Below are 53,971 nucleotides of genomic sequence, written 5' to 3'. Positions count from 1 at the left end.
GGGGCCGGTCTGCCGCCGCCTGCACCTCGTGCTGGATCACCGCGCCGTGCACCCCGGCCAGGACTTGCGCGAGCAGCCGGCTGTCCAGCAGGCCCGTTTCCGGGGAGGCGGGCTGGAAGCTGTCGGCCCAGACGACGTGGCCGTTGGTGGCGTCGGCGAGCTCGGCATACAGGGCCAGGCTGCCCGCCTGCGCCCGGGCCCGGCCGGCCAGCAGGTAGCGCGGGGCCGCCTGCGGCGCCGGCGGGTTGTCCCGCTCGCCCTCGGGGGGAACCGCCGTCATGCGCGAGACCACTTGCAGCGCGTCGCTGCGCGCCAGCGCGCTCACCAGTTCGTCCGCCAGCGTCTCGCCGGCGATGCCGCCCACCGGCGGACCGTCCGTCGGAAAGGGCAGCACCGCCACGCTCGAGCGCAGCCCGATCTCCTGCGCCGGCAGCACGGGCGGCGCCCCGGCCTGGCCGATGCGATAGGCGTGCACCGGCTGCTTCACGTGCTTCAGGTGGCAGGGGCCGAGGTCCACGAGGTGCAGCGGCAGCGCCCGGCCCAGCCGGTCGCGCAGGGCCTGCGAGATCACCACCTCGCCGGGGCCCGCGAGCGTGGCGATGCGCGCGGCGAGGTTCACGTCGGTCCCGTAGATGTCGTACTTGTCCGCGACGAAGTCCGCCACGTGCGCGCCGATGCGCAGGTGCACGTGCTCTTCGGGCGCGAGCCCCTGGTTGACGTCGCGGAACCAGGCCTGCATGGCCAGCGCGGCGCGGATGCAGCCCGCCGCGTCCGCGAACTCCAGCATGAGCCCGTCCCCGAGGCTCTTGTGCAGGCGGCCGGAGTGCAGCGGCGCCTGCTCGTGCACGTAGTTCACGAAACTGTGCCAGCGGCGGATGAAGGCGTGCTCGGCCTGCTCCATCAGGCGCACGGACTCGACCACGTCGGCCACCGCGATGACCTTGGTGGCGCGGGTGAACGCGGATCCGTGGAGCGAAGGGACGGACATGGCGGGTCGGCCGGCAAACGCCGAAATAGTTGTAGCACGTTGTGTGAAAACGTTGCGTCGGGCCTTCCCGGCATGGCATCAACAGGGGATCCCGGATGGGCGGTGGATCTTTCCGGGAAAACCCTTAAATTGCGACCATGACAGACGCCAGCCAAGACAAGCCGACCCCCGGCCTGGTGCCGATCCGCACCCTCGGGCGGCGCCACCTGCGCCGGATCGCGGAGCACCTGCTGGCGCTGGACGAGCACGACCGCTACCTGCGCTTCGGCTTCCCGGCCAACGACGAGCAGATCCAGCGCTACGTGGACGGGCTCGATTTCGACCGCGACCAGGTCTTCGGCATCTTCAACCGCCGCCTGGAACTGATCGCCATGGCGCACCTGGCATTCCTCGCACCCGCCCCGGGCAGCCCCGTCGGCGCCGAATTCGCCGTCTCGGTGCTCGCGAAGGCACGCGGCCGCGGCTACGGATCGCGGCTGTTCGATCGCGCCGTGGTCCACGCCCGCAACGAGGGCGTGGAGCTGATGTTCATCCATGCCCTGTCGGAAAACCGCGCCATGATCAAGATCGCCCGCAAGGGCGGCGCCAGCCTGGAACGCGCGGGTGGCGAAACCGAGGCCTACCTGCGCCTGCCGCCTGCCACGCTGGACAGCCGCGTGAGCGAACTGGTCGACGAGCAGGTGGCCCAGGCGGACTACCGCGTCAAGGCGCAGGCCAGGATGCTGCTGGAATTCCTCGCGAGCCTGCAGGAAATCCGCCGGGGCGCGGCCGCCGCGCGCAACAAGAGCGGCCGCTGAAGGCGCCCGCGTCCGCTCGAGCCAGCCTGCCCGGCCAATCCGTTATCCTTGGGGCAACTCCACTCCCGCCTCACGGCCGTGTCTGACCCCCACCCTGCGCGCGCCGCGCACGAGAAGCAGGACAAGCGCACCTTCCTGCAGAAAGTCGCCGAGTTCATCCACCCCGGCCCGGACTCGAAGGCGGAGCTGATCGAAGCGCTGGCCGACGCCGAGGAAAACGACATCATCGGCCCGGAGTCGCGGGTCATGCTGGAAGGCGTGATCCGGATGGCCGAACTCACGGCCGGCGACGTAATGGTGGCCGCGCCGCGGATGGACCTCGTCAACATCGACGCGCCGTACGAGGACATCCTGCACGTCGTCATCAGCACGGCGCACTCGCGCTTCCCCGTCTACGAAGGCGAGGACCGCGAGAACATCATCGGCATCCTGCTCGCGAAGGACCTGCTGAAGCTGCAGCGCTCCCCTTCGCTCAACCCGCGCGCGCTGCTGCGCCCGGCCGTGTTCGTGCCCGAAAGCAAGGGCCTGAACGACCTTCTGCGCGAGTTCCGCGGCAACCGCAACCACCTGGCCATCGTCATCGACGAGTTCGGGCGCGTGGCCGGCCTGATCACCATCGAGGACGTGCTGGAGCAGATCGTCGGCGAGATCGAGGACGAGTTCGACATCGTCGAGGACGAAGGCGACATCTTCGGCCTGGCCGACCGCACCTACCGCGTGAGCGGCGACACCACCATCGAGCGCGTGAACGAGGCCTTCGGCGTGGAGCTGGCCACCGAGGAGGAAGAGCGCGAGTTCGACACCGTCGGCGGCCTGATCGCGCACCGGCTGGGGCACGTGCCCAAGCGCGGCGAGACCGCGGTGGTGGCGGGCCTGAAGTTCGTGGTGCTGCACACCAAGGGCGGGGCCGTCCGCTGGTTCAAGGTCTCTCCCGCCGACCGCGACGGCAGCCCGGCTTGACTGCGATCGCGGCCCGCTGGATCGCGCTGGCCGTCGCGGCTGTCGCCGGCGGCTTGCAGGCGCTCTCGCTCGCCTGGCCGCCCACCGGCCAGCCGCTGTGGTGGCTGCAGCTGCTGTCCCTGGCGGTGCTCGCCGGCGTCCTGCAAAGACAAGCTTCCCGGCGCGGCGCGGCGCTGGCCGCCTGGGTGTTCGCCACCTGCTGGCTTGCCGGCACCTTCTGGTGGATGTTCATCTCCATGCACGTCTACGGCGGGCTGGCCTCGCCCCTCGCCGCTGCCGCCGTGCTGCTGCTGGCCGGCTTCCTCGCGCTGTACTACGCGCTCGCGGCCGGACTGCTGCGCGGCGCCGCCACCCACCGGCCCTGGCGCGACGGCCTGCTGTTCGCCGGCCTCTGGCTGGGCGCGGAGCTGCTGCGCGCGACGCTGTTCACCGGCTTCCCGTGGGGCGCCGGCGGCTATGCGCACGTCGAGGGGCCGCTCGCGCCGCTCGCGCCCTGGGTCGGCGTCTATGGCATCGGCGCCGTCGCGGCGTGGCTCGCGTGGCAGCTGTCGCTGCTCGCCCAGTCGGCGGCGCGCGGCACGGGAAGCTACCGGCTCGCCGTGCTGGCCAGTGCCGGCCTGCTGGCCGCAGGCCTGGTCTCGGCCCGCATCGCCGCGCCGGAGCCGCCGGGGCCGCGGCTGCGCGTCGCGCTGCTGCAGGGAAACATCCCGCAGGACGAGAAGTTCGAGGGCGGCAGCGGCATCCCGCTGGCGCTGGACTGGTACGGCCGCATGCTGCGCGACACCCGCGCGCAGCTGGTCGTCGCGCCGGAAACGGCGATCCCGCTGCTGCCGGCGCAACTGCCCGAGGACTACCTGCCCGCGCTGCGCACGGCCTTCGCCCAGGGCGACCGCGCGGCGCTGGTGGGCATTCCCCTGGGCAGCTTCGAGACCGGCTACACGAATTCCGTGATCGGCTTCGCGCCGGGCGCCGGCGGCTACAGGTACGACAAGCACCACCTGGTCCCCTTCGGCGAATTCATCCCGCCGCTGTTCAAGTGGTTCACGCGGATGATGAACATCCCGCTGGGCGACTTCAACCGCGGAGGCCTCGGCCAGCCCTCGTTCTCCTGGCAGGGACAGCGGCTGGCGCCCAACATCTGCTACGAGGACCTGTTCGGCGAGGAGCTGGGCGCGCGCTTCACCGACCCGGAGAGCGCCCCGACCATCTTCGTCAACCTCAGCAACATCGGCTGGTTCGGCGACACGGTGGCGATCGACCAGCACCTGCAGATCAGCCGCATGCGCGCGCTGGAGTTCGCGCGTCCCATGATCCGCGCCACCAACACGGGCGCGACGGCCATCGTCGACCGCACCGGGCGCGTGACGCAGCTGCTGCCGCGGCTCACCCGCGGCGTGCTGGTCGGCGAAGTCGAGGGTGGCACGCGCTTCACGCCCTTCGCGCGCTGGGTGGCCCGCTTCGGCCTCGCGCCGCTGTGGATCCTGGCCGGCGCAGCCGCCCTCGCCGCGTGGATGGTGGGCCGCCGGCGGGCGCAGCCCTAAAATGGACGGTTCCGCGGGCCGCCGGTCCGCACGACGGGGCAGGCGCATGCCGGCGCCCCGCAGCCTATGCTCACATTCCAGCAACTGATCCTCAAGCTGCAGGCCTACTGGGACGCCCAGGGCTGCGCGCTGCTGCAGCCCTACGACATGGAGGTCGGCGCGGGCACCTCGCACACCGCGACCTTCCTGCGCGCCATCGGCCCCGAGCCCTGGAAGGCGGCCTACGTGCAGCCCAGCCGCCGGCCCAAGGACGGCCGCTACGGCCAGAACCCGAACCGCCTGCAGCACTACTACCAGTACCAGGTGGTCCTCAAGCCGGCGCCGGCCAACATCCTGGAGCTGTACCTCGGCTCGCTGGAGGCGCTGGGCTTCGACCTGAAGAAGAACGACATCCGCTTCGTCGAGGACGACTGGGAGAACCCGACGCTGGGTGCCTGGGGCCTGGGCTGGGAAGTCTGGCTCAATGGCATGGAGGTCACGCAGTTCACCTACTTCCAGCAGGTGGGCGGCATCGAGTGCAAGCCGATCACGGGCGAGATCACCTACGGACTGGAGCGCCTGGCCATGTACCTGCAGGGCGTGGACAACGTCTACGACCTCACGTGGACCGAGGGCCTCAGCTACGGCGACGTCTACCACCAGAACGAGGTGGAGCAGTCGACCTACAACTTCGAGCACGCCGACGTCGACTTCCTGTTCACCGCCTTCGCGGCGCACGAGAAACAGGCGAAGCACCTGATGGAGCAGCAGCTCGCGCTGCCCGCCTACGAGCAGGTGCTCAAGGCGGCGCACACCTTCAACCTGCTGGACGCGCGCGGCGCGATCAGCGTCACCGAACGCGCGGCCTACATCGGCCGCATCCGCAACCTGGCGCGCAGCGTCGCCCAGGCCTACTACGAGAGCCGCGAGCGCCTGGGCTTCCCGATGGCGCCGCGCGAGTGGGTGGCCGAACTGCAGAAGAAGGCGGCCTGATGGACAACCTGCTCGTCGAACTCCTGGTCGAGGAACTGCCGCCCAAGGCGCTGCGCAAGCTGGGCGAATCCTTCGCCGGCGTGCTGCTGGAGCAGCTGCGCTCCCAGGGCCTCGCCTCGCGCGAATCGCAGCTCACCGCGTTCGCCTCGCCGCGTCGGCTGGCCGCGCACATCACGGCCGTGGCGCCCCGCGCCGCCGACCGCCAGGTGTCGCAGAAGCTGATGCCGGTGAGCGTGGGCCTCGATGCCTCCGGCCAGCCCACGCCCGCGCTGCTGAAGAAGCTCCAGGCGCTGGGCGCCGACGCCTCCGCGGTGCCGCGCCTGAAGCGCGTGCAGGACGGCAAGGCCGAGGCGCTGTTCCACGACAGCACCGTGCCTGGCGTCACGCTCGCCGACGGCCTGCAGAAGGCGCTGGACGAGAGCATCGCCAAGCTGCCGATCCCCAAGGTCATGACCTACCAGCTCGCCGACGGCTGGACCGACGTGAAGTTCGTGCGCCCCGCGCACCGGCTGGTCGCGCTGCACGGCGCCAAGGTGGTCGACATCGAGGTGCTGGGCCTGCGCGCTTCCAACACGACCGAAGGCCACCGCTTCGAGGCGCCCGTGCAGGCCTTCGCCCTGCGCGACGCGGACGCCTACGAGCAGCAGATGCAGGAGCAGGGCGCCGTCATCCCGTCGTTCGAGAAGCGGCGCGCGGAGATCGCACGCCAGCTGCAGGCCGCGGCGGCGCAGGCCGGCGGCGGCGCCCGGCCGATCGAGGACGACGCGCTGCTCGACGAAGTCACGGCGCTGGTCGAGCGCCCCAACGTGCTCACCTGCCGCTTCGAGCCCGAATTCCTGGAAGTGCCGCAGGAGTGCCTCATCCTCACGATGAAGGCCAACCAGAAGTACTTCCCGCTGCTGGACGCACAAGGCAAGCTGACCAACCGCTTCCTGGTCGTGAGCAACATCCGCCCCCAGGACCCGGGCGCGGTGATCGGCGGCAACGAGCGCGTCGTGCGCCCGCGGCTGGCCGACGCCAAGTTCTTCTTCGACCAGGACCGCAGGAAGACGCTGGAGTCGCGGGTGCCGGGCCTCGCGAAGGTCGTCTACCACAACAAGCTGGGCACGCAGGGCGAGCGCATCGAGCGCGTGCGCGCCATCGCCAAGGTGATCGCCGCGCAGCTGGGCAGCGACCGGCTCGCGCACGCTGCCGACACGGCCGCGCGCCTCGCCAAGGCGGACCTGCTCACCGACATGGTCGGCGAGTTCCCCGAGCTGCAGGGCGTGATGGGCGGCTACTACGCGCGCCACGACGGCCTGGGCGACGAGATCGCGGCGGCCATCGAGGACCACTATCGCCCGCGCTTCGCCGGCGATGCCCTGCCGCGCAACGAGCTGGGCCTGGTCGTCGCGCTGGCGGACAAGCTGGAGACGCTCGCGGGCCTGTTCGCGATCGGCCAGCTGCCCACCGGCGACAAGGACCCGTTCGCGCTGCGCCGCCATGCGCTGGGCATCGTGCGCATGCTGATGGAAAAGGACCTCCCGCTCGCGCTGGGCGAGCTGGTCACCGAGGCGCTGGGCCTGTTCCCGCAGGCGCAGCCCGGCACGGCGGAGCAGCTCACCGACTTCATCTACGAGCGCCTCGCGGGCCAGCTGCGCGAGCAGGGCTACAGCGCGCAGGAAGTGGAAGCGGTGCTCGCGCTGCGGCCGCAGCGCCTGGGCGACGTCGCCAAGCGCCTCGCCGCCGTGCGCGCGTTCGCCGCGCTGCCCGAGGCGCCCGCGCTCGCCGCGGCCAACAAGCGCATCGCCAACATCCTGAAGAAGGCCGAGCGCGCCGACGCGCACGTGAGCGAGCCGCTGCTGCAGGAGCCCGCCGAGAAGGCGCTGTACGCCGCGATGCAGGACACCGGGCCGCGCGCACGCGCGCAGTTCGAGTCCGGCGACTACACCGCCTCGCTGCAGACGCTGGCCGCGTTGCGCGCGCCGGTCGACACGTTCTTCGACGACGTGATGGTCAACGCCGAACAGGCCGACCTGCGCCTGAACCGCCTGGGCCTGCTCGCGACCCTGCACCAGGCAATGAACCGCGTCGCCGACCTTTCGCGCTTGGCGTCATGAGCCCCCACGCTCCGCACTTCGTGTCGTCGCTGCCCCCCGAGGGGGCTGGCCTCCCTTGGGGCGGCCCGGCGGGAGGCCTATGAAGCTCGTCATCCTCGATCGCGACGGCACCATCAACGTCGACAGCGACGAGTTCATCAAGACGCCGGAGGAGTGGATCCCGCTGCCCTGCGCGCTGGAGGCGATCGCGCGCCTGAACCACGCCGGCTGGCACGTGGCCATCGCCTCCAACCAGTCCGGCCTCGGCCGCGGCCTCTTCGACGTGGGCTCGCTCAACGCGATCCACGCCAAGATGCACAAGGCCCTGGGCGCGCTCGGTGGCCGCATCGACGCCGTGTTCTACTGCCCGCACAGCCCGGACGAGGGCTGCCAGTGCCGCAAGCCGCTGCCGGGCCTGTTCGAGCAGATCGGCGAGCGCTTCGGCGTCGACCTGCGCACCACGCACGTGGTCGGCGACACGCCGCGCGACCTGCAGGCCGGCGCGACGGTCGGCTGCCAGCCGCACCTGGTGCTCACCGGCAAGGCAGCCTCGCTGCGCGGCCAGCCGCTGCCGGAGGGCTATCCGCCCGGCACGCGCGTGCACCAGGACCTCTCCGCCTTCGCCGACTGGCTGATCGCGCGCGCCCCCGTGCCGCGCCCGGCCGCGAATCCTTCCGACCGTCCCGCCTGACCGCCGCCATGGCCCTGATCCGATCGATCCTCCACGGCGCCTGGATGCTGGTGACCGTGATCCCCTATGCGCTGGCGATCCTGGTGATGGCGCCCTTCGCCAGCGGCGTGGCGCTGTACGGCATCGCGCAGGCCTGGCTGAAGCAGGTGATGTACGGCCTGGCCGTGCTGTGCGGCGTGCGCTGGCGCGTGCAGGGCATGGAGAACCTGCCGCAGGGCGAGACCAGCCCGGCGATCCTGCTGGTGAAGCACCAGTCCACGCTCGAAACCTTCCTGATGCCGGTGCTGATGCCGCACCCGCTCGCCTACGTCTTCAAGCGCGAGCTGCTGTACATCCCCTTCTTCGGCTGGGCGATCGGCCGGCTGGACATGGTGCACATCGACCGCAGCCAGCGCGCGCAGGCCTTCAACAAGGTGGTGGAGCAGGGCAAGCGTCTGCTCGCGCAGGGCGTGTGGGTGATCATGTTCCCCGAAGGCACGCGCATCCCGCGCGGCCAGGCCGGCACCTACAAGTCCGGCGGCACGCGCCTCGCGGTGGCCACCGGCGCGCCGGTGATCCCGATCGCGGTGGCCTCGGCGCGCTGCTGGCCGCGCAAGGCCTTCATCAAGCATCCGGGCCTGGTGGAGGTCTCCATCGGCAAGCCGATCCCGAGCGCCGGCCGCTCCGCCGACGAACTGATGCGGGAAGTGGAGACCTGGATCGAATCCGAGATGCGCCGCCTGGACCCCGAGGCCTACTCGGAGACGGCGGCGAAAGAGCCCGCGCAGGTGTAACGCCGCTGGCGAGCGCGAGGGCCGGCCGCTTAGAATCGCGGCCCATGCAGTCGCCGTTTCAGCTCCTCCTCGACCTGTTCGACGAGCCGAAACCGGCGCCTCCCGCGGCCCGGACGCCGGCGCCCCCCATTCCCGACAGCGAGCGCGTGCGCGGCGAGCCCCTCGCCGACCTGATCGCGCCGCAGGCCTTCCGCCATCCCGACGCGAACCGCGAGACGCGCCTGGGCGAGGTGCTGGTCGCCTACGAATTCCGGCGCGCGCGCCGCAAGAACATCGGTTTCGCCGTCGGCCCCGAGGGCCTGGTGGTGAGCGCCCCGCGCTGGGTGCCGCTGGGCGAAGTGGAGCAGGCGATCCGGACCAAGGCGCGCTGGATCGTCAGCAAGCTCGAAGCCGCGCGCGAGCGCAACGAGCGGCTCGAGGCCGCGCGCGTCGAGTGGAAGGACGGCGCCACCTTCCCCTGGCTCGGCGAGCCGGTGATCGTGGTGCTGGACCCGCGCCACGACTTCCGCGAGACCGGCGGCGTGCTGCACACGGACGACACCACCTTGCCCGGCGTCGCCCGCCAGACGCTGCACATCGGCCTCGCGCAGAACGCCCAGCCGGCGCAGATCCGCGACGCCGTGCAGGCCTGGCTGATGCGCCAGGCGCGCACGCTCTTCACGGAGCGGCTGGACCACTACGCGCCGCTGCTGGACGTGCGCTGGAAGCGCCTCACCCTCAGCAGCGCCGGCACGCTGTGGGGCACGGCGCACAGCGACGGCTCGATCCGCCTGAACTGGCGCCTGGTGCACTTCCGCCTGCCCGTGATCGACTACGTCGTCGCCCACGAACTGAGCCACCTGCGCGTGATGGACCACAGCCCGCGCTTCTGGGACACTGTGCGTTCGGTGGTGCCGAACTATTCCGAGCTGCGCGGGCAGCTGCGGGACGAGGCGCTGCCCGCTTGGTGAAGGGCGTGCGCCTGATGCGATCAGAACGCAGAGGACGCAGAAACTTCGCAGAGGACGCAGAGGAATACCTTCTAGGGATGTCCTTCTGCGTTCTCTGCGCAACCTCTGCGTCCTCTGCGTTCCTCTCGTCGCTCAGGCAGTGCCCCAGCATCAGGCGGCGGAAAACCGCCAGACACCCTTCGCGTCCCGCGCCCGCCGCAGCTGGCCCGCATGCCACAGCGCGTGCAGGTGCGCGATCGCCTCGCCCATGGCGAAGGTCGTCTGGTGCAGGTCCAGCTTGCGCCTGAACAGCAGCGGCAGGATGTCCGCGGCCGACAAGGCCTGCGTTCGGCTGGCGGCCAGCACTTCCCCCAGCCGCTCGCGGTGGTGCTCGTGCAGCTGGCGGATGCGCTCGTGCAGGCCGCGGAAGGGCTTGCCGTGCGAGGGCAGCACGAGCGTCCTTGCCGGCAGCTCGTCGAAGCGGTCGATGGACGCGAGGAACAGCGCCAGCGCGTTGCCCTCCGGCTCCATCTCGTACACGCTCACGTTGGTGGAGATGCGCGGCAGCACCATGTCGCCGCTCACCAGCACCTGCAGCTCGTCGCAGTACAGCGCGATGTGCTCCGGCGCGTGGCCGTAGCCGCTGATGCAGCGCCAGCTGCGCCCGCCGATCGCCAGCAGGTCCCCGTCCTGCATGCGGCGGTAGCGCGGCGGCACCGCCGGCACCAGCGTCGGGTAGTAGCTGGCGCGTGCGCGCACCTGCTCCACGGTCGCGGGATCGTCCAGCCCGTGCGAGGCGAAGAAGCGCGCCGCGCCCTCGCCGCAGAAGGCGGAGGTGCTCTGCGACGCGAGCCGCGCCGCGTGGTAGTCCGTGGCGCTGATCCACAGCCGGCACTCGTGCTCCGGCGTGCTCCAGCGTTCGCACAGCCACTGCGCCAGGCCGATGTGGTCCGGGTGCATGTGCGTGACGATCACGCGCAGCACCGGCAGCCCTTTCAGCCGATCGGCGAACACCTGTTCCCACTGCGCCTTGGCTTCGTCGCGGGCGACGCAGCAGTCGACGACGGTCCAGCCTTCGCGGCCGTCGAGGCGGTCGCGCAGCAGCCAGAGGTTGATGTGGTCCAGCGCGAAGGGCAGGGCCATGCGGATCCAGTGCACGCCGGGGGCGACCTCCAGGGTGGCGCCGGGCTCGGGCAGGGTGTCGCCCAGGGGGTACTGCAGTTCTCGTTCGAGGAGGTTCATGGGCGAGGGAATTGACGTTGACGTAAACGTCAGATGTAATCCCGCATTGTAGGCAGGGCCGCCCGGCCCCGCCGCTTCCGCCGACATTCCCCATGGCCGCCACGCCCCCGCCCACCACGTACACCATCAGCGACCTCGCCCGCGAGTTCGACCTCACCACGCGCGCGATCCGCTTCTACGAGGACATGGGCCTGCTGCAGCCGGAGCGCTCCGGCCCCGGCGGGCGCAACCGCGTCTACAGCCCGCGCGACCGCACGCGGCTGAAGCTGACGCTGCGGGCCAAGCGCCTGGGCCTGTCGCTCACCGAGGCGCGCGACATCATCGACATGTACGACAGCCCGCGCGACACCGGGCCGCAGCTGCGCAAGTTCCTCGCCATCCTGGCGCAGCACCGGCAGCAGCTGGAGGAGCAGATGGCGGAGCTGCAGGCCAACCTCGACGAGGTGCGCACGCACGAGAAGGAGGCGCGGGCGCTGCTGTCGCGCCTGGAGAAGGACAAGCTCAGGGCATAATTGACGTTTACGTCAACGTCAACTCCCCCGCCCATGGACGCCCCCCGCTTCGAACCGCAGGACCCGGACTTCGCCGAGCGCGTGCGCGGCAGCTTCGCGCTCCAGGGCGCGATGGCCACCATCGGCGCGACGCTGGGCGAGATCGCGCCGGGCCGGGTCGTGATCGAGCTGCCCTGGCAGCAGGCGCTCACGCAGCAGCACGGTTTCCTGCACGCCGGCATGGTGGCCGCGGCGCTCGACTCCGCGTGCGGCTACGCCGCCTCGACGCTGATGCCCGCCGACGCCGGCGTGCTGACCATCGAGTTCAAGATCAACCTGCTGGCCCCCGCGCAGGGCACCCGCTTCCGCATGGAAGGCACGGTGCTGAAGCCGGGGCGCACCATCACCGTCACCGAAGGCCGCGCGTTCGCGCTGCACGAGGGCCGCGAGAAGCTGGTCGCCACCATGGGCGCCACGCTGATGACGATCACGGGCCGCGCCGGCATCCGGCACTGACGCCCACCACAAGGAGCAAGCGATGCAACTACCCGGCCTGGATTTCGGCCTCGGCGAAGACCTCGAGGCCCTGCGCGACACCGTGCACGCCTTCGCGCAGAGCGAGATCGCGCCGCGCGCGGCCGAGATCGACCGCAGCGACCAGTTCCCCATGGACCTGTGGCGCAAGATGGGCGAGCTGGGCGTCCTGGGCATCACCGTGCCCGAGGAATACGGCGGCGCCAACATGGGCTACCTCGCGCACATGCTGGCGATGGAGGAGATCTCGCGCGCTTCGGCGTCGGTGGGCCTCTCCTACGGCGCGCACAGCAACCTCTGCGTCAACCAGATCAAGCGCAACGGCACCGAGGCGCAGAAGAAGAAGTACCTGCCCAGGCTGATCTCGGGCGAGCACGTGGGCGCGCTCGCGATGAGCGAGCCGGGCGCCGGCAGCGACGTGATCTCGATGAAGCTGAAGGCGCAGGACAAGGGCGGCTACTACGTCCTGAACGGCAGCAAGATGTGGATCACCAACGGCCCCGACGCCGACACGCTGGTGGTCTACGCCAAGACCGAGCCGGAACTGGGCGCGCGCGGCGTCACGGCCTTCCTGATCGAGAAGACCATGAAGGGCTTCTCGGTCGCGCAGAAGCTCGACAAGCTCGGCATGCGCGGCAGCCACACCGGCGAGCTGGTGTTCCGGGACGTCGAGGTGCCGGCGGAGAACGTGCTGGGCGCCGTCAACGGCGGCGCCAAGGTGCTGATGAGCGGACTCGACTACGAGCGCGCCGTGCTGGCCGCCGGCCCGATCGGCCTCATGCAGGCCGTGATGGACAACGTGATCCCCTACGTCCACGACCGCAAGCAGTTCGGCCAGAGCATCGGCGAGTTCCAGCTCATCCAGGGCAAGCTGGCCGACATGTACACGGTGCTGCAGGCGGCGCGCGCCTTCTGCTACACGGTGGGCAAGAACCTCGACCAGCTGGGCAGCGAGCACGTGCGCCAGGTGCGCAAGGACTGCGCCTCCGTCATCCTGTGGTGCGCCGAGAAGGCGACGTGGATGGCCGGCGAGGGCATCCAGATCTTCGGCGGCAACGGCTACATCAACGAGTTCCCGCTGGGCCGCATCTGGCGCGACGCCAAGCTCTACGAGATCGGCGCCGGCACCAGCGAGATCCGCCGCATGCTGATCGGCCGCGAGCTGTTCGCCGAGACGATGTAGGGCCGCGGCGCGAAAATAGACCATGCCGAACACCATCCCCGACCTCTTCGCCCACAACCGCGCCTGGGCCGCGCAGATGGAGCGCGACCGCCCCGGCTTCTTCAGCGCGCTCACCAAGCAGCAGAAGCCGCGCTACATGTGGATCGGCTGCTCCGACAGCCGCGTCCCCGCCAACCAGATCACCGGGCTGGAGCCCGGCGAGGTCTTCGTCCACCGCAACATCGCCAACGTGGTGGTGCACTCCGACCTCAACGCGCTGTCCACCGTGCAGTTCGCCGTGGAGATGCTCAAGGTCAAGCACATCATGGTGGTCGGCCACTACGGCTGCGGCGGCGTGCAGGCGGCGCTGCACGGCACGCGCATCGGCCTGGCGGACAACTGGATCCGCCACATCCAGGACGTGCGCGACCGCCACCGCGACCTGCTGGAACGCATCCCGGCCGATCGGAAGCTGGACGCGCTCGTGGAACTGAACGTGATCGAGCAGGTGGTGAACCTGTCGGTCAGCACGGTGATGACGGACGCCTGGGCGAAGAACCAGGACATCCAGGTGCACGGCTGGGCCTACGCCGTGCACGACGGCCTGCTGCAGGACCTCGGCATGACGGTGCGCAGTACCGAGGCGATCGATGCAGCGTACCGCCAGGCCGTGGCCGCCGTCGTCGCCAAGCGGACCTGAGCCGCGCCATGTCGCAGGAATGGCGTGACCTGTGGGAGGTGTCCAGCTTCATCGTCACCACCCTGGGCCTGCCGGTCGCCATCCTGTTCTTCGCCTGGGAGCAGCGCAAGGAGCGCAACAACGAGGAGGAAGAGGCCTACCAGCTGCTTTCCAACGCGTACAACGAATTCCTCAAGGTGGTGCTCGCCAACCCCGACCTGCAACTGCGCAGCCACGAGCCCCTGGTCGATCCCAGCCCGGAGCAGAAGGAGCGCATGTTGGTGATTTTCGATATGCTGGTCTCGCTGTTCGAGCGTGCCTACCTGGTCGCCTACCATCCCCGGATGGGCGAGACCGAGGCGCGGCGCTGGAACAGCTGGGACGACTACATGCGGGAATGGTGCCGGCGCGAGGATTTCCACAACGCCCTGCCGCACCTGCTGCGCGGGGAAGACCCCGCATTCCAGGACTACATCCGCCGCATCGCCGAGGAGGAGCGCGGCGCCATCGCCATCCAGACCACGTACTAAGGAGTGAACACCATGGCTGAATCCATCGTCATCGTCGGCGCCGCCCGCACCCCCATGGGCAGCTTCCAGGGCGACTTCTCGACCCTCGCCGCGCACGACCTCGGCGGCGCGGCCATCCAGGCCGCGGTGCAGCGCGCCGGCATCCCGGCCGACGCCGTCGGCGAGGTGCTGTTCGGCAACTGCCTGATGGCGGGCCAGGGCCAGGCGCCCGCGCGCCAGGCGGCGTTCAAGGCGGGGCTGCCCAAGAGCGCCGGCGCCGTCACGCTGTCGAAGATGTGCGGCTCCGGCATGAAGGCCGCCATGTTCGCGCACGACATGCTGCTCGCGGGCACGCACGAGGTCATGGTGGCCGGCGGCATGGAGAGCATGACCAACGCGCCCTACCTGCTGCTCAAGGGCCGCGGCGGCTACCGCATGGGCCACGACAAGGTGTACGACCACATGATGCTGGACGGCCTGGAGGACGCCTACGAGCCGGGCCGCGCGATGGGCACGTTCGGCGAGGACTGCGCCGCCAAGTACAAGTTCTCGCGCGAGGCGCAGGACGCCTTCGCCACCGCCTCCGTGCAGCGCGCCAAGAAGGCCACCGAGTCCGGCGCCTTCGCCACCGAGATCACGCCGGTCACGGTGAAGGAACGCGCCGGCGAGCGCGTGGTCGCCATCGACGAGGGCCCGGGCAAGGTCAAGCTGGACAAGATCTCCCAGCTGCGGCCCGCGTTCAAGAAGGACGGCACGATCACCGCCGCCTCCAGCTCCTCGATCAACGACGGCGCCGCGGCGCTGGTGATGATGACCGAGAGCGCCGCCAAGCGCCTGGGCCTGAAGCCGCTGGCGCGCATCGTGGGCCATGCCACCCACGCGCAGGAGCCCGAGTGGTTCACCACCGCCCCGGTCGGCGCCACGCAGAAGCTGCTGGCCAGGACCGGCTGGAAGGTCTCCGACGTGGACCTGTGGGAGGTCAACGAGGCCTTCGCTGTCGTGCCGATGGCGCTGATGGAGGAGCTGAAGGTCTCGCACGACATCGTCAACGTCAACGGCGGCGCCTGCGCCCTGGGCCACCCGATCGGCGCGTCCGGCGCCCGCATCATGGTCACGCTGCTGCACGCGCTGAAGGCGCGCGGCGGCAAGCGCGGCATCGCCACCCTGTGCATCGGCGGCGGCGAAGGCACGGCGGTGGCGCTGGAAATGCTTTGAAGGTCCTCGTCCTCGGCGCCTCGCGCGGCATCGGCCTGGAGTTCGTGCGGCAATACCGCGCGGCGGGCGACGCCGTGATCGCGACGGCGCGCGACGCCGGGGGCCTGGAGCGCATCGAGGAACTCGGCGCGCAGGCGCTCAAGCTGGACGTGACCGACCCCGCCAGCATCAGCGGCCTGGGCTGGCAGCTCGATGGCGAGAAGCTCGACCTGGCGATCTACGTCGCCGGCGTCATGTCCCGCGGGGGCGCCACCGCGCCGCCCTCGCGCGACGACTTCGACCGCGTCATGCGAACGAACGTCTGGGGTGCGATGCAGGCCATCCCGTTGGTCGCGCCACTGGTGGAGGCGGCGCGCGGCAAGTTCGCCTTCATCGGCAGCCAGATGGGCCACATCGCCGGCGTCGAGTCCAGCTACAGCTGGGTGTACCGCGCGAGCAAAGCCGCCCTGAACATGACCGTGGCCGCGGCGCAGCCGGACTACCCCCATGCGACGTTCGTCGTTCTCAGCCCGGGCTGGGTGCAGACCGACATGGGCGGCGCCGACGCGCCGCTCACGGTGGATGCGAGCGTGGAGTGGATGCGCCGCACCCTGCAGCTCGCGTACAAGCACCGCCACGTGGCCTTCCTCGACTACGACGGCACGCCCTTCAAGGGCTGGTGAACCCCGACCCATGCTTCTGACCCCCGACCAGGAAATGATCCGCGACGCGGTGCGCGACTTCGCGCGCGAGCAGCTGTGGCCCCACGCGGCGCGCTGGGACCGCGAGCACACCTTCCCGCGCGAGGCGCACCAGGGGCTCGCGGCGCTCGGCGCCTACGGCATCTGCGTGCCGGAACAGTACGGCGGCGCCGGGCTCGACTACCTGACGCTCGCGCTCGTGCTGGAGGAGATCGCGGCCGGCGACGGCGGCACCAGCACGGCGATCAGCGTGACCAACTGCCCGGTCAACGCGATCCTGATGCGCTACGGCAGCGAGGCGCAGAAGGAGAAGTGGCTCACGCGCCTGGCCCGCGGCGAGCTGCTCGGCGCCTTCTGCCTGACCGAGCCGCACGTGGGGAGCGACGCCTCGGCGCTGCGCACGACGGCCCGGCGCGAGGGCGACCACTACGTGATCGACGGCGTCAAGCAGTTCATCACCAGCGGGCAGAACGGGCAATTGGCCATCGTGATCGCCGTCACCGACAAGGGCGCCGGGAAGCGCGGCATGAGCGCCTTCCTGGTCCCCACCGACACCCCCGGCTACGTCGTCGCGCGGCTGGAGGAGAAGGTGGGCCAGCATTCCAGCGACACGGCGCAGATCAATTTCGAGAACTGCCGCATCCCCGCCGACCACCGCATCGGCGAGGAGGGCGAGGGCTACCGCATCGCGCTGTCGGCGCTCGAGGGCGGCCGCATCGGCATCGCGGCGCAGAGCGTCGGCATGGCGCGCAGCGCCTTCGAATCCGCGCTGCAGTATGCCAAGGAGCGCCAGAGCTTCGGCAAGCCCATCTTCGAGCACCAGGCCGTCGGCTTCCGCCTCGCCGACTGCGCGACGCAGCTGGAAGCGGCACGCCAGCTGGTCTGGCACGCGGCCGCCCTGCGCGACGCCGGCCGGCCCTGCCTGAAGGAAGCGGCGATGGCCAAGCTGTTCGCCAGCGAAATCGCCGAGCGGGTGTGCAGCGCCGCCATCCAGACGCTGGGCGGTTATGGTTACGTCAGCGACTTCCCGGTGGAGCGCATCTGGCGCGACGTGCGCGTGTGCCAGATCTACGAGGGCACCTCCGACGTGCAGAAGATCCTGATCACCCGGGCGCTGGCCTGACACACGAGAGGAGACGACATGGCAATCACCAAGGGCTTCCGCGCGCTGGTCGACGAGGCGATGGCGCAGGTGAAGACGTACAGCGTGGAGGACGTGCGCGCGCGCCTGGGCGCGCCGGACCTGCAGCTGGTGGACATCCGCGACGTGCGCGAGCTGCAGGCCGAGGGCACGGTCCCCGGCAGCTACCACGCGCCGCGCGGCATGCTGGAGTTCTGGTTCGATCCCGGCTCGCCCTATTTCCGCAAGGTTCTGGGTGACGAAAGCAAGGAATACGTGCTGTTCTGCGGCGCCGGCTGGCGCAGCGCGCTCGCGGCCAAGACCCTGCAGGACATGGGCATGACCAACGTCGCCCACATCGACGGCGGCTTCACCGAATGGGTGAAGCAGGGCGCCCCCACCGAGACGCTGGAAGAGCGCAAGGCCAAGAAGCCGGCATGACGGCACGCTTCGACGCCGTCCTGTTCGACTGCGACGGCGTGCTGGTGGACAGCGAAGGCATCACCAACGGCGTGCTGCGCGACATGCTCGCCGAGCTCGGCTGGCAGCTTTCACGCGCCGAGTGCATGCGCATCTTCCTCGGCAAGGCGGTCAAGGACGAACGCGCGCTGATCGAGGCGCGCACCGGCCAGCCGCTCACGGAGGACTGGTTCGTGCGCTTCCGCGAGCGCCGCAACGAGCAGCTGCTGGCCGGCGTGCAGCCGATCCGCAACGCGGTCGAGGCGGTGGCGCGTATCAGCGAAAGCTTCCAGGGCCGCATCGCGTGCTGCTCGGGCGCCGACCGCTGGAAGGTGGAGATGCAGCTCGCGAAGTGCGGGCTGCTCCCGTACTTCGAGGGACGCATCTACAGCGGCCACGAGATGCCGCGCTCCAAGCCGGCCCCCGACGTCTACCTGGCCGCCATGGAAACGCTGCGCGTGGCGGGCCACCAGTGCGCCGTGGTGGAGGACACGGTGACCGGCGTGACAGCCGGCGTCGCCGCCGGCGCGACGGTGTTCGGGTACAGCCCGCCCGAAGCCGGCCACGACGCGCCCGGCGCATTGCGCGCGGCGGGCGCCTCGCTGATCTTCGGCGACCTGGCGGAGCTGCCCTCCCTCCTCCATTGAGCTGGGCGTCGGATCTGTCCTACAGATTCCAGCTCGACCGCACACCCATAATGGCCATCCCCTTCCCCGCCGTCGTCCCATGACACAAGAAAGCCAAGCCCTGCTCCAGCTCCTGGAGAAGAACGAAGAACAGATCCTGAGCGAGTGGCTGCAGGAGGCGGGCGCCGCCTCCACGCGCATCACCGACGCCGCCCGGCGCGCCATGCGCGGCGAGGCCGAGGAGATCCTGCGCGGCGTGCGCGGCGCGCTGGCCGAGGGGGCCGACCCCGACAAGCTGCAGGGCCCGGCCTGGGCCTCCGTGCGCCAGACGCTGGACGGCCTGTCGCGCACGCGCGCGGCCCAGGGCCAGTCCGCCGGCGATACCAGCGTGTTCGTGCTGGCCTTCAAGCGGCCGCTGTTCGCCGCGATCCAGCGCCAGGTGAAGGCCGAGCAGCAGATGGCGACCGTGTGGCTGGTGTCCACGCTGGTGGACCGCATGGCGCAGCAGACCGTGAGCGCCTACCAGGAAACCCGCGAGGACCTGATCCGCCGCCAGCAGCAGGACCTGCTGGAGCTGTCCACGCCGGTGATCAAGCTGTTCGAGGGCGTGCTGGCCGTGCCCATGATCGGCACGCTGGACTCCGGCCGCACGCAGGTGGTCATGGAGACGCTGCTGCAGCGCATCGTCGAGACCGGCTCCCGGCTGGCCATCATCGACATCACCGGCGTCCCCACCGTGGACACGCTGGTGGCGCAGCACCTGCTGAAGACCGTCAGCGCGATCCGCCTCATGGGCGCCGAATGCATCATCAGCGGCATCCGGCCGCAGATCGCGCAGACCATGGTGCACCTGGGCATCGAGCTGCAGGGCATCGCCTCCAAGGCGACGCTGGCCGACGCGCTGCAGCTGGCGATGGAGCAGCAGGGTTTCACCATCACCCGCAACCGGTAGCCGGCGATGGTGCGCATCCCCATCCTGCAGATGGGCCAGACCCTGCTGGTGACGATCCAGCTGGACATGCAGGACCAGATGGCGCTGGCCCTGCAGGACGACCTGGCCAACAAGATCGCCGCGACCGGCGCCAAGGGCGTGCTGATCGACATTTCCGCCCTGGAGATCGTGGACTCCTTCGTCGGCCGCATGCTGGCCGGCATCTCGGGCATCTCCCGCATCCTGGACGCCACCACCGTCGTCGTCGGCATGCAGCCGGCGGTGGCGATCACGCTGGTGGAACTGGGCCTGTCGCTGGAAGGCGTGCGCACCGCGCTGAACGTCGAACGCGGCATGGAGCTGCTGGCGCAAGCCCGCGGCCGGGAGTCCTCGCATGCCCGCTGAAGACGCCACCGGCTCCGTGCCGCTGCGCACCGAGGAAGACATCGTCGCCAGCCGCCAGAAGGTCCGCCTGCTCACGCAGCAGCTGAAGTTCTCGCTCGTCGACCAGACCAAGATGATCACGGCCGCCAGCGAGCTGTCGCGCAACACCGTGGTCCACGGCCGCGGCGGCATCATGCGCTGGGAACTGCTGCAGGAGGGCGTGCGCAACGGCCTGCGGCTGCACTTCGAGGACGAGGGTCCGGGCATCGCCGACACGAAGCTCGCCCTCACAGACGGGTGGAGCACCGGCAACGGCATGGGCCTGGGCTTGCCCGGCAGCAAGCGCCTGGTGCAGGAGTTCGCGCTGGTGTCGGCGCCCGGCCAGGGCACGCGCGTGAGCATCACCCGGTGGAAATGATCCTCGGCTCCGTGCACGCGTCCTTCGCCATGGAGGACGCGAGCCGCGTCGGCGAGGCCCGGCGCCATGCGGCGCAACTGGCCGGGCAGTGCGGGCTGGGCGAGCTGGCCGCCGGCCGGCTCGCGCTCGTCGTCACCGAACTGGCGACGAACCTGGCGCGGCATGCCAAGAAGGGTCGGCTGTGGCTGTCCGCGCGGCGCGAGCGGCGCGAAGTCGAGGTCGTGGCCGCCGACCAGGGCCCGGGCATTCCCGACGTCGACCGCTCGCTCGCCGACGGCTTCTCCACCGGCGGGACGGCCGGCACCGGCTTCGGCGCCGTGCGGCGCCTGGCGCAGCACTTCGACCTGCAGTCCAGCGTGCCGGGCGGCACGGTGGTCGTGGCCCGGGTCGGTGAAGGCGAATTCCTGGCCGACGGCCATGCGGCCTGCGCCGGCGCCGTGTCGCTCGCCGCACCGGGCGAGGCGGTCTGCGGTGACGGCTGGGCCTTCGCGCTCGACGGCGAGCGCAGCGCCATCATGGTGGCCGACGGCCTCGGGCACGGCCCGGACGCGGCGGAGGCGGCGCAGGTCGCGCTGGAAACCTTCCGCGAGGAGCCGCTCGCGGCGCCGGCGCAGATCCTGGCGCGCACGCACGAGGCGCTGCGCCGCACCCGCGGCGCCGCCGTCATGGTGCTGCAGGCCGACGCCGCCGCCGGCGTGGTGCGCAGCGCCGGCGCGGGCAACGTGATGGCGCGGCTCGTCTCGGGCGTGTCCGACCGCACCTTGCTTTGCCAGCACGGCACCGCGGGGGTCGCGATCCGCTCGCCGGAGGAATACGCCACCCCCTGGCCTCCCCATGCGCTGCTGGTCGTGTTCACCGATGGCATCGAGAGCCGCTGGAAGCCGGAGCGCCTGGTGCCCCTGCTGGCGCGTGATCCCACGCTTGCGGCGGCGGTGCTGGTGCGCGACCATAGCCGCAGGCGCGACGACGCGACCGTCGCCGTGCTGCGACGCAAGGACTGACATGGCAACCGACCCGGCTGGCGAAGACCTTTCCGCGGCGCTCGAGGCGAGCCGCCGCGAGGCCACGGCCTTGCGCGCCGAACTGGAGGAGACCAACCGCGGCGTGCTGGCCCTCTACGCCGAACTCGACGCGCAGGCCGACCAGCTGCGCCAGGCCACCGAGCTGAAGAGCCGATTCCTCGCCTACATGAGCCACGAGTTCCGCACGCCCATCAGCTCCATCCGCAGCATCACGCGCCTGCTGCTGGACCGCGTGGACGGCCCGCTGAGCGAGGAACAGGAGCGGCAGGTCCGCTTCATCCAGCAGAACGCCACCGAATTCGCCGAGATGGTCGACGACCTCCTCGACCTCGCGAAGGTGGAAGCCGGGCGGGTGGAGATCTCGCCGGCCTGGTTCGAGATGGTCGACCTGTTCTCCGCCCTGCGCGGCATGTTCAAGCCGGTGCTGACCAATCCCGACGTGAACCTCGTGTTCGAGGAGCCGGAGGGCGTGCCCCGGCTCTACACCGACGACCGCAAGCTGTCGCAGATCCTGCGCAACTTCATCTCCAACGCGCTCAAGTTCACGCCCAAGGGCGAGGTGCGCGTCTCGGCTTCGCTGGAGGCCGACGGCATGGTCACGTTCTCCGTGGCCGACACCGGCATCGGCATCGCGCCCGAGTTCCACGAGGCGATCTTCCAGGACTTCTCGCAGGTGCATTCCACGCTGCAGAAGCGCTTCCGCGGCACCGGCCTCGGCCTGTCCCTGAGCAACAAGCTCGCGAAGCTGCTCGGGGGCCGCGTGCACATGCAAAGCGAGCCGGGCCGTGGCTCGGTGTTTTCCCTGACCCTCCCGCGGGAGCTGGAGGGTGCGAGGGCGCCGTGAACGACGCGGACGTGATCACCGCCACGATCGACCGTTCCGCCCATTCCGTGCTGGTGGTCGACGACAACCCGGCGACGCGCTACACCACGGCGCGGGTCATCCGCGCGGCGGGCTTCCGCACGCAGGAGGCCGGCACCGGCGCCGAGGCGCTCGCGCTCGCCGGCCGCGGCGTGTCGGCGGTCGTGCTGGACGTGCACCTGCCGGACATCGACGGCTTCGAGGTCTGCCGGACGCTGCGCTCCCGCCCCGGCACGGCGCTGCTGCCGGTGGTGCACGTGTCCGCGGCCTACATCCGCGACGAGGACCGCGTCGCCGGCCTCAACGCGGGCGCCGACGGCTACCTGGTGCACCCGGTGGAACCGGCCGTGCTGGTCGCCACGCTGCAGGCGCTGATCCGGGCGCGGCTCGCCGAGGAACAGATGCGCGAGCTGCTGGAACGCGAGCAGGCCGCGCGCCAGGACGCCGAGCGCCACAACCGCAGCAAGGACGACTTCATCGCCGTGCTCTCGCACGAGCTGCGAACGCCGCTGAACGCGATCCTCGGCTGGGTGCACATCCTCAAGCGCCGCGGCATGCCGCCCGAGGCGACGCGCGGGCTCGACGCGATCGAGCGCAACGCGAAGACGCAGGCGCGCATCATCTCCGACATCCTGGACGTCTCGCGCATCAACTCGGGCAAGCTGCGCCTGGCGCGCGAGTGGGCCGATCCGGCGGAGCTGGTGACGAGCGCGCTCGACGCGCTCGCGCCCTCGGTCAACGACAAGCGCATCCAGGTCGACACCGACGTCGCCGGCGCGCACGCGCCGGCCTGGGTGGACCCGGGGCGCTTCCAGCAGATCGTCTGGAACCTGATGACCAACGCCATCAAGTTCTCGCCCCAGGGCGGCCGCATCGAGGTCAGCCTGCACCGCCAGGGCGACCGCCTGCAGCTGCTCGTGCAGGACTTCGGCCAGGGCATCGCGCCGGCGTTCCTGCCGCATCTGTTCGAGCGCTTCTCGCAGGGCGATGCCCCCGGCAACCGCAGCCACGGCGGCCTGGGGCTGGGGCTCTCCATCGTGAAGCACCTGGTGGACCTGCACGGCGGCGAAGTCAGCGCCAGCAGCGGCGGCGCGGGGCAGGGCACGCGCATGGAGGTCACGCTGCCCGCGCAGGCGCAGGACGACGGCACCGCCGAACGGACGGAGCCCGATGCACCGGACTCCGAGTTCGGCACGCTCGAGGCCTTGCACGGAATCGACGTGCTCGTGGTGGAAGACGACCCCGAGGCGCTGGAGATGATGACGCTGGTGCTCGCCGAGCGCGGCGCGCGCGTGCGCACCGCGGCGGACAGCGACGCTGCGGTGCGCGCGGTGCAGCAGGCCTGGCCCGACGTGGTGGTGAGCGACATCGGCCTGCCGGGACGCGACGGCTACGAGCTGGCGCGCCAGCTGCGGCGCCTGCAGGACGAACGCGGCGCGCCGCGCCTGCCCGTGATCGCGCTGACCGCCTTCGCGCGCGCCGAGGACCGGCAGAAAAGCATGGACGCCGGCTTCGACGTGCACCTGGCCAAGCCGCTGAAGCCGCACGTGCTGCTGTCGGCGATCGTGCGTTGCTGCCGCGCGGCGCCTCCTGGGTGAGCGCCTGCCGACCGCTGCGCGTGCGCGCCCGCATCCGCCGTCCGGCGGAGGTGCTCAAGTCTTGAGCAGTCCAGCGCAAGCCGCGCCGCGCCTTGCTGCGCCGTGGGCGCGGGGCTGCTCATCCCATGCCTTGTCCACAGTCGCGGTGGATATCTTGCGCGGGCGCACCCCGGAAATCGCTTGACACGGGCGTGATGCGTTTGCTAACCGCCTCGCCGCGCGCCCGGCACCGCGCGCCGCGCCATGCGGGAATAATCGCCGCATCGCAACATCGACCGCCTCCGCCATGCGCTTCCTGACCTTCGCCTGGGCCGTCGCCGGCGCGGCCTGCCTCGCCGCCTGCACGCCACCGAGCAGCCCGCCCGCCACGAACACGGCCGGCGCCCCCGACATCGGCAAGCTGACCGGCACCGCGCGCGTCACGACGCCCAGCGGCATCGTGTTCCAGTCCATCCAGGCCGGCAGCGGCCCCACGCCCAAGGCGACCGACACGGTGAAGGTGCACTACCGCGGCACCTTCCCGGACGGGCGCGAGTTCGACAGCTCCTACAAGCGCGGCGAGCCCGCCACCTTCGCGCTGAACCGCGTGATCCCCTGCTGGACCGAGGCCGTGCAGATGATGCGGCCCGGCGGCAAGGCGCGCGTGACCTGCCCGCCCGAACTCGCCTACGGCGCGCGCGGCGCCGGCGGCGTGATCCCGCCCAACGCGACGCTGGTCTTCGACATCGAACTCGTCGCGATCCAGTAAGGGCGCGGACTGGACCGCGGGCGCGAAGGCGCACACAATGCCGCGCATGCTGACCTTCTACTACGCCCGCGGCACCTGTGCCCTTGCCTCCCACATCGCCCTGGAGCAGTCCGGTGCGCCCTACGAGGCCGTGCGCCTGGACTTCAAGGCGCAGCAGCAGCGCTCGCCCGAGTACCTGCGCGTCAACCCCAAGGGCCGCGTGCCGGCGCTCGTGACCGACCGCGGCGTCCTCACCGAGACGCCGGCCCTGCTGCAGTACATCGCGCAGTCCTTCCCGCAGGCGGGGCTCGCGCCGCTGGACGACGCGTTCCTGCTGGCGAAGATGAACGAGTTCAACAGCTACATGTGTTCCACCGTGCACATCGCCCACGCCCACAAGGTGCGCGGCTATCGCTGGGTGGATGCCGAGGACACGGCGTCGCTCGAGGCGATGAAGAAGAAGGTTCCGCAGACCATGGCCGAGGGCTTCGCGCTGATCGAGGAGAAGATGCTGCAGGGCCCCTGGGTGCTGGGCGACCGCTACAGCACGAGCGACGCCTACCTGTTCACGCTGGCACGCTGGCTCGAAGGCGACGGCGTCGACGTGCAGCGCTTCCCCAAGGTCGCCGACCACATGCGCCGCATGGAGTCGCAGCCCGGTGTGGAGAAGGTCCTGGCGCTGCACGCGTCCTGAGGTCCAGCGGACCGCGGGTTCCCGCAGGGGGGTGACGCAGGAACCCCACCGCCCTCCGGCATTCCGCCCTGTGTCACAATCCCCGCAGCTCCGGGGTGTACGCGACGCGTGCTGAGATCCAGACCCGTGAACTTGAACCGGTTCAGACCGGCGGAAGGAGAGCTGCAGCCCTGACCCCCTCGGCGGTCGGGGGCGACGCCTTCGGAGCACCTGTTGTCGCCCGCGAAGGAGTCCCCTTGAACCGCACCGCCGCCTTCCGCTATCCCCGCGTCCTCTCGATCGCCGGCTCGGATTCCGGCGGGGGCGCCGGCATCCAGGCCGACCTCAAGACCTTCAGCGCGCTCGGCTGCTTCGGCATGACCGCGATCACCGCGCTGACGGCGCAGAACACGCTGGGCGTGCGCTCCATCCATGCCGTGCCGCTGCAGACCCTGGTCGACCAGGTCGACGCGGTGGTGGAAGACATCGGCGTCGACGCCGTCAAGATCGGCATGCTCCACTCCGCCGAGACCGTGCGCACGGTCGCGTCCGCGCTGCGCCGCCACGGCCTGCGCAAGGTGGTGCTCGACCCGGTGATGGTCGCCACCAGCGGCGCCAGGCTGATCGACGACGAGGCCATCGAGGTGCTGGTGCGCGAGCTGTTCCCGCTCGCCACCGTCGTCACGCCCAACCTCGACGAGGCCGCGCTGCTGGTGCGCCAGCCGCTCGCCAGCGAAGCCGAGATGGAAGCGGCCGCCCGCCAGCTGGTCGAGCGCGGCGCGCCCGCCGTGTTGCTGAAGGGCGGTCACCTGCCCGGCGACACCGTCAGCGACCTGCTGCTCGCGCGCGGCGCCGCACCGGTGTGGATGCGCGCGCCGCGCATCGCGACCGACAACACCCATGGCACCGGCTGCACCCTGTCCAGCGCCATCGCCAGCCACCTCGCGCTCGGTGCCGACCTGCACGAGGCCGTGGCGCACGCGCGCGAGTTCGTGCGCGGCGCGCTCGCCGCCGGCGCCCCGGTGCGCACCGGCGCCGGCAGCGGCCCGCTCAACCACGGCCACGCTCCGCAGGCGATGCGCCTGCAGCCGCTGCCATGAACGCCGCCCTGGTCGACACGCTGCTGTCCTTCCTGGCCCAGGACGGCTGCAGCGACGCCGAATTCGACGCGCTGGCGCTGCGCCTCTTCGCCGAGCAGCACGCGAACAACGCCGCCTACCGCCGCTTCTGCCAGCTGCGCGGCGCGACGCCGCGCAGCGTGCGCAGCTGGCGCGACATCCCCGCCGTGCCCATCAGCGCCTTCAAGGAAGTGACGCTCAGCTGCGCGCCCGCCGACGGCGCCGAGCGCGTGTTCATGACCAGCGGCACCACGCGCGGCGACGTCAAGGGGCGGCACTACCACCCCACCCTCGCCGTGTACGACGCCTCCATGACGCGCAACTTCGCCCGCCGCTTCATGCAGGACGCGCAGCGCCTTCCCATGGCCATCCTGTTCCCGCCGGAAGAGGAACTGCCGAACTCCTCGCTCGCCCATTACCTGGCGCTTGCGGTGCGCCACTTCGGCACAGACGCGAGCCGCTGGACCGTCACGCAATCGGGCATGGACCTCGCGGGCCTGCGCGCGATGCTGGGCGAGGCCGAGCGCAGCGGCGAGCCCTGCGCGCTGCTGGGTGCCAGCTACAGCTTCGTGCACCTGCTCGATGCGCTCGCCGCCAGCGGCGAAAGTTTCCGCCTGCCGCCCGGCAGCCGCATCCTCGACACCGGCGGCTACAAGGGGCATTCGCGCGAACTGCCGCTGGATGCCTTCTACGCCGCCCTGGCCAGCCAATTCGGCGTGCCCCGCGAGCTTTGCATCAACATGTACGGCATGACCGAGCTGAGCACGCAGCTCTACGACGACGGCAACGCCGCCGTGCCCTCGGTGAAGTCGGGTCCGCACTGGATCCGTTCGCGCCTGGTGGACCCGCTGAACGGGCGCGAGGTGCCGCACGGAGAGCGCGGCGTGCTGGTGCACTGCGACCTGGCGAACTTCAACTCCGTCACCAGCATCCTCACCGAGGACGTCGGCGTCGCCGTCGCCGGCGGCTTCCTGCTGCTCGGGCGCGCCGAGGGTGCGCAGGCCAAGGGCTGCTCCCTCGCCGTCGAGGAATTCCTGCAGGCGGCGCGCGCATGAGCCTCACCTTCACCGCCGGCCACCTGCCCGGCCTGCCCGCGGAGGAAGTCGGCTGGCAGTCGCTTTCCTTCGGCGCGGGCGCGCAGGCGGTGCAGGTGCGCGTGCCGGTGCTGCAGCCCGCGCAACTGCAGGCGCTGGCGCGGCGCGTGAAGGCAGCGAGCGCGCGCCACCTGCACGCCCTTTCCGTGTCGCAGGTCATCGCGATCCTCGACGCCGCCGTCGCGCGCCTGCTCGATCCCGCCGACCCGTTCCGCCGGGAGGCCGAGCGCCTGCTGCCCGCCGTGAGCGGCTACGACGCCGGGATGGTGCGCCTGGGCCTCAATGGCTTCCTGCAGTCCTTCCGCGCGCCGCAGCTGCACCGCTTCGTCGCCGAGGACTTCGCCAATCCCAAGGTGCTGGACGAATTCCAGCCGGCCGCCAAGGGCGGCTTCGTGCGCGCCTTCGGGCCGCAGCTGCTGGTGCACAGCTGGGCCGGCAACGTGCCGGCGCTGCCGCTGTGGAGCCTGGCCTGCGGCCTGCTGGTCAAGGCCGGCAGCATCGGCAAGCTGCCGAGCGCGGAGCCGGTGTTCGCCTCGCTGTTCGCGCGGCTGCTCGCCGAAGTGCATCCGCCGCTGGCGGAGTGTCTGGCCATCGCCTGGTGGAAGGGCGGTGACGCGGCCAGCGCCGCCGCCGTGTTCGGCGAAGCCGACACGGTGCTGGCCTATGGCGGCAACGAAGCGATCGCGCAGGTGCGCGGGCAAGTGCCGGTGACGGCGCGCTTCCTCGGCTACGGGCACAAGCTCGGGTTCGGCATCGTCGCGCGGGCCGCGCTCGACACGCAGCGCGCGAGCGCCACGGCGCGGCTGGCCGCGCACGACATCGTCCGCTACGAGCAGCAGGGCTGCTACTCGCCGCACCAGTTCTTCGTGCAGCGCGGCGGCGCGGTGGATCCGCGCGGCTTCGCGCACTACCTCGCCGCGGAACTGGCCAGCCTGCAGCATCGCTTCCCGCGCCGCGCGCTGGCGCTGGAGGAGGCCGCGGCAATTTCGGGCTGGCGCCAGTCGGCGGAACTGCAGGCGATGGCCGACCAGCGCGTCGAACTGCTGGCCGGCGCCGATGCGGGCTGGAGCGTGACCTACAGCGACGCGCCCCGGCCCCTCGCGCCCACGGCCGGCGGCCGCTCCATCCTCGTGTGCGCCGTCGACGCGCTGGACGAGGTCGTTCCCCTCGTCGCGCCGCACGCCGCCTTCCTGCAGACCGCGGGCATCGCCGCGGATCCGCAGGAGCTGTTCCGGCTCGGCGAGGCGCTGGGCCGCGCCGGCGTCACGCGCATCGCGGCGCTGGGCGCGATGACCTCGCCCGAAGCCGGCTGGCACCACGACGGCCGCTTCAACCTGCTGGACCTGGTGCGCATGGTGGAGATCGAAGCCTCCGCCGAACGCGCCGCCGACCGGCTGGCGCCCTATGCCCAGGAGGAGCGGCCGTGAGCCTGCTCGAGATGCGCGGCGTGCGCTTCGCTTTTCCCGGTTGGCCCGCCACCGTGGCCGGCGCGGACCTCACCGTCGCGTCCGGCGCCTTCCACTGCCTGGTGGGCCGCAGCGGCTGCGGCAAGACCACGCTGCTGAAGCTCGCCGCGGGCCTGCTGCAGCCGGAAGCCGGCACGGTGCGGTTCCGCGGCAAGACCCATGCCGCCGCCGGACCGGAGATCGGTTTCGTCTTCCAGTCGCCCAACCTGCTGGAATGGCTGCGCGTGATCGACAACGTGCTGCTGCCGGTCTCGCTGCACCGTCGCACGCGCGGCGAAGACCGCGAACGCGCGCAGCAACTGCTGCAGCAGCTGGGGCTCGCCGAGCACGCGCGCAAGTATCCGCGCCAGCTCTCCGGCGGCCAGCAGAGCCGCGTGGCGCTGGCCCGCGCGCTGATCCTGCAGCCGGTGCTGCTGCTCCTGGACGAGCCCTTCGCCGCGCTCGACGCGATCACGCGCGAGGAGTTGCAGCGCGACCTGCTGCAGATGTGCCGCGACCGTGGCACCGGCGTGCTGTTCGTCACGCACGACATCGCCGAGGCCGTCTATCTGGCGGACCGCGTGGACGTGGTCGATGCCGGCCGGATCGCGCAGGAGATCGCGATCGATCTGCCGCAGCGCAGCGCCGCCGTGCGTACGAGCGCCGCGTTCGCCCGCTACTGCGCGCACGTCCGCTCGGCGCTGCACCTGGAGGCGGCCGAAGCATGAAGCGGCGCGACCTCGCGGGGCATGCCGGCGCGCTGCTGCTCGCCGCGGCGCTGCTGCTCGCGTGGGAGGCCGCGTGCCGCGCACTGCGCCTGCCCGCCCTCGTGCTGCCGCCGCCCTCGGCCATCGCGCAGTCGCTGTGGCACGGCCTCGCCAGCGGCTACTTCTGGCCGCACCTGCGCGCGACCACGGCGGAGCTCCTCTTGGGCGTGCTGGCCGGCTGCGGCTTCGGCTTCGCCGCCGGCGTGGCGCTCGGCGAAGTCGCGCCGCTGCGGCGGCTGCTGATGCCCTACGTCGTGGCCAGCCAGGTGATCCCGAAGCTCGCGCTGGCGCCGCTGTTCGTGCTGTGGTTCGGCTTCGGCATGACGTCCACCGTCGTGATCACGGCCCTGATCTGCTTCTTCCCGCTGATGGAGAACACGCTGACCGCGCTGCAGCAGGTGCCGGCCGACCGGCTGGAGCTGTTCCGCCTGCTCGGGGCCACGCGCGCGCAGACGCTCTGGCGCCTGAAGCTGCCCTCCGGGCTGCCCGCCATCCTGGCCGGCCTGCGCGTGGCCGTCGTGCTGGCGCTGGTCGGCGCCGTCGTCGGCGAATTCATCGGCGCCAGCCAGGGGCTCGGCGCGCTGGTGATCGCCTCGCAAGGCACCATGGACACGGCGCTGATGTTCGCCGTGCTGGTGCTGATCGCCGCGCTGGGCCTGCTCGCCTACCAGGCCACGCTGCTGCTGGAGCGCTGGCTGCTGCTGCCCTTTACCCGAACTTCCTGAGGAGAACGTCATGGAACCCGCCACCCGCCGGCAACTGCTGGCCGCACTGCTCGCCAGCCCGCTCGCCAGCTGGGCGCAGGGCGCGCAGCGCCTGGAACGCTTCGTCGTCGCCGGCTGGAGCAAGCCCATCACCGAGATCACGCCGCTGCTGGTCGACGAGGACAAGGGCTTCTACCGCGCGCAGGGCCTCGCGCTGGAATACGTGCCGGGCGCCGGCAGCGCCGACGCGATCCGCAACATCCTCAGCGGCCAGGCCGACGTCGCCTTCAGCGACCCGGGGTCGTTCTTCGCGGCGATCGACAAGGGTGCGCGGCTGCGGGCGATCTACGACATCTACCCGCAGAACGTGTTCAACATCGTGTCGCTGAAAGGCAGCCGCATCGCGAAGCCGGCGGACCTGAAGGGCAGGAAGATCGGCGTGTACAGCCTCGCGAGCGGCACCCGCCAGGCGCTGCAGGTGCTGCTGCACACGGCGGGGCTGTCCGAGTCGGACGTCACGGTGGTCGTCACCGGGGTGCTGAACTTCGCGCCGCTGATGCAGGGCCAGGTGGACGCGACGGCGGCCACCGACACCGGCCTGCTGGTCGGCCGCCGGCGCGGCCTGCCGGACGTGGACGTGATGGAGGTCGGCAAGTACCTGCCCGTGTCCAGCGACCTGTTCGTGGTGCGCGAGGAAACCTACCGGGCGAAGCGCGCGCTGCTGCAGCGCTTCCTGCGCGCCTATCGTGACGCGGCGCTGTGGATGATGACGCGGCCGGACGAGGCGGCACAGCTCGCTGAGAAGCGCGCGATCGATGGCAGCGATCCCACGCTGAACCTGGAGATCATCAAGCTGCGCAACGCGGCGAGCGTCTCCAGGCTGACGCGCAAGAACGGCCTGGGCGCGCTCGACGTCGCGTCGCTGCAGGCGGCCGCCGAGACCTACCGCAAGCTCGGCCTGGTGAGCGGCAGGATCGACGTCGCAAAGGTCGTGAGCCAGGACCTGCTGCCGGGAGGGGCGGGATGAACCTCGCCGGCCAGGTGGTGCTGGTCACCGGCGCGAGCCGCGGCATCGGCGCGGCGATCGCGCGGGCCTTCGCCGCGCAGCAGGCCACCGTGGCGCTCAATTACCTGCGGCGCGAGGACGCGGCGCAGGAGGTCGTGCGGCAGTGCCGCGAAGCGGGCGGCGACGCCTTCGCCGTGCAGGCCGACGTGACGCAGCCCGCCGAAGTGCAGGCGCTCGTGCAGCGCGTGGTCGACGAGGCGGGGCGCATCGACGTGCTGGTGAACAACGCCTTCCGCGCCTACGCCTTCGATCCGGAGCGGCGCAAGGCCTTCGGCGACGTCTCCTGGGCGGACTACCAGGCGCAGTTCGACGGCTCGGTGGGCGCGGCCTTCCACGCCTGCCAGGCCGTGCTGCCGCACTTCCGCCGGCGCGCGGCCGGCGCCATCGTGAACATCGTGAGCGACCTCGTGGAGAACCCGGTCGTGCCCTACCACGACTACACGACGGCGAAGTCCGCGCTGGTCGGCTTCAGCCGCAACCTGGCGAGCGAACTCGGGCCGCTGGGCGTGCGCGTGAACTGCGTCGCGCCGGGGCTCGTGTATCCCACGGAAGGCAGCGAAGGCACGCGCGCGCACTTCCGCGAGGCGCTGATGGCGGCGACGCCGCTGCGCCGGCTGGCGCGGCCGGAAGACGTGGCCGGGCCGGTCGTGTTCCTGGGCTCGCCGTGGAGCGGTTTCGTCACGGGCCAGGTGCTCGTCGTGGATGGTGGATTGGTGATGCGATGAAGGATGAAGGACTGGTGATCTGCGCGCTGCCGGAGGCGCGCCGCCGCGCCGGCGTGGCGGGCGAAGCGCCGGCGGTGGCGCAGGCCTTGCGGGCGCAGGGCGCGATCGCCGTGTGCATCGTGGGCGCGCGGGACGGCCTGGACTGGATCGAGACGGAGCATGCGCGCGGCTGGCTTGGCAGTCCTGCGCAAGACGCTGACGCATCGATCGCAGCGACGCGCCGCGCGCTCGCGCAAGGCTTCGTCGCCGCCGACGCGCTCATCGTCGCGCGCATGGCTTCGCCGCACGCGCTGCCGCTGCTGTCCTGGGGCGAGCAGCCGCCGGAAGCACCGGCGACGCCGCCCGCGCAGCGGCGCCTGGATCTCTACGCGATCGTGGACAGTGCGGAGCGCCTGCGCCAGGTACTGGACGCCGGCGTGCGCACGGTGCAGCTGCGCATCAAGACGCCGGCCGCGCCCGACGAAGCCTGGCACGCCATGCTGCGGGAGCAGGTGCGGCAAGCCATCGAAGACTGCGCCGCGTGCGGCGCCGAGCTGTTCGTCAACGACCACTGGCGGCTCGCGCGCGAACTGGGTGCCGGCGGCGTGCACCTGGGCCAGGAGGACCTGCTGGCCCTCGGCGACGCGGGCCGCGCCGAACTGCGCGCGAGCGGCATGGACCTGGGGATCAGCTCGCACAGCCTGTGGGAGCTGGCGCGCGCCCGCACGCTGTCGCCGCGCTACATCGCGTGCGGGCCGGTGTGGCCGACGCTCACCAAGGACATGCCCTGGCTGCCGCAAGGCCTGGACAACCTGGCCTGGTGGCGCCGCGCGGCCGGCGTGCCGGTGACCGCCATCGGCGGCATCCTCGGCCCGCGCGAAGTGGAGGCGGCGGCCTCCACCGGCTGCGACGGCGTCTGCATCGTGCGCGGCCTGGGCGAGGACCCGTCGCGCACGCTGCCGGCCTTCGCCGCGGCGCTGGCGGCCGGCCGCGCGCGCCCCTTGCAGGACTTGCCGGCATGGCCGCACCCGACGCTTCCCTTCCCGGCCGGCGCCTGAGGCGCAGGCGGCAGCTCGGGCTCGCCTGCTTCTGCCTGGCGGTGTTCGCGCTGCTGGCGGCGCAGGTGCTGCTGCACGGGCCGATGCTGGAGCTGGACCAGGACGCGAGCAACTGGTTCGCGGCGCACCGCGATGCGGGGCTCACGCACGCCATGGTGCTGGTGAGCGAGCTGCACGAGACGGTCAAGCTGCTCGCCGTCACCGCGGCGCTGGCGCTGTGGCGCCTCGCGCGCCGCGACCGGGCTTCGGCGCGCGCGCTGCTGGTCGTCCCTGCGGGCATGCTGCTCAACGTGGGCGTGAAGCACCTGTTCCAGCGCGCGCGCCCGACCTGGGCCGATCCGGCCGTGCAGCTGGCGACCTACAGCTTCCCGAGCGGCCATGCGGTGGCCTCGACGCTGTTCTACGGGACCGTCTGCGTGCTGGCGCTGGAGCACATCCGCGCTCCGCTCGCGCGCGGACTCGCCGCCGCGGCCGCCCTCGGCATGGTGCTGCTGGTCGCCTTCAGCCGCGTGTATCTGGGGGTGCACTACCCGGCCGACGTGGTGGCGGGCATGGCCTTGGGAGGCGCATGCCTTCTCGTGTTCCTGCCGGTGGCAAAAGCGTGAGCCCTCCACGCAGGAGGGCGCTTCGTCCCCTGCGGGCGCACTACACGCTGCTGCGCGCGATGGCGGGCCGCTCCATGTGAGCATCGGGCGCCCAGCCTGCCACGCTCTCGCGCAGCGCCTTGCGATCCACCTTGCCCGTCCCGTTCTCGGGCAGCGCATCGACGAAGTAGGTCTCGGCCGGCTGGTGGATGCGCGAGAGCGCCGATTCCACGGCCCGCCGCACGGCCTCCGCCGCCAGCATGCTGCCTTCCGGTCCGGGCTGGCGCACGATGACCGCGACGGGCACCTCGCCGAGGTCCGCATGGGCCTTGCCGACGACGCAGCAGGCGGCGACGCCGGGCACGGTGGCGATGGCCTCCTCGATCAGGTTGGGCGACAGGTTCTCGCCGCCGCGGATGATCACGTCCTTCAGCCGCCCCGTGATGAACAGGTAGCCCTCGTCGTCGAAGCGCCCCAGGTCGCCGGTGCGCAGCGCTTCGCTTGCCGCCTGCGGCCTGCCGTCGCCGTCGTCGAGCAGGTAGCCGGTCATCAGCGTGGGGCCGGCGATGCAGATCTCGCCGTCCGTGTCGGGCGTCGAGATGGTGCTGCCGTCGGCAGCGCGCAGGAACACCGACTGGCCGTCGAGCACCGTGCCCACGGAGCCGAGCTTGCGCCGGTCCGGCGGGTTCATCGTGGAAGTGCAGGTGGCTTCGGACAGGCCGTACGAGATCACCAGCGGCAGGCCGAACTTCTCCTCGATGCGGCGGTGCAGTTCCGCCGTGATCGGCGCGGATCCGCAGCGCAGCATGCGCAGCGAGGCGAGCGTCTCGCGCGGGAAGTCCAGCGGCAGCATGCGCGAGTACATGGTCGGCACGCCCGTGACGATCGTCGGCCGGTGGCGCGCCAGCTGCCCGGGCATCTGCTCCGCCTTGAAGCGGCTGGCCAGCACGACGCTGCTGCCGGCCGCGAGCGGCGCCAGCAGCTGGTTGTTGACGCCGTTGGTGTGGTGCAGGGGCATGACGTGAAGCAGCCGGTCCGCCGCCCCGAGCCCGGTGTGCCGGATGATGCCCCGCGTGTTCGCGAGCATGCCGCGATGGTTCTGCAGCACGCCCTTGGGCTTGCCGCTGCTGCCGGAAGTGAACAGCAGGAAGCCGTCGCTGTCCGGCGCGAGCCGTTGCGTCCAGTACGCGGCAGTCCCGGGATCGGCGGCGAACGGGAGGCGGCGCTCCGGCGCGATGCCGGCGCATTCGGCGTCCGCGGCGTTGGCCCCATCGAACACGATCCACTTCAGTCCCGCGACGCGCGTGCGCCGCTGCGCTTCCTCGGCCCCCAGCTTCGGCTCCAGCGGGCAGGGGCAGGCGCCCGCCGCCATCGCACCGAGGATGCACAGGGCGAGATCGGCGCCGCGTTCCATGGCGATGGCGATGCGGTCGCCTTCGCGCACGCCCTGCGCGCGCAGCCAGCCGGCGCGCCGGCCGACCGCGTCGTGCAGTCCGGCGTAGGTGTAGCGGCGGTCCTCGTCCTCCAGCGCGGGCAGGTCCGCGCGGGAAGGCTCCGTCCAGGCCGTGCGGAAGATCTCGACCAGGTGCGCGGGCGCCGCGGCCATGCTCATCGCAGCTTGACGGCGGCGTCGCGCTCGAACTGCCCCTGCGGGTCCAGCGAGGCCAGCGCCTCGCGTTCGCGCTGCGTCGGCGGCGGCGTCGGCACGGCGCCCGTGGCGTCGAAGCGGAAGGCGGTGCGGTCGCGCACCTCATCGAGGCTCGCTTCCGGGTGCCAGGACTGCAGGGCCAGCCGGCCTTCGCGCTTGACGAACACGGCGATGGGCGTGACCACGCCGTGGAAACCGCCCCAGGAGGTGCGAAAGTCGAGCTTCTCCACCAGCGTGCGCCGCGAGTGTTCGGTGCGCCAGGTGCACGAACGCCGGGCGGTGGGCAGCATCACGGCGCCGCCGCCGCCGCCGGGCAGGCGCACCTTGGGGTGGTGCCAGTCGCCGATGGCGGAGTTGTTGGCGCAGCCCTCGCCGTCGATCTGCGCCGCGCCGAGGAAGGTCAGGTCCATGCGGCCGCGCGTGCACAGGTCGTAGAAATCCTCGTTCGCGAAGATCGAGGCGGACTGCTCCGCGAGCACGGGATCGGAGCTGGAGATCGGGATCTTCGAGGGAACGGGGTCCACGCCGCCCGCGACGTTGATGTACGTGAAGTCGAAGTCGTAGGCGCGCTTGGCCATCAGGCAGGCCAGCATGGGCATCGTGGAATTGACGCCGCTGAACGTGATCTCGTCGGGACGGATGAAGCGCGCCAGGTTGGTGACGATGAAGGAGAAGGGGGACCACTCAGCCACGGACTGCCTCCTGGGCCTCGGGGGCCTGCGAAAGATGTTCGGCCAGGATCGCGTCGCCTTGCGGCAGGTAGGCCTCCACCGCGGGATAGTCGATCTCGTACAGCGGCCAGCACGAGCCGGGCCAGGCGCCGCGCGGCACGATGGCGAAGGCCTGCACCATGAAGTGCGGCACCAGCGTGGACTCGGGCTGCGCGGTGAACACGGACGTGTCGACGAGCTTCTCGGCGACCACGAGCACGCTCTTCGCGGCGCGGGTCATGATGCGGTCCCAGTGGTGGGTGCCGGCCACGCGGACGTTGCCCTGCGCGTCGACCTCGGTCGCATGGATCACCGCGAAGTCCGGCTGGATCGCGGGGATCACCCACACCGGCGGGCCTTCCCCGTAAGGATCCTCCAGGCACTTCCAGCCGTTGAGGGCGGGGATGTCGCTGCCGTGCAGGCCGCCGCAAGGCTGGAAGGGAATGCCGAAGGCCGCCGCGCGCAGGCCGGCGGTGAGGCTGGCGCAGGCATGCTCCTCGAGCTTCGCCGCGCCGCTCTCGATGGCGCGCCGGTAGTAGGGCGCCAGGCCGAAGTTGCCTTCCATCGCCACGATGCCGGCGCGCACCTTGCGCACGCTGCCCGCGCGGCACAGGATGTCGATGTCGTAGCCCGGCGATTGCTTCACGATCTCCAGGTCCGTCTTGCCCTGGCGGATCAGTTCGCGCACGAAGGCGAACGGCCCGCGGTGCAGGAAGCTGCCCCCCAGCGCCAGCGAGGCGCCGTCCGGCACCATCGCCACCAGGTCCTTCAGTTCCCGCTGCTTGGCGGAAGCTCCGAATCCACTGCCCATGTCTATCTCCTATGCGGCGCGCAGGTAGTCCGCGATCCGCTGCTTCAATCCCGGCCGCGCCGCCGAGCGCACCAGCCACGCGAGGTCGGTGTCCGCCTCGCGCGAAGAGAGCACATCGTAGAGTGCGTTGCGGCTCCATTCCGGCAGGGCCGCGGCCTTGGCACGGGCCCGCTCCACCACCTGCGGCCACGCGTCCTGCTCGGCGATCCCGTGCAGGAAGCCGAGCTGCTGCGCGCGCGCCGCGTCGAACGTCGCCGCTTCTTCCTGCAGGGCCGAAGCCTGCTCGCGGCCCACGATCTCGCCGAAGCGGCGCGTGCCGAGCACCAGCCCGAACTTCAGGCCCGGCATGCGGAAGCTGCTGTCGCCCGTGGCATGGCGCTGGCGGCAGGACGCGACGAGGTCCACGCCCGCGCCGAAGTTGCGGCCGTGGGCCAGCGCCACGGTGAGGCAGGGCGAGGCGGCGACCGCCTGCAGCAGCATCTCCAGCCGGACGAAGCGCAGCACGAGGTCGCCCTCGGTCTGCTGCTCCCAGTCGGAAAAATCGAAGCCCGCGCTGAAGTTCTTGCCCTCGCCCCGGAACACCAGGACCTTGGCCCCTTCGGCGGGGGCGCGCTCCACGATGGCGATCAGTTCCTCCACCAGCTCCGCGGACAGCGCATTGCGCTTCTCGGGCCGCGCAAGCGAAACCGTCCAGGCCTCGCCGTCGCGCTGCAGGCTGGCGGCGCTCATCGCAGCGCCTCCGCATCCGCGCGCAGCGGGCCCAGCACCTCGTCGTTGTGCTCGCCCAGCGCGGGCGGGCGCTGCCGCACCGGCAGGCCGCGACCGGAATAGCGCAGCGGCGAGGCGAAGGTGCGCGTGCGCACGCCGTTCGGCAGTTCCAGCGGCTGCACCCACCCCATGTGTTCGACCTGCGGATCCGCCAGGACCTGCGAATAGCTGTTGATCGGCGCGCTGGGCACGCCGGCGTCGCGGAAGCGCTGCAGCCAGGTGGCCGTGTCGGCATGCGCGAACTCCTCCTCGAGGATCGCGAGCAGGGCGTCCTGGTGCTTCGCGCGCAGCGTCGGCGAACCGAAGCGCTCGTCGGCCAGCAGGTCGGGCCGGCCGACCACCTCGCACACGGATTTCCACAGGGCGTTGTTGCCGGCGGCCATGCCGAAGAAGCCGTCCTTGCTGCGGAACACGCGGTAGGGCGCATTGCGCGGGTGGGCCGAGCCGAGCGGCACGGGATCGCGGCCGCTGCCGAAGTATTCCGAGGTCTGCAGCGCGGCGATGCCGAGCGTCGCGCCCAGCATGGGCACGTCGAGGTGGGTGCCTTCGCCCGTGGCTTCGGCGTGCCGCAGCGCGCCGACGATGCCGAGCGCGCCGTACAGGCCGGCGGAGAAGTCGGCCAGGGGCACGCCGCACTTCACCGGCGGGCGTCCCGGCTCGCCGGTGACGCTCATGATCCCGCTCATCGCCTGGATGGTCAGGTCGAAGCCGCCTTCCTGCGAGCGCGGGCCGCTCTGGCCGTAGGCCGAGATCGAGCAGTAGACGAGCGCGGGGTTGACTTCGCGCAGGGCCTGGTAGCCGACGCCGAGGCGGTCCATCACCCCCGGCCGGTTGTTCTCGATCACCACCTGCGCTTCCTGCGCCAGCCGGCGGAAGACCTCCACGTCGGCGGGCTCCTTGAGGTTGAGCGTGACGGAGCGCTTGTTGCGGTTGAGGGAGGCGAAGTTCTCGCTGTAGCCGTCGTTGATGGGCGGCCAGCTGCGCAGCGTGTCGCCCCCCTCGGGGTTCTCGACCTTCACCACGTCGGCGCCCATGTCGGCGAGCAGCATGCCGCAGAAGGGGCCGGCCGCGACGTTGCAGACCTCGATGACGCGCACGCCCTTCAGCGGCAGGGGAACCGGGAGCATCGTTGCCTTTTCCTTCAAAGCTTCACCTGCGCCGTCTCCTGGACGCGCCCCCATTTCGCGATCTCTCCCTTGAGCATCATGTCCATGCGCTCGGGCGTGGTCGCGACGGCCTGCGCGCCGGCCTTGGTCATCGCGGCCAGCAGTTCCGGCTTCTTCGCGGCGGCCTGCATCGCGGCGGACACCTGGTCGACGATCGCCTTGGGCGTGCCCTTGGGCGCCAGCAGGCCGTAGTAGGTGGTGACGTCGAAGCCGGGCACGCCGGATTCGCTCAGCGTGGGCAGGTCGGGCAGCATGTCGCTGCGGCTCGCGCTCGTCACGGCCAGGATCTTGATCTTGGGGTTCTTGTAGTGGGCGCTCAGGGCCGGCAGCGTCTCGAACACGACGTCGATCTGCCCGCCCAGCAGGTCCGTCATCGCGGGGCCGCTGCCCTTGTACGGGACGTGCACGAGCTTGACGCCCGCGGCCTGCTTGAAGTATTCGCCGGTCATGTGCTGCGTGGAGCCGTTGCCGGCCGAGCCGTAGGTCAGCGGCTTCTTCTGGGCCTTCGCGTAGGCGATGAACTCCTTGACGCTGTTCACCGGCAGCGACGAGCGCACGGCCAGGGCCAGCGGCACGCCCGCGCCCATGGAGACCGGCAGCAGGTCGGTCTTCAGGTCGTAGGGCTTGTGGGTCGCGGCGACGGCGTGGATGGTGAGGCTGCCGATCGCGGCGAACAGCAGCGTGTAGCCGTCGGCGGGCGCCTTGGCGGCGAGGTCCGCGCCGATCTCGCCGCCCGCGCCGGCGCGGTTCTCGATCACGACCGACTGGCCCAGCGCGTCCGACAGGTGCTGCCCGTAGATGCGCGCGGTGATGTCGTTGGCGCCCCCGGGCGGGTAGGGCACGATCATGCGGATGGGCTTGGCCGGCCAGTCCTCGGCGAGGGAGGGGCCGGCGGCCAGCGTGGCGAGTGCAGCGCAGAGGAGGTCGCGTCGTTGCATGGTGTCTCCGTGGGTTGGAATGTCGTCACAGGGCGCGACGACTGTCCCACCGTTCCCGGAGACGGGTCAATTGTTCCGCATTTGGGAACCCTAGCCGTTGTAGAAGCGGCGGCCTTCGGTGCGCAGCCACAGGCGCACCAGGTGGCGCTTGCGGTCGGCCTCGGCGAAATCCGTGTAGCCGGTGCGGCGGTGGCCGAGGCGGCGGTTGTCCACGATCTGGATCTGGCCCGGTTCGAAGAAGAACTCACGGATGAGGTGCGCCTGGTTCATCGTCGCCTCGAGCGTCTCCAGGGCTTCCTCGCCCAGCGGGTCGAGTTCGACGCCGGCCATCCTGTAGCCGTTGACCACGTGCCGGTGCGAGAGGCGGCTGGTGAGGCGCCCGCCCACGACCTGCATCAGCGGATGGCTGATCACCGGCGGCGCGTCGGGCGCGTGTTCCTTGTTGCGGTCGAACAGGTAGGGCGCGAACAGGCGGTCGACCAGCTTCGGGTGCTTCGCGAGCATCTCGTTGTAGACGGAGTGGAAGCTCACGATGCTGCTGATGCCGCCTTCCTTCGCCGGCCGCAGGCACAGCAGCGACACGTAGTCCGGCGCGCACAGGTTGTAGCTGTTGTCGGTATGGAAGTTCTGCTCCGCGTTGGTCACGTCGGGCCGCACGCCGTTGCCCGGCGGCTTGCCGAGATCGGTCACGTCGTAGACCATCTTGCCGTCCCAGCTCTGGGCGACCGGGCGCGAGACGAGCTGGGACAGGACCCAGTAGACGGCCTTGGCCTCCTCCTTGGAGAACTCGTCCATCGGCAGCTTGTCGATGATGACGAAGCCGACGCCGTTCTCCAGCGTCTCCTTGACGGTCGCCATCATGCGGCGGCAGGCGTCGATGCGGAAGGCGCCGGGCTCGAGCATCTGGATCGGCAGCGGGTTGTCCCGCAGCACCGCCACCATGCCGCGCAGCTCGCGCAGGGCCTCCTCGCCGATCTTCACCATGCCGTCCTGCGGCTTCAGGGTCGCCGCCGTCCAGGCAATGGCGCCGCGAAGCGGCTCGCGCGGGATGGCGGATGGGCTGTCGTGGGTCTCGTCGAGGATCGTGGCGCTGGCCTGCATGGGGTCTCCTGGGTGGGCGATGGGATGGGACGGGGACAGTCTAGGAAGCGCCCGCTAGACTTGCCAACGAATTCGGGCGATGGGGTTTCATCGCCGCCAGCGATGAACCTCAAGCAACTGGAAACCTTCGTCCAGATCGTCGAGCAGGGCAGCTTCGCCGCCGCCGCCGATGCGCTGCACACCACGCAGTCCACGGTCTCGGCGCGCGTCAAGGACCTGGAACATTTCTTCGGCGTCGAGCTGTTCGACCGCAGCGCCCACCGCGCGCAGCTCACGCCCAAGGGGCGCGAGCTGTTCGGCATGTCCAGGCAGGTGGTGGGCGCGCTGGAGCAGCTGCGCGAGCGCATCTCGGACCGGTCCTCGCTCACCGGGACGCTGCGCCTGGGCGCGGTCGGCGTGGTCGCGGGGACCTGGCTGCCGGCGCTGCTGCGCGAGCTGCGCGCGCGCCATCCCGCCCTGCAGCTGGAAGTGGACGTCGGCCTGTCGAAGACGCTGGTGCAGAAACTGCGCTCGTCCCACCTCGACGTCGCCATCGTCGCGGGCCGGCTGGAGGACGACGAACTGCGCTGCGAGCCTGTGGGCGAGGAGCGGTTCGCGTGGATGGCGAGTCCCGCGCTCGGCGCGGGCGGCGCGGACCTGGGGCCCCGCGAGATCGCGGCCCATCCCGTGATCTCGTTCCCGCCGGACTCCATCCACCACGCCGGCCTCAAGGCGTGGTTCAAGGCGGGCGGCGCCCGCTTCGAGCCCGCGATCACCTGCAACAGCATGGAAGTCATCGCGCGCCTGGTGGCGCAGGGGCAGGGCGTGGGCTGGCTGCCCTGCGACTACTACGGCGCCGAGGTCTCGCTCGGCAAGCTGGAAGTCCTGCAGGTCCGGCCCGCGCTGCCGGGCGTGGAGTTCACGTTGCTGTCGTTCGCGCAGCGGCCGACCGCCTTCGCGTCGGCGGTCACCGAGGCCGTGAAGTCGCTGCGCCGCCGGCGGCGCGCCGGGGGCTGAGCGGCGCGGCCAGGCGCACGCGGTTCAGCGTCGTGCGCGGATGGCCGCTGCCCAGCGCGTCGGAGATCGCGGAGGCCGTCGCCATCACCGCATCGGCCCAGGCCGGCAGCACCGACTTGCGGAAACCCGCCGCGGGCCCGGAGATGCCCACGGCGGCGATCACGAAGCCGCGCATGTCCATGATGGGCGCCGCGATGCCCCAGACGCCTTCGCGCCATTCCGCCCGGTTGGTCGCGTAGCCGCGCTCGCGCACCTTCTGCATGTCCTTCAGGAAGGCGCCGCGCTCGGTGATCGTGCTGTCCGTGTGGCGGCGCAGCGCGGCGCAGGCGGTCTCGAGCACGTGGTCGCCGGCGAACGCGAGCTGCGCCTTGCCGGTGGCCACGCAGTAGGCCGGCACGCGCCCGCCGATCTGCGTGTACGCCCGCACCGGGCTGGCGCTGTCGACCTTGTGCACGTAGACCACCTCGATCCCGTCGAGCACGGAGAGGTGGACGCTCTCGCCCGTCAGCTCCATCAGGCTTTCCATTTGCCGTTCCGCGTGCCGCCGCAGGTCCAGCTTGCCGAGGACGGCGGACCCGAGCTCCCACAGCTTGATGGACGGCGTGTAGGTGGCGCTTTCCTCGTCGCGCAGCACGAAGCGCGTGTCCACCAGGGCCTGCATCAGGCGGTGCACGTTGCTCTTGCCCATGCCCAGCTCCTTGCCGATCTGCGTCAGCGTCAGCGGCCGGGGGCTGCGCGAAAGGAGTTCCAGGACCGCCAGGCCCTTGAGCAAGGTGTTGTTCATGAGCGCCGCAGTCTAGTCCGGTCGCCGGCCCGCGCCCCCGGCGGCTCAGACCCGACGCTGCAGGAACTCCAGCACGCGTTCATTGAACACCTGCGGCTGCTCGCGGCTCACGCCGTGCCCGGCCCCGGGCACCCGGCGCGCTTCGGCGCGCGGCATGTGTGCGGCCACGCTGGCGAAGATCTCGCGGTGGATCGCCGGCGTGTCCTCTCCCGACAGCAGCAGCACCGGCATCTCCAGCGCCGCCAAGGCCGTCGGCGGCAGCAGCGGGAATTCGTCCTCCGACAAGGCCAGCATCTTCATCGCCCGCAGGTTCTGCAGGCGCCGCTGCATCGCCTCCGTGCTGCCGGCCGGGGCGCCCGCGCCGTTGATGCCACCGGTCATGATGCGGCCGGCCAGTTCGTCCTGCCCGGCGCGAAAGGCCGCGTTCGCGGGTTCGATGGTGTCGCGGCGGAACGCGGCACGCGCCTGCCGGCCCGCTTCGGTGAGCTCCGCGTAACGCATCATCGGCGGTTCCACCGCGACCACCGCCTGCACGCGCTGCGGGTGGGCCACGGCGAGGGCCAGCGCCGTGAAGCCGCCGTACGAGCTGCCGACGAGAATGGCGCGCTGCCAGCCGAGCGCATCCAGCAGCAGGCGGAGGTCCTCCGCCTCGTCCAGCGCCGAATGGCGCGGCGAAGGCATGTCGTTGCGGTTGGGATGGCTGTAGCGACGGCTGTAGGTCACGCAATCGTAGCGCGCGGTGAAGGCCGACCACTGCGCCTCCCAGGAACGCCAATCGCCCATGGCGCCGTGGATGAACACGAGCGGCGTGCCCGCCCCGGCGCGCTGGTAGTGCAGCTCCACCCCGTTGGGCAGCAGCGCGCGCTCCATCACTCGACCCGGATGCCGGCGTCCCGGATCACCTTGCCCAGGCGCGTGCTCTCCGCCCGCAGGAACTGACGCAGCGGCTCGCCCGCCACCAGGCGGTCGGGCGCGACCATCGCCAGTTCCTCCAGCTTCGTCCGAACGGCGGGCGTGGTGCGCACCTTCTGCCAGCTCGCGGAGAGCGCCTCCAGCACCGGCCTGGGCGTGGCCGCCGGCGCGAAGGTGATGATCCAGCCGAGGTATTCGAAGTCGCGCAGCCCCGATTCGTGCACGGTCGGCACGTCGGGCATGGACGAAACGCGGTCGCGCGTGGTCACGGCCAGCAGGCGCAGCTTGCCGGCCTTCACGTTGGCCATCGCGACGTTGGGCGCCGTGAACATCAGCTGGATCTGGCCGCCCAGCAGGTCGGCGACGGCCTGGCCGTCACCCTTGTACGGCACGTGCAGCATCTTCACGCCGGCCAGGGAGGAGAACAGTTCGGTGCACAGGTGGCCGGAGGAGCCGTTGCCGCCGGAGCCGAAGGAGATCGCGCCCGGCTTCGCCTTCGCGTAGGCGATCAGTTCGGCCACGTTCTTCACCGGCAGCGAGGGATGGACCACCAGCGCGAAGGCGCCCGCGCCCAGCATGTTGATCGGCGCGAAATCGGCGGCGGGGTCGTAGGGCAGCTTCGGGAACAGGTGCGGCGCGACGCTGATACCCGACGGGCCGGAGACCAGCAACGTGTGCCCGTCGGGCGCGGACTTCGCGGCCAGGTCGGCGGCGAGCGTGCCGCTGGCGCCGGGGCGGTTCTCCACCACGAAGCTGCCACCGAGCACGGGACCGACGCTGTCGCCGAAGATGCGCGCCAGGAAGTCCGACGGGCCTCCGGGCGGCGCGCCGACCAGCAGGCGCACCGGCCGCGTGGGATAGCCCGCCGCCGGCGCGGCGCTCGCAAGCCAGGGGGCGGCGCCGGCGGCGCAGGTGGCCAGCAACTGGCGGCGGGTGAGTCGCACGGTCATCTTGTCTCCTTCAGTGGTGGCGGGATTCTGGGTGCGCCAGCCTTCAGCGGCCAATAGAATCGGCGCCTCTGCGATCACGGTTGCTTATACCTTGCACCAACCCGCCTCCGTCCTCCTGAACCGGCTGCTGGCCCGCGCGCGCTTCCGCCACGTGCAGGTGCTCGTGCAGCTCGGCGAGCTGGGGAGCGTGCGCCGCACGGCCGAAGCGGTGGGCATGACGCAGCCGGGGGTCACGCAGGTCCTGGCCGACCTCGAGCGCATGCTGGAGGTTCCGCTGTTCCACCGGCACGCGCGCGGCGTGCGTCCCACGCCCGCCTGCGCAGACGTGCTGCCGCTCGCCCGGCAGATGCTGCTGGGGCTGGCGGCCAGCGCGGAAGCGGTGGCGGCGCGGCACGGCGCCGGCGAGGGCGTGGTACGCCTGATGGCGACGACGGCGGCCGTGAATGGCCTGCTGGTGCGCGCGCTGCCCGACTTCAACCGCGCCGTGCCCGCGATCCAGGTGCAGATGAAGGAAGCGGAGATCGACGACCAGATGCTCGCGATCTCGCGCGGCGAGGTCGACATGGTCAGCTGCCGGCAGCCCGCGGTGCTGCCGGAGGGCTGGGACTTCCGCGCCCTCGTCCCCGACCGCTTCGTCGTCGCCTGCAGCGCCGACCATCCGCTGGTGCGCCGGCGCCAGCTCGATTGGGACGACGTGGCCGGCGAGACCTGGCTGCCGTCCCCGGCCGGCGCGGCGGCGCGCAAGCGCTTCGACGCGATCATGGAGCCCTTCGCGGGCGAGCTGCGCATCTGCCAGGTGATCACGCGCATCCCCGCGCTCACCTGGGCGCTGCTGCGCCGCCAGCCGCTGCTGACGATCGTTCCCTATTCTGTGGTCGCGCACCTCGTCGACAGCGGCGAGCTGGCGGTGCTGAAGATGCGCGAGGCGATGCCCTTCGAGCCGATCGGCCTGATGCTGCCGCAGCAGGACGTGGGCGCGGCGACGACGCGGCTGGCGGATTTCCTGCTGAAGTACGCTGCGAACCCCCGAAGCAAGGAAAGGAATGCAGGTGGACCCCACCGATGATCTCGCGCCGCTGCAGGCGCTGGCCGCGGCCCTGCCCGTGCCGCAGCCGCGCGCCACGCTGGTGTGGAGCGCCGCTGTCGACGTGGCGGAACGGGAGGCACTGGGCAGTTCGCCCCTGGGCGAACGCTGGATCGTGCCGATCACGGGCGGCCGCTTCTGGGGAGCGCCGGGCTACGAAGCACTAGGTGGACGCGTACGCGCAGGCGGGGCAGACCGGCAGCTGCTGCGCGCCGACGGCATCAAGGAGCTGCGCGCCGAGTACGAGATGGAGACGGACGATGGCGCGGTCCTGACCGTGCTGAACCAGGTGCTGGTGGACGACACGGTGCAGCCGCAGCGCTATGCCATGTCGCGCATCCAGGTGACCGCGCCCGAAGGGCCGCATGCCTGGCTGAACCGCCGGCTGTTCGTCGGCACGCTGCAGTCGCTGCGGCCAGGCCGCCAGACCGTGCTGGTGCGCGGCTACCTGGTCGACGCCTAGTGCATCCTCCGTCGCGCGCGCTCAGTTCTTCACGACCGTGATGTTCCCGCTGGCTTCCAGCACGATCAGGCGCGCCTCCTCGGCATGGTCCAGGCCCGCGCGGCGCACCGCTTCCTGCAGGGTCGCCTGGCTGACCGCGTGCCGCTGCAGCATGGCGCCGTCCACGCGGCCCTCGTGCGCAAGGCGCACCGGCCCGCCTTCCAGCAGGCGCGACACCGAAGGCCAGCGCGAGGAAGCGCGGGACAGCGCCCAGTGCAGCACCATCAGGAGGGTGGTGGCGGCAAGCGTGCCGAACAGGTCGGCGTTGCCCGTCAGCGCCCGGCTGAGGGTGGAGCCCGTGACGATCGCGACGATGATGTCGAGGGCCGTCCACTGCCCGAACACGCGCCGGCCGGCGACGCGGACCAGGACGAGGCCGTAAACGAAGACGACCGCGGCGCGCGCGCTTTCCTGCAGCCAGTTGGTGTGGCCGGTGGGGCCGAAGACGGTGTCGATGCTGATCATCCTGTGGACTTCCGGGGTGATTGCCGCGGCCGCTGGCCGGCCGCCGATCTGCTGGCGTTATTCTCGCAGCAGGAAGGAACGACCCATGCCCGCCTACGCCCTCGGTTTCCTGCGCTACAAGGACCCCGCCGCCTACCAGCGCTATTCCACGGCCCTGAATCCCCTGCTGCCGGCCTACGGCGGCGTGCTGCTGGCCGGCGACAACCACCCGGTCGCCCTGGCGGGGCCGCCGTGCGACCGCGTCGTGCTGCTGCAATTCCCGGACGCCGACGCGGCCCTGCGGCTGTTCCGGTCGCCCGAGTACCTGGAGATCGCGAAGGACCGCGACATCGGGGCGGAGGTGGAACTGCAGGTCGTGAACGGCCTGGAGTAGGAATGGAAGCGACGAGCGAGACGAGCGAGGGCACCCCGGTCACGCTCGGCATGCTCGCGCAGGCCCTCGACGGGTGCGGCCTCGCCGCCGGCTTCGCGCTCGCCGGCACCCTGAACAGTCCTTCCTGATCGCCGGCGAGAAGGAGAAGGACGCGCCGCTGCTCTGACGGCGGCGCCGGCGCCGGGCTGCGGCTACCATCCGCAGGATGTGCAGCCCAGGGAACCCGCCATGAACGGCGCCCGCAGCCTCGTCGACACGCTCCTCGCCTCGGGCGTGGACACCTGCTTCGCCAATCCCGGCACCAGCGAGATGCACTTCGTCGCGGCGCTGGACCAGGGCGCCGGCATGCGCTGCGTGCTGGGCCTGCAGGAGAACGTGGTCACCGGCATGGCCGACGGCTACTGGCGCATCGCGGGCAAGCCGGCCTGCACGCTGCTCCACTGCGGGCCGGGCCTGGCCAACGGCCTGGGCAACCTGCACAACGCGCGGCGCGCGCGCAGTGGCATCGTCAACATCGTCGGCGACCAGGCGACCTTCCATCGCCCGCACGATGCGCCGCTGACGGCGGACACCGATGCGCTCGCGCGCACCATGTCCGCGTGGGTGCGCACCAGCAGCCGGGCCGAGGACGTGGGCCGCGACGCGGCGGCGGCCGTGCAGGCGGCGCGCACGCCGCCGGGACAGGTCGCCACGCTGATCCTGCCTTCCGACGCCTCGTGGAACGAGGGCGGCGTGGTGGCCGCGCCGCTGCCGGTGCCGGCCTGCGTGCCGCTCGACCCCTCGTGCGTCGAACGGGCGGCGCGCGTGCTGCGTGCGAGCCGCAAGGTGCTGTTGCTGCTGGCCGGCGAGGCCGTGCAGCCGGAGGCGCAGGCGCTCGCCTGGCGCATCGCGCAGGCGACGGGCGCGCGGCTGATGGCCGATTACGTCAATGCCAGCGTCGCCCGCGGGCGCGGCCGCCTGCCGCTGCAGCGCGTGCCGTACAAGACGCAGATGGCCATCGAGGCGCTGCAGGGCTTCGAGCACATCGTGCTGGTGCATGCGAAGGCGCCGGTCGGTTTCTTCGCGTATCCGGGCCTGCCGTCGACGCAGTATCCGCCCGACGCGCAACTGCACGTCCTGTCGCGCCCGGGCCAGGACGCGGTGGCCGCGCTGCGCGCCCTGGTCGAAGCACTGGCTGCGCCCGAGGCGCCGCTGCCCGACGCCGGCCCGCGCCCGCAGGTCGCGAGCGGCGCGCCCACGCCCGAGAAGCTGGCGCAGACGTTGGCCGCGCTGATGCCGGAGCACGCGATCGTGTCCGACGAAAGCGTCTCCTACGGCCGCGGCTTCTACGGGCCCACGCACGCGGCGCCGCCGCACGACTGGCTGCACCTGGGCGGCGGCGCCATCGGCGACGGCCTGCCGGTCGCCACGGGTGCCGCGATCGGCGCGGGCGGACAAAGGCGCGTGATCGGCCTGCAGGCCGACGGCTCGGCGATGTACTCGCTGCAGGCGCTGTGGACGCAGGCGCGCGAGCGGCTGCCCGTCACCACCATCCTGCTGGCCAACCGCAAGTACGCGATCCTGCAAGGCGAGTACAAGGGCGTCGGCGCGACGCCCGGGCCGACGGCGCTGCGCATGCTGGACCTCGGCGATCCGGAGCTGTCGTGGGTGCAGCTCGCCAACGGCATGGGCGTGGAGGCGGCGCGGGCGACGACGATGGAGGAATGCGCCGACCTGTTCGCGGCGAGCCTGCGGCAGCAGGCGCCGTTCGTGATCGAGTTGATGGTTTGAGGGTTGCTGGGGTTCGCCTGCGGCTCACCGCCAGCCTACGAAGACCGGCACTCGACGAACCGTAAGCCGTAGGCTGGCGGTGAGCCGCCAGGCGAACCCCAGCAATCACCTCGCCCAGATCGCCCGCATCGCGGCGACGTATTCGTCCCGCGGCAGCGGATCGCCCGCGTCCTGCCCCGCCACGACCACGCGCGCCATCGCCGGCGCCGGCGCGGAAAACACCAGCGCATCGAGCAGCGCCTCTTCGGGGACACCGGCCACTGCCGGCGCACTGGAGTCGATCACCGCGAAATCCGCGCGCTGCCCCATCGCGATCCCCGCGCAGGGCAGGCCCGCCGCCGTGCCCGCGCCCGACAGCGCGCCTTGCAGCAGCACGCCCGCCGTGCTTTCCGCGCCGCCTTCGCGGGCCGCGACATTGCGCCGACGCAGCACGAAGCGCTGCGAGTATTCGAGCAGGCGCAGCTCCCCGATCCAGCTGCGCGTGACGTGGCTGTCGGAGCCGATCGTCCAGCGCCCCTGCGCGGCCAGCCAGGCGGGCAGGTCGAACACGCCGTCGCCAAGGTTGGCTTCGGTGCTCGGGCACAGCACGATGCTCGCGCCGGTGCGCGCCAGCGCAGCCAGTTCGTCCGGCTGCGCCTGCGTCGCGTGCACCAGGTTCCAGCCGGCATCCACGCCCGCATGCCGCAGCAGCCATTCGACCGGGCGCAGGCCATGGTGCCGCAGGCAGTCGTCCACTTCCAGCTGCTGCTCGGCCACGTGGATGTGCACCGGCAGGCCGCCCGCGCGCGCCGCCGCGGCGCACTCGCGCAGCGCGCCATCGTCCACCGCGCGAAGCGAATGCAGCGCGATGCCGGCGTTCACGTTGCTCGCGCCCAGGCGCTGCACGGCCTCCGCGATGCGCATCACGCTTTCCGGCGTGGACGCGAAGCGCCGCTGGTCCTCGCGCAGCCCTCGCGCCCCGAAGCCGGAGCGCATGTACAGGGTGGGCAGCAGCGTGAGGCCGATGCCCGCGCGCTGCGCCGCGCGCACCAGCGCCAGCGCCATCTCCGCCGGGTCCGCGTAGGGATGGCCGTCGGCGTCGTTGTGCAGGTAGTGGAACTCGCAGACCTGCGTGAAGCCGGCGGCCCGCAGCTCGGCGTACAGGAAGGCGGCGATCGCCTCCAGCTGCGCGGGGCCGATGCGCAGGGCCGCCGCGTACATCCGGTCGCGCCAGCTCCAGAAGTCCTCGCGCTGCGGCGCGGCGCGCTCGGCGAGCCCCGCCATAGCGCGCTGGAAGGCATGGCTGTGGCCGTTCACGAGCCCGGGCAGCACGGGGCCGGGCAGGACCTCCGCGCCCGCACGTTCGTTTGCGGGGCAGCCGGGGCGCACCTGCGACCATGCGCCGTCGGGGGCCGCAACCAGCAGCACGTCGCGTGCCCAGCCGCCGTCGATCCAGGCGAGCGGCGCGAAGAAGCGGCGTGCTTCAGCCATGGAGCGAACGCGCGGCCTCCTGCGCCGCCTGCACCATGGCCCGCACGACCGGCTGCACGCGCGCGGCGCGCGCCGCGTCGTAGTCCCAGGGCGGGGCTTCGCGCATGTAGGTGCACTGGCACATCTCCAGCTGGACCGCGTGCACCCGCTCCGCGGGACGGCCGTACTGGCGCGTGATGTAGCCGCCCTTGAAGCGGCCGTTGACCACGTGCGTGAATTCCGGATGCCGCGCGGCGGCGGCCGCGACCGCCGCCGTGATGGACGGGTCGGCGCTGCGCCCGTCGGCCGTGCCGATGTTGAGGTCCGGCAGGCGGCCCTCGAACAGCCACGGGATCTCGGCGCGGATGCTGTGTGCGTCCCACAGCAGCGCGTAGCCGTGCTGCGCCTGCAGGCGGGCGATCTCCGCCTGCAGCGCCTGGTGGTAGGGCACCCACCAGCGGGCGTGGCGCTCGCGCTGCTGCTCGGGCGTCGGCGCGGCGCCCTCGCGGTACAGCGGATCGCCGGTGAAGAAGCGCGAAGGGCACAGCTCGGTGTTGGACGCCCCGGGGTACATGGGCGTGTCGTCCGGCGGCCGGTTCAGGTCGATCACGTAGCGCGACACGGTGGGCTGCAGGATGCTCGCGCCCAGCTCCCGCGCGAACGCGTACAGCCGGTCCAGGTGCCAGTCGGTGTCTTCCGCTTCCAGCGCGCGCTCGACGTAGCCGCCCCGCAGTTCCTGCGGGATGTCGGTGCCCATGTGGGGAATGCTCACCAGCAGCGGAACGGAGCCGCGGTGCAGGCTGCAAGTCATCGTTCTTGTCCTTCCACGAAGGTGGCGCGGCAGGGGTTGAGGCCGATCGCGTAGGCCAGTTCGGCGGGCTGCCGCACGTCCCAGAGGACGAAGTCGGCGCGCAGCCCGGGCGCGAGCGTACCGCGGTCCGGCAGGCCCAGTGCGCGGGCGGCGTTGCGCGTGACCCCGGCCAGCGCTTCCTCGGGCGTGAGCCGGAACAGCGTGCAGGCCATGTTCAGCATCAGCAGCAGGGAGGTGCAGGGCGAGCTGCCCGGGTTGCAGTCGGTGGAGATCGCGACGGGAACGCCGTGCGAACGCAGCAGCGCCACCGGCGGCAGCCGCGTCTCGCGCAGGAAATAGAAGGCGCCCGGAAGCAGCACGGCGACGGTGCCCGCCCCCGCCATGGCCTGCGCGCCGGCCTCGCCGAGCCACTCCAGGTGGTCGGCGCTGAGCGCGCCGAAGGAGGCCGCGAGTGCTGCGCCGCCGCTGTCGCTCAGCTGCTCGGCGTGCAGCTTGACCGGCAGGCCCAGCGCGTGGGCCGCCTCGAACACGCGGCGCACCTGCGCAGTCGAGAAGGCGATCGATTCGCAGAACGCATCGACGGCGTCGACCAGCCCCTGCGCGTGCAGCTGCGGCAGCATGCGGCAGACCTCGTCGACGTAGTCGTCGGCACGATCGCGGAACTCGGGCGGCAGCGCGTGCGCGCCGAGGAAGGTGGTGCGAACGTCCACGCGCTCCTCGCGCCCCAGCTGCCGCGCGACGCGCAGGCACCTGGCCTCCGCTTCCAGCGACAGGCCGTAGCCCGACTTGACCTCGAGCGTGGTCACGCCCTCGGCCAGCAGCGCGCGCAGGCGGCGGCGCGAGGCATGCAGCAGGCTTGCCTCGTCGGCAGCGCGCGTGGCCGCCACGGTGGACACGATGCCGCCGCCGGCCCGCGCGATCTCCTCGTAGCTGGCGCCGTTCAGCCGCGCCTCGAACTCGCCGGCGCGGTCGCCGCCGTACACCAGGTGGGTGTGGCAGTCGACCAGGCCGGGCGTGATGAGGGCGCCCTGCGCATCGTGCTCCGCCGCGCCGCGGCGCAGCGCCTCGGGCAAGGCAGCGCGCTCCCCGACCCAGGCGATGCGGCCGTCCTGCACCGCGAGCGCGCCGTCGGTGATGAGGCCGTAGGGCGTGGCCGCGTCCGCGGCCATCGTGGCGATGCGCGCGTTCGTCCAGACGCGGCAGAGCTGGCGCGGTGCGTCGTGGCCGGTCCCGAAGAGGTGCATCGGCGCTATGCTGCTCCCGGAACGCCAGCTTGTGTACACAGCTCGCGCCCCGGGGAGCACGCCATGTCCGACCTGTCCGAAACCCCCTTCCTCGCCGCCGGGCCGCGGCCCGTGCAGGCGCCGCGCGGCAGCCAGCTGAGCTGCGCCAACTGGCAGGTCGAGGCGGCCTACCGCATGATCCAGAACAACCTGGACCCGGCCGTGGCCGAGAACCCGGACCAGCTGGTCGTGTACGGCGGCATCGGCAAGGCGGCGCGCAACTGGCCCTGCTTCGAGGCCATCCTCGCGACGCTGCGCCGCCTGCAGGCGGACGAGACGCTGCTCATCCAGTCCGGCAAGCCGGTGGGCGTGTTCCGCACGCACGCCGGTGCACCGCGCGTGCTGATCGCCAATTCCAACCTGGTGCCGAAGTGGGCAACCTGGGAGCACTTCAACGAGCTCGACCGGCAAGGCCTGATGATGTACGGGCAGATGACGGCCGGCAGCTGGATCTACATCGGCACGCAGGGCATCGTGCAGGGCACCTACGAGACCTTCGCGGAGGCCGGCCGGCAGCACTACGGCGGCGATCTTGCCGGCCGCTGGGTGCTGACCGCGGGGCTGGGCGGCATGGGCGGCGCGCAGCCGCTCGCGGCCTCCTTCGCCGGTGCCTGCTCGCTCAACATCGAGTGCCAGCAGTCGCGCATCGATTTCCGCCTGCGCACCAAGTACCTCGACCAGCAGGCGAAGGACCTCGACGAGGCGCTCGCGCTCATCCAGCACCACACCAGCCGCAAGGAGGCCGTGTCGATCGCCCTGTGCGGCAATGCCGCGGAGGTCGTGCCGGAACTCGCGCGCCGCGCCCAGGCCGGCGGACCGCGCCCCGACATCGTCACCGACCAGACCTCGGCCCACGACATCATCAACGGCTACCTGCCCGCGGGCTGGACGGTGGAGCAGTGGCAGGCCGCGCAGAAGGACCCGTCGCAACACGCGCGCCTGAAGCAGGCCGCCGGCGAATCCTGCGCGCGGCACGTGCGCGCGATGCTCGCCTTCCACGCGATGGGCGTGCCGACGGTGGACTACGGCAACAACCTGCGCCAGGTGGCGCACGACTTCGGCGTGGTGGACGCGTTCGCGTATCCCGGCTTCGTGCCCGCGTACATCCGGCCGCTGTTCTGCCGCGGCATCGGCCCCTTCCGCTGGGTCGCGCTGTCCGGCGACCCGGAGGACATCCGCAGGACCGACGCGAAGATGAAGGAGCTGTTCCCGCAGAACAGGCACCTGCACCGCTGGCTCGACATGGCCGGCGAGCGCATCGCCTTCCAGGGCCTGCCGGCGCGCATCTGCTGGATCGGCCTGGGCGAGCGGCATCGCGCGGGCCTGGCCTTCAACGAGATGGTGAAGCGCGGCGAGCTGAAAGCGCCGATCGTGATCGGCCGCGACCACCTGGACAGCGGCTCGGTCGCGTCGCCCAACCGCGAGACCGAGGCCATGCGCGACGGCAGCGACGCCGTGAGCGACTGGCCGCTGCTCAATGCGCTCCTCAACACCGCGAGCGGCGCCAGCTGGGTGAGTTTCCACCACGGCGGCGGCGTCGGCATGGGTTACTCGCAGCATGCCGGCGTGGTGATCGTGTGCGACGGCACGGCGGAAGCGGCGGAGAGGATCGGGCGCGTGCTGTGGAACGACCCGGCGACGGGGGTGATGCGGCATGCGGACGCGGGGTACGAAGAGGCCGTCGCTTGCGCGCGGGAGCACCAGTTGAACCTGCCGATGATCGGATGAGGCGGGCGGTGGGGTTCGCTGCGCTCACCGCCACCCTACGAGATCCGGGGAGGGGATGGTGGGGTTCGCTGCGCTCACCGCCACCCTACGAAGTCCGGGTTTTCGTAGGGTGGCGGTGAGC

General features: G+C 71.5%; 58 protein-coding genes and 1 riboswitch (1 of these 59 cut by a window edge). Of the genes, 42 read left to right on the top strand and 16 right to left on the bottom strand.

The window, feature by feature from the left end:
• Positions 1–988: the 5' portion of an adenylate/guanylate cyclase domain-containing protein gene (locus tag ACY0MJ_RS20750; RefSeq protein ID WP_462640451.1), read on the bottom strand. 773 nt of this gene lie to the left of the window's left edge; only the first 988 of its 1,761 coding nucleotides appear in the window; its start codon is at positions 986–988; the stop codon falls past the left edge of the window.
• Positions 989–1,125: 137 nt separating this feature from the next.
• On the opposite strand from ACY0MJ_RS20750, the gene ACY0MJ_RS20745 reads away from it, so the two are divergent.
• From ACY0MJ_RS20745 to ACY0MJ_RS20710, 8 genes are all read left to right on the top strand, one after another.
• Complete coding sequence (locus ACY0MJ_RS20745) at positions 1,126–1,785, top strand: GNAT family N-acetyltransferase (protein WP_462640450.1); 660 nt, start codon at positions 1,126–1,128, stop codon at positions 1,783–1,785.
• A 78-nt stretch (positions 1,786–1,863) separates the two neighbouring features.
• The gene (locus tag ACY0MJ_RS20740) at positions 1,864–2,745 is read left to right on the top strand and encodes an HlyC/CorC family transporter (protein WP_462640449.1); all 882 of its coding nucleotides are present in this window, start codon (positions 1,864–1,866) and stop codon (positions 2,743–2,745) included.
• On the top strand, positions 2,742–4,286 hold the full coding sequence (lnt, locus tag ACY0MJ_RS20735) for an apolipoprotein N-acyltransferase (RefSeq protein WP_462640448.1): 1,545 nt from the start codon (positions 2,742–2,744) through the stop codon (positions 4,284–4,286). Before ACY0MJ_RS20740 ends, lnt begins: the two co-directional genes overlap by 4 nt.
• A 66-nt stretch (positions 4,287–4,352) precedes the next feature.
• Positions 4,353–5,258 (top strand): glycine--tRNA ligase subunit alpha, encoded by a 906-nt coding sequence (gene glyQ / locus ACY0MJ_RS20730; RefSeq protein ID WP_462640447.1) that lies wholly within the window; start codon positions 4,353–4,355, stop codon positions 5,256–5,258.
• On the top strand, positions 5,258–7,357 hold the full coding sequence (gene glyS, locus ACY0MJ_RS20725) for a glycine--tRNA ligase subunit beta (protein WP_462640446.1): 2,100 nt from the start codon (positions 5,258–5,260) through the stop codon (positions 7,355–7,357). Before glyQ ends, glyS begins: the two co-directional genes overlap by 1 nt.
• 79 nt (positions 7,358–7,436) lie before the next feature.
• Positions 7,437–8,027 carry a D-glycero-beta-D-manno-heptose 1,7-bisphosphate 7-phosphatase gene (gene gmhB / locus ACY0MJ_RS20720; protein ID WP_462640445.1) on the top strand — a complete coding sequence of 197 codons (591 nt, stop codon included), beginning with the start codon at positions 7,437–7,439 and terminating at the stop codon, positions 8,025–8,027.
• 8 nt (positions 8,028–8,035) lie between these two features.
• Positions 8,036–8,800 (top strand): lysophospholipid acyltransferase family protein, encoded by a 765-nt coding sequence (locus ACY0MJ_RS20715; RefSeq protein ID WP_462640444.1) that lies wholly within the window; start codon positions 8,036–8,038, stop codon positions 8,798–8,800.
• A gap of 44 nt (positions 8,801–8,844) precedes the next feature.
• On the top strand, positions 8,845–9,750 hold the full coding sequence (locus ACY0MJ_RS20710) for a M48 family metallopeptidase (RefSeq protein ID WP_462640443.1): 906 nt from the start codon (positions 8,845–8,847) through the stop codon (positions 9,748–9,750).
• Positions 9,751–9,900: 150 nt separating this feature from the next.
• Here ACY0MJ_RS20710 and ACY0MJ_RS20705 read toward each other — a convergent pair whose 3' ends face one another.
• Positions 9,901–10,971, bottom strand: a complete 1,071-nt coding sequence (locus ACY0MJ_RS20705) for an MBL fold metallo-hydrolase (protein ID WP_462640442.1) — start codon at positions 10,969–10,971, stop codon at positions 9,901–9,903.
• Positions 10,972–11,063: 92 nt separating this feature from the next.
• Between ACY0MJ_RS20705 and ACY0MJ_RS20700 the strand changes: the two genes are divergently transcribed.
• The 27 genes from ACY0MJ_RS20700 to ACY0MJ_RS20570 all read left to right on the top strand — a co-directional run bounded on the left by ACY0MJ_RS20700 (position 11,064) and on the right by ACY0MJ_RS20570 (position 33,622).
• Positions 11,064–11,483: a MerR family transcriptional regulator gene (locus ACY0MJ_RS20700; RefSeq protein WP_462640441.1), complete on the top strand. Its 420-nt coding sequence runs from the start codon at positions 11,064–11,066 to the stop codon at positions 11,481–11,483.
• A 33-nt stretch (positions 11,484–11,516) separates the two neighbouring features.
• Positions 11,517–11,978: a PaaI family thioesterase gene (locus ACY0MJ_RS20695; RefSeq protein ID WP_462640440.1), complete on the top strand. Its 462-nt coding sequence runs from the start codon at positions 11,517–11,519 to the stop codon at positions 11,976–11,978.
• A gap of 22 nt (positions 11,979–12,000) precedes the next feature.
• Positions 12,001–13,179 (top strand): isovaleryl-CoA dehydrogenase, encoded by a 1,179-nt coding sequence (locus ACY0MJ_RS20690; protein WP_462640439.1) that lies wholly within the window; start codon positions 12,001–12,003, stop codon positions 13,177–13,179.
• A 22-nt stretch (positions 13,180–13,201) separates the two neighbouring features.
• Entirely contained in the window at positions 13,202–13,858 is a 657-nt protein-coding gene (can, locus tag ACY0MJ_RS20685) for a carbonate dehydratase (RefSeq protein WP_462640438.1), read from the top strand.
• An 8-nt stretch (positions 13,859–13,866) separates the two neighbouring features.
• A complete protein-coding gene (locus ACY0MJ_RS20680; protein WP_462640437.1) occupies positions 13,867–14,367 on the top strand; it encodes a hypothetical protein in 501 nt (166 codons plus the stop codon).
• A 12-nt stretch (positions 14,368–14,379) separates the two neighbouring features.
• Positions 14,380–15,561 (top strand): acetyl-CoA C-acyltransferase, encoded by a 1,182-nt coding sequence (locus ACY0MJ_RS20675; protein WP_462640436.1) that lies wholly within the window; start codon positions 14,380–14,382, stop codon positions 15,559–15,561.
• On the top strand, positions 15,558–16,223 hold the full coding sequence (locus tag ACY0MJ_RS20670; RefSeq protein WP_462640435.1) for an SDR family oxidoreductase: 666 nt from the start codon (positions 15,558–15,560) through the stop codon (positions 16,221–16,223). The genes ACY0MJ_RS20675 and ACY0MJ_RS20670 overlap by 4 nt, the downstream gene beginning before the upstream one ends.
• Before the next feature lie 10 nt (positions 16,224–16,233).
• Positions 16,234–17,364, top strand: a complete 1,131-nt coding sequence (locus ACY0MJ_RS20665) for an acyl-CoA dehydrogenase family protein (RefSeq protein WP_462640434.1) — start codon at positions 16,234–16,236, stop codon at positions 17,362–17,364.
• 18 nt (positions 17,365–17,382) lie between these two features.
• Positions 17,383–17,802, top strand: a complete 420-nt coding sequence (locus tag ACY0MJ_RS20660) for a rhodanese-like domain-containing protein (protein ID WP_462640433.1) — start codon at positions 17,383–17,385, stop codon at positions 17,800–17,802.
• The gene (locus tag ACY0MJ_RS20655; RefSeq protein WP_462640432.1) at positions 17,799–18,467 is read left to right on the top strand and encodes an HAD family hydrolase; all 669 of its coding nucleotides are present in this window, start codon (positions 17,799–17,801) and stop codon (positions 18,465–18,467) included. Before ACY0MJ_RS20660 ends, ACY0MJ_RS20655 begins: the two co-directional genes overlap by 4 nt.
• 79 nt (positions 18,468–18,546) lie before the next feature.
• A complete protein-coding gene (locus ACY0MJ_RS20650; RefSeq protein ID WP_462640431.1) occupies positions 18,547–19,398 on the top strand; it encodes an STAS domain-containing protein in 852 nt (283 codons plus the stop codon).
• A gap of 6 nt (positions 19,399–19,404) precedes the next feature.
• Positions 19,405–19,782 carry an STAS domain-containing protein gene (locus tag ACY0MJ_RS20645; RefSeq protein WP_462640430.1) on the top strand — a complete coding sequence of 126 codons (378 nt, stop codon included), beginning with the start codon at positions 19,405–19,407 and terminating at the stop codon, positions 19,780–19,782.
• Positions 19,772–20,179 (top strand): anti-sigma regulatory factor, encoded by a 408-nt coding sequence (locus tag ACY0MJ_RS20640; protein ID WP_462640428.1) that lies wholly within the window; start codon positions 19,772–19,774, stop codon positions 20,177–20,179. The genes ACY0MJ_RS20645 and ACY0MJ_RS20640 overlap by 11 nt, the downstream gene beginning before the upstream one ends.
• The gene (locus tag ACY0MJ_RS20635) at positions 20,176–21,180 is read left to right on the top strand and encodes an ATP-binding protein (RefSeq protein ID WP_462640458.1); all 1,005 of its coding nucleotides are present in this window, start codon (positions 20,176–20,178) and stop codon (positions 21,178–21,180) included. The genes ACY0MJ_RS20640 and ACY0MJ_RS20635 overlap by 4 nt, the downstream gene beginning before the upstream one ends.
• A 1-nt stretch (position 21,181) precedes the next feature.
• Complete coding sequence (locus tag ACY0MJ_RS20630) at positions 21,182–22,045, top strand: sensor histidine kinase (RefSeq protein ID WP_462640427.1); 864 nt, start codon at positions 21,182–21,184, stop codon at positions 22,043–22,045.
• Positions 22,042–23,661: an ATP-binding response regulator gene (locus tag ACY0MJ_RS20625; RefSeq protein WP_462640426.1), complete on the top strand. Its 1,620-nt coding sequence runs from the start codon at positions 22,042–22,044 to the stop codon at positions 23,659–23,661. Before ACY0MJ_RS20630 ends, ACY0MJ_RS20625 begins: the two co-directional genes overlap by 4 nt.
• A 286-nt stretch (positions 23,662–23,947) precedes the next feature.
• Entirely contained in the window at positions 23,948–24,409 is a 462-nt protein-coding gene (locus tag ACY0MJ_RS20620) for an FKBP-type peptidyl-prolyl cis-trans isomerase (RefSeq protein ID WP_462640425.1), read from the top strand.
• Between the two features lie 46 nt (positions 24,410–24,455).
• On the top strand, positions 24,456–25,082 hold the full coding sequence (locus ACY0MJ_RS20615; protein WP_462640424.1) for a glutathione S-transferase family protein: 627 nt from the start codon (positions 24,456–24,458) through the stop codon (positions 25,080–25,082).
• Between the two features lie 81 nt (positions 25,083–25,163).
• Positions 25,164–25,258, top strand: a riboswitch (TPP riboswitch).
• A gap of 60 nt (positions 25,259–25,318) precedes the next feature.
• Positions 25,319–26,161, top strand: a complete 843-nt coding sequence (thiD, locus tag ACY0MJ_RS20610; RefSeq protein WP_462640423.1) for a bifunctional hydroxymethylpyrimidine kinase/phosphomethylpyrimidine kinase — start codon at positions 25,319–25,321, stop codon at positions 26,159–26,161.
• Positions 26,158–27,234, top strand: coding sequence for a LuxE/PaaK family acyltransferase (locus tag ACY0MJ_RS20605; RefSeq protein WP_462640422.1), 1,077 nt, complete (start codon positions 26,158–26,160; stop codon positions 27,232–27,234). Before thiD ends, ACY0MJ_RS20605 begins: the two co-directional genes overlap by 4 nt.
• Complete coding sequence (locus tag ACY0MJ_RS20600) at positions 27,231–28,700, top strand: acyl-CoA reductase (protein ID WP_462640421.1); 1,470 nt, start codon at positions 27,231–27,233, stop codon at positions 28,698–28,700. The genes ACY0MJ_RS20605 and ACY0MJ_RS20600 overlap by 4 nt, the downstream gene beginning before the upstream one ends.
• A gap of 11 nt (positions 28,701–28,711) precedes the next feature.
• Positions 28,712–29,446 carry an ABC transporter ATP-binding protein gene (locus tag ACY0MJ_RS20595; protein WP_462640457.1) on the top strand — a complete coding sequence of 245 codons (735 nt, stop codon included), beginning with the start codon at positions 28,712–28,714 and terminating at the stop codon, positions 29,444–29,446.
• Entirely contained in the window at positions 29,443–30,210 is a 768-nt protein-coding gene (locus ACY0MJ_RS20590) for an ABC transporter permease (RefSeq protein WP_462640420.1), read from the top strand. Before ACY0MJ_RS20595 ends, ACY0MJ_RS20590 begins: the two co-directional genes overlap by 4 nt.
• A gap of 10 nt (positions 30,211–30,220) precedes the next feature.
• A complete protein-coding gene (locus ACY0MJ_RS20585; protein WP_462640419.1) occupies positions 30,221–31,216 on the top strand; it encodes an ABC transporter substrate-binding protein in 996 nt (331 codons plus the stop codon).
• The gene (locus ACY0MJ_RS20580; RefSeq protein WP_462640418.1) at positions 31,213–31,980 is read left to right on the top strand and encodes an SDR family oxidoreductase; all 768 of its coding nucleotides are present in this window, start codon (positions 31,213–31,215) and stop codon (positions 31,978–31,980) included. Before ACY0MJ_RS20585 ends, ACY0MJ_RS20580 begins: the two co-directional genes overlap by 4 nt.
• Complete coding sequence (locus tag ACY0MJ_RS20575) at positions 31,977–33,017, top strand: thiamine phosphate synthase (RefSeq protein ID WP_462640417.1); 1,041 nt, start codon at positions 31,977–31,979, stop codon at positions 33,015–33,017. The genes ACY0MJ_RS20580 and ACY0MJ_RS20575 overlap by 4 nt, the downstream gene beginning before the upstream one ends.
• Positions 32,978–33,622 (top strand): phosphatase PAP2 family protein, encoded by a 645-nt coding sequence (locus ACY0MJ_RS20570; RefSeq protein WP_462640416.1) that lies wholly within the window; start codon positions 32,978–32,980, stop codon positions 33,620–33,622. The genes ACY0MJ_RS20575 and ACY0MJ_RS20570 overlap by 40 nt, the downstream gene beginning before the upstream one ends.
• Before the next feature lie 40 nt (positions 33,623–33,662).
• Here the strand turns inward: ACY0MJ_RS20570 and ACY0MJ_RS20565 are convergent, their stop codons facing one another.
• The 7 genes from ACY0MJ_RS20565 to ACY0MJ_RS20535 form a co-directional block, all read right to left on the bottom strand.
• Complete coding sequence (locus ACY0MJ_RS20565; protein ID WP_462640415.1) at positions 33,663–35,207, bottom strand: class I adenylate-forming enzyme family protein; 1,545 nt, start codon at positions 35,205–35,207, stop codon at positions 33,663–33,665.
• A 2-nt stretch (positions 35,208–35,209) separates the two neighbouring features.
• Positions 35,210–35,941: a CoA-transferase subunit beta gene (locus ACY0MJ_RS20560; protein ID WP_462640414.1), complete on the bottom strand. Its 732-nt coding sequence runs from the start codon at positions 35,939–35,941 to the stop codon at positions 35,210–35,212.
• On the bottom strand, positions 35,934–36,770 hold the full coding sequence (locus tag ACY0MJ_RS20555; protein ID WP_462640413.1) for a CoA transferase subunit A: 837 nt from the start codon (positions 36,768–36,770) through the stop codon (positions 35,934–35,936). The genes ACY0MJ_RS20560 and ACY0MJ_RS20555 overlap by 8 nt, the downstream gene beginning before the upstream one ends.
• A gap of 9 nt (positions 36,771–36,779) precedes the next feature.
• Complete coding sequence (locus ACY0MJ_RS20550) at positions 36,780–37,499, bottom strand: enoyl-CoA hydratase/isomerase family protein (RefSeq protein WP_462640412.1); 720 nt, start codon at positions 37,497–37,499, stop codon at positions 36,780–36,782.
• Positions 37,496–38,665, bottom strand: a complete 1,170-nt coding sequence (locus ACY0MJ_RS20545; protein ID WP_462640411.1) for a CaiB/BaiF CoA transferase family protein — start codon at positions 38,663–38,665, stop codon at positions 37,496–37,498. The genes ACY0MJ_RS20550 and ACY0MJ_RS20545 overlap by 4 nt, the downstream gene beginning before the upstream one ends.
• A gap of 14 nt (positions 38,666–38,679) precedes the next feature.
• A complete protein-coding gene (locus ACY0MJ_RS20540; RefSeq protein WP_462640410.1) occupies positions 38,680–39,642 on the bottom strand; it encodes a Bug family tripartite tricarboxylate transporter substrate binding protein in 963 nt (320 codons plus the stop codon).
• Positions 39,643–39,732: 90 nt separating this feature from the next.
• A complete protein-coding gene (locus tag ACY0MJ_RS20535; protein WP_462640409.1) occupies positions 39,733–40,743 on the bottom strand; it encodes a TauD/TfdA family dioxygenase in 1,011 nt (336 codons plus the stop codon).
• Between the two features lie 102 nt (positions 40,744–40,845).
• Here ACY0MJ_RS20535 and ACY0MJ_RS20530 point away from each other — a divergent pair, with 102 nt between their 5' ends.
• Positions 40,846–41,739 (top strand): LysR family transcriptional regulator, encoded by an 894-nt coding sequence (locus tag ACY0MJ_RS20530; protein ID WP_462640408.1) that lies wholly within the window; start codon positions 40,846–40,848, stop codon positions 41,737–41,739.
• Here ACY0MJ_RS20530 and ACY0MJ_RS20525 read toward each other — a convergent pair.
• The 3 genes from ACY0MJ_RS20525 to ACY0MJ_RS20515 are packed head-to-tail and all read right to left on the bottom strand — an operon-like array spanning position 41,690 to position 44,385.
• The gene (locus tag ACY0MJ_RS20525) at positions 41,690–42,523 is read right to left on the bottom strand and encodes an IclR family transcriptional regulator (protein WP_462640407.1); all 834 of its coding nucleotides are present in this window, start codon (positions 42,521–42,523) and stop codon (positions 41,690–41,692) included. The two genes, ACY0MJ_RS20530 and ACY0MJ_RS20525, sit on opposite strands and share 50 nt — an antisense overlap.
• Positions 42,524–42,568: 45 nt before the next feature.
• A complete protein-coding gene (locus ACY0MJ_RS20520) occupies positions 42,569–43,393 on the bottom strand; it encodes an alpha/beta fold hydrolase (RefSeq protein ID WP_462640406.1) in 825 nt (274 codons plus the stop codon).
• Entirely contained in the window at positions 43,393–44,385 is a 993-nt protein-coding gene (locus ACY0MJ_RS20515) for a Bug family tripartite tricarboxylate transporter substrate binding protein (protein WP_462640405.1), read from the bottom strand. The genes ACY0MJ_RS20520 and ACY0MJ_RS20515 overlap by 1 nt, the downstream gene beginning before the upstream one ends.
• A 91-nt stretch (positions 44,386–44,476) precedes the next feature.
• On the opposite strand from ACY0MJ_RS20515, the gene ACY0MJ_RS20510 reads away from it, so the two are divergent.
• Entirely contained in the window at positions 44,477–45,451 is a 975-nt protein-coding gene (locus tag ACY0MJ_RS20510) for a LysR family transcriptional regulator (RefSeq protein ID WP_462640404.1), read from the top strand.
• Complete coding sequence (locus ACY0MJ_RS20505; RefSeq protein WP_462640403.1) at positions 45,435–45,932, top strand: DUF3237 family protein; 498 nt, start codon at positions 45,435–45,437, stop codon at positions 45,930–45,932. The genes ACY0MJ_RS20510 and ACY0MJ_RS20505 overlap by 17 nt, the downstream gene beginning before the upstream one ends.
• 21 nt (positions 45,933–45,953) lie before the next feature.
• Here ACY0MJ_RS20505 and ACY0MJ_RS20500 read toward each other — a convergent pair whose 3' ends face one another.
• A complete protein-coding gene (locus ACY0MJ_RS20500; RefSeq protein WP_462640402.1) occupies positions 45,954–46,436 on the bottom strand; it encodes a DUF421 domain-containing protein in 483 nt (160 codons plus the stop codon).
• A gap of 85 nt (positions 46,437–46,521) precedes the next feature.
• Between ACY0MJ_RS20500 and ACY0MJ_RS20495 the strand changes: the two genes are divergently transcribed.
• The 3 genes from ACY0MJ_RS20495 to ACY0MJ_RS20485 all read left to right on the top strand — a co-directional run bounded on the left by ACY0MJ_RS20495 (position 46,522) and on the right by ACY0MJ_RS20485 (position 48,579).
• Positions 46,522–46,809, top strand: coding sequence for a DUF1330 domain-containing protein (locus ACY0MJ_RS20495; protein ID WP_462640401.1), 288 nt, complete (start codon positions 46,522–46,524; stop codon positions 46,807–46,809).
• A gap of 2 nt (positions 46,810–46,811) precedes the next feature.
• A complete protein-coding gene (locus ACY0MJ_RS20490) occupies positions 46,812–46,937 on the top strand; it encodes a hypothetical protein (RefSeq protein WP_462640400.1) in 126 nt (41 codons plus the stop codon).
• Positions 46,938–47,037: 100 nt separating this feature from the next.
• Positions 47,038–48,579: an acetolactate synthase large subunit gene (locus ACY0MJ_RS20485; protein ID WP_462640399.1), complete on the top strand. Its 1,542-nt coding sequence runs from the start codon at positions 47,038–47,040 to the stop codon at positions 48,577–48,579.
• A gap of 105 nt (positions 48,580–48,684) precedes the next feature.
• Here the strand turns inward: ACY0MJ_RS20485 and ACY0MJ_RS20480 are convergent, their stop codons facing one another.
• The 3 genes from ACY0MJ_RS20480 to hutI are packed head-to-tail and all read right to left on the bottom strand — an operon-like array spanning position 48,685 to position 52,083.
• Positions 48,685–50,049, bottom strand: coding sequence for a formimidoylglutamate deiminase (locus ACY0MJ_RS20480; protein WP_462640398.1), 1,365 nt, complete (start codon positions 50,047–50,049; stop codon positions 48,685–48,687).
• A complete protein-coding gene (hutG, locus tag ACY0MJ_RS20475; protein WP_462640397.1) occupies positions 50,042–50,839 on the bottom strand; it encodes an N-formylglutamate deformylase in 798 nt (265 codons plus the stop codon). Before hutG ends, ACY0MJ_RS20480 begins: the two co-directional genes overlap by 8 nt.
• Positions 50,836–52,083, bottom strand: coding sequence for an imidazolonepropionase (hutI, locus tag ACY0MJ_RS20470; protein ID WP_462640396.1), 1,248 nt, complete (start codon positions 52,081–52,083; stop codon positions 50,836–50,838). The genes hutG and hutI overlap by 4 nt, the downstream gene beginning before the upstream one ends.
• Positions 52,084–52,146: 63 nt before the next feature.
• Between hutI and hutU the strand changes: the two genes are divergently transcribed.
• Positions 52,147–53,850: a urocanate hydratase gene (gene hutU, locus ACY0MJ_RS20465; RefSeq protein WP_462640395.1), complete on the top strand. Its 1,704-nt coding sequence runs from the start codon at positions 52,147–52,149 to the stop codon at positions 53,848–53,850.
• The last annotated feature ends 121 nt before the right edge of the window (positions 53,851–53,971 follow it).

The sequence above is a fragment of the Ramlibacter sp. bp-362 genome, assembly GCF_054956735.1.
Note: the sequence above shows the minus strand (reverse complement) of the source record. Positions and strands in the feature narration are given on the sequence as shown.

Coding starts and splice junctions, on each gene's coding strand:
- ACY0MJ_RS20605 (WP_462640422.1), top strand. CDS start 26,158: ATGAACGCCGCCCTGGTCGACACGCTGCTGTCCTTCCTGGCCCAGGAC.
- ACY0MJ_RS20565 (WP_462640415.1), bottom strand. CDS start 35,207: ATGGCCGCGGCGCCCGCGCACCTGGTCGAGATCTTCCGCACGGCCTGG.
- ACY0MJ_RS20585 (WP_462640419.1), top strand. CDS start 30,221: ATGGAACCCGCCACCCGCCGGCAACTGCTGGCCGCACTGCTCGCCAGC.
- glyS (WP_462640446.1), top strand. CDS start 5,258: ATGGACAACCTGCTCGTCGAACTCCTGGTCGAGGAACTGCCGCCCAAG.
- ACY0MJ_RS20490 (WP_462640400.1), top strand. CDS start 46,812: ATGGAAGCGACGAGCGAGACGAGCGAGGGCACCCCGGTCACGCTCGGC.
- ACY0MJ_RS20600 (WP_462640421.1), top strand. CDS start 27,231: ATGAGCCTCACCTTCACCGCCGGCCACCTGCCCGGCCTGCCCGCGGAG.
- ACY0MJ_RS20500 (WP_462640402.1), bottom strand. CDS start 46,436: ATGATCAGCATCGACACCGTCTTCGGCCCCACCGGCCACACCAACTGG.
- ACY0MJ_RS20550 (WP_462640412.1), bottom strand. CDS start 37,499: ATGAGCGCCGCCAGCCTGCAGCGCGACGGCGAGGCCTGGACGGTTTCG.
- ACY0MJ_RS20555 (WP_462640413.1), bottom strand. CDS start 36,770: ATGGGCAGTGGATTCGGAGCTTCCGCCAAGCAGCGGGAACTGAAGGAC.
- hutU (WP_462640395.1), top strand. CDS start 52,147: ATGTCCGACCTGTCCGAAACCCCCTTCCTCGCCGCCGGGCCGCGGCCC.
- ACY0MJ_RS20530 (WP_462640408.1), top strand. CDS start 40,846: ATGAACCTCAAGCAACTGGAAACCTTCGTCCAGATCGTCGAGCAGGGC.
- ACY0MJ_RS20535 (WP_462640409.1), bottom strand. CDS start 40,743: ATGCAGGCCAGCGCCACGATCCTCGACGAGACCCACGACAGCCCATCC.
- gmhB (WP_462640445.1), top strand. CDS start 7,437: ATGAAGCTCGTCATCCTCGATCGCGACGGCACCATCAACGTCGACAGC.
- ACY0MJ_RS20650 (WP_462640431.1), top strand. CDS start 18,547: ATGACACAAGAAAGCCAAGCCCTGCTCCAGCTCCTGGAGAAGAACGAA.
- ACY0MJ_RS20665 (WP_462640434.1), top strand. CDS start 16,234: ATGCTTCTGACCCCCGACCAGGAAATGATCCGCGACGCGGTGCGCGAC.
- ACY0MJ_RS20545 (WP_462640411.1), bottom strand. CDS start 38,665: ATGCTCCCGGTTCCCCTGCCGCTGAAGGGCGTGCGCGTCATCGAGGTC.
- ACY0MJ_RS20635 (WP_462640458.1), top strand. CDS start 20,176: ATGATCCTCGGCTCCGTGCACGCGTCCTTCGCCATGGAGGACGCGAGC.
- ACY0MJ_RS20570 (WP_462640416.1), top strand. CDS start 32,978: ATGGCCGCACCCGACGCTTCCCTTCCCGGCCGGCGCCTGAGGCGCAGG.
- ACY0MJ_RS20745 (WP_462640450.1), top strand. CDS start 1,126: ATGACAGACGCCAGCCAAGACAAGCCGACCCCCGGCCTGGTGCCGATC.
- ACY0MJ_RS20595 (WP_462640457.1), top strand. CDS start 28,712: ATGCGCGGCGTGCGCTTCGCTTTTCCCGGTTGGCCCGCCACCGTGGCC.
- ACY0MJ_RS20480 (WP_462640398.1), bottom strand. CDS start 50,049: ATGGCTGAAGCACGCCGCTTCTTCGCGCCGCTCGCCTGGATCGACGGC.
- ACY0MJ_RS20715 (WP_462640444.1), top strand. CDS start 8,036: ATGGCCCTGATCCGATCGATCCTCCACGGCGCCTGGATGCTGGTGACC.
- ACY0MJ_RS20695 (WP_462640440.1), top strand. CDS start 11,517: ATGGACGCCCCCCGCTTCGAACCGCAGGACCCGGACTTCGCCGAGCGC.
- can (WP_462640438.1), top strand. CDS start 13,202: ATGCCGAACACCATCCCCGACCTCTTCGCCCACAACCGCGCCTGGGCC.
- ACY0MJ_RS20485 (WP_462640399.1), top strand. CDS start 47,038: ATGAACGGCGCCCGCAGCCTCGTCGACACGCTCCTCGCCTCGGGCGTG.
- glyQ (WP_462640447.1), top strand. CDS start 4,353: ATGCTCACATTCCAGCAACTGATCCTCAAGCTGCAGGCCTACTGGGAC.
- ACY0MJ_RS20710 (WP_462640443.1), top strand. CDS start 8,845: ATGCAGTCGCCGTTTCAGCTCCTCCTCGACCTGTTCGACGAGCCGAAA.
- ACY0MJ_RS20590 (WP_462640420.1), top strand. CDS start 29,443: ATGAAGCGGCGCGACCTCGCGGGGCATGCCGGCGCGCTGCTGCTCGCC.
- ACY0MJ_RS20675 (WP_462640436.1), top strand. CDS start 14,380: ATGGCTGAATCCATCGTCATCGTCGGCGCCGCCCGCACCCCCATGGGC.
- ACY0MJ_RS20620 (WP_462640425.1), top strand. CDS start 23,948: ATGCGCTTCCTGACCTTCGCCTGGGCCGTCGCCGGCGCGGCCTGCCTC.
- ACY0MJ_RS20660 (WP_462640433.1), top strand. CDS start 17,383: ATGGCAATCACCAAGGGCTTCCGCGCGCTGGTCGACGAGGCGATGGCG.
- ACY0MJ_RS20690 (WP_462640439.1), top strand. CDS start 12,001: ATGCAACTACCCGGCCTGGATTTCGGCCTCGGCGAAGACCTCGAGGCC.
- ACY0MJ_RS20645 (WP_462640430.1), top strand. CDS start 19,405: ATGGTGCGCATCCCCATCCTGCAGATGGGCCAGACCCTGCTGGTGACG.
- ACY0MJ_RS20575 (WP_462640417.1), top strand. CDS start 31,977: ATGAAGGATGAAGGACTGGTGATCTGCGCGCTGCCGGAGGCGCGCCGC.
- ACY0MJ_RS20495 (WP_462640401.1), top strand. CDS start 46,522: ATGCCCGCCTACGCCCTCGGTTTCCTGCGCTACAAGGACCCCGCCGCC.
- ACY0MJ_RS20630 (WP_462640427.1), top strand. CDS start 21,182: ATGGCAACCGACCCGGCTGGCGAAGACCTTTCCGCGGCGCTCGAGGCG.
- ACY0MJ_RS20540 (WP_462640410.1), bottom strand. CDS start 39,642: ATGCAACGACGCGACCTCCTCTGCGCTGCACTCGCCACGCTGGCCGCC.
- hutG (WP_462640397.1), bottom strand. CDS start 50,839: ATGACTTGCAGCCTGCACCGCGGCTCCGTTCCGCTGCTGGTGAGCATT.
- ACY0MJ_RS20525 (WP_462640407.1), bottom strand. CDS start 42,523: ATGAACAACACCTTGCTCAAGGGCCTGGCGGTCCTGGAACTCCTTTCG.
- ACY0MJ_RS20515 (WP_462640405.1), bottom strand. CDS start 44,385: ATGACCGTGCGACTCACCCGCCGCCAGTTGCTGGCCACCTGCGCCGCC.
- ACY0MJ_RS20640 (WP_462640428.1), top strand. CDS start 19,772: ATGCCCGCTGAAGACGCCACCGGCTCCGTGCCGCTGCGCACCGAGGAA.
- ACY0MJ_RS20655 (WP_462640432.1), top strand. CDS start 17,799: ATGACGGCACGCTTCGACGCCGTCCTGTTCGACTGCGACGGCGTGCTG.
- ACY0MJ_RS20580 (WP_462640418.1), top strand. CDS start 31,213: ATGAACCTCGCCGGCCAGGTGGTGCTGGTCACCGGCGCGAGCCGCGGC.
- ACY0MJ_RS20615 (WP_462640424.1), top strand. CDS start 24,456: ATGCTGACCTTCTACTACGCCCGCGGCACCTGTGCCCTTGCCTCCCAC.
- ACY0MJ_RS20680 (WP_462640437.1), top strand. CDS start 13,867: ATGTCGCAGGAATGGCGTGACCTGTGGGAGGTGTCCAGCTTCATCGTC.
- ACY0MJ_RS20705 (WP_462640442.1), bottom strand. CDS start 10,971: ATGAACCTCCTCGAACGAGAACTGCAGTACCCCCTGGGCGACACCCTG.
- ACY0MJ_RS20520 (WP_462640406.1), bottom strand. CDS start 43,393: ATGGAGCGCGCGCTGCTGCCCAACGGGGTGGAGCTGCACTACCAGCGC.
- ACY0MJ_RS20700 (WP_462640441.1), top strand. CDS start 11,064: ATGGCCGCCACGCCCCCGCCCACCACGTACACCATCAGCGACCTCGCC.
- hutI (WP_462640396.1), bottom strand. CDS start 52,083: ATGCACCTCTTCGGGACCGGCCACGACGCACCGCGCCAGCTCTGCCGC.